Annotated in this window: 53 protein-coding genes, 1 tRNA gene and 2 pseudogenes (2 of these 56 cut by a window edge); 27 read left to right on the plus strand and 29 right to left on the minus strand. The window is 69.1% G+C overall.

What is annotated here, in order from left to right; genetic code table 11:
* Window positions 1–471 carry the 5' portion of a TetR/AcrR family transcriptional regulator gene (locus ON41_RS02905; RefSeq protein ID WP_040744860.1) on the minus strand. Its footprint begins 129 nt before the window's first position, so the window shows 471 of its 600 coding nt (coding positions 1–471); its start codon is at window positions 469–471; its stop codon lies off the left edge, out of view.
* Between the two features lie 112 nt (window positions 472–583).
* Between ON41_RS02905 and ON41_RS02910 the strand changes: the two genes are divergently transcribed.
* On the plus strand, window positions 584–1,324 hold the full coding sequence (locus tag ON41_RS02910) for an SDR family oxidoreductase (protein ID WP_040744861.1): 741 nt from the start codon (window positions 584–586) through the stop codon (window positions 1,322–1,324).
* 24 nt (window positions 1,325–1,348) lie between these two features.
* Here ON41_RS02910 and ON41_RS02915 read toward each other — a convergent pair whose 3' ends face one another.
* Window positions 1,349–2,098, minus strand: a complete 750-nt coding sequence (locus tag ON41_RS02915; protein WP_051160901.1) for a TetR/AcrR family transcriptional regulator — start codon at window positions 2,096–2,098, stop codon at window positions 1,349–1,351.
* A 151-nt stretch (window positions 2,099–2,249) separates the two neighbouring features.
* Here ON41_RS02915 and ON41_RS02920 point away from each other — a divergent pair, with 151 nt between their 5' ends.
* On the plus strand, window positions 2,250–3,824 hold the full coding sequence (locus tag ON41_RS02920) for an MFS transporter (RefSeq protein WP_051160913.1): 1,575 nt from the start codon (window positions 2,250–2,252) through the stop codon (window positions 3,822–3,824).
* Window positions 3,825–4,455: 631 nt separating this feature from the next.
* Window positions 4,456–5,373 (plus strand): annotated as a pseudogene (locus ON41_RS02925) (peptidase associated/transthyretin-like domain-containing protein); the annotation flags it as partial.
* Window positions 5,374–5,518: 145 nt separating this feature from the next.
* On the opposite strand, the gene ON41_RS02930 reads toward ON41_RS02925, so the two are convergent.
* From ON41_RS02930 to ON41_RS02945, 4 genes and pseudogenes are all read right to left on the minus strand, one after another.
* Window positions 5,519–6,262, minus strand: a complete 744-nt coding sequence (locus tag ON41_RS02930) for a LutC/YkgG family protein (protein WP_218003339.1) — start codon at window positions 6,260–6,262, stop codon at window positions 5,519–5,521.
* 50 nt (window positions 6,263–6,312) lie between these two features.
* Window positions 6,313–7,443, minus strand: a pseudogene (locus ON41_RS02935) (transcription termination factor Rho, short form); the annotation flags it as partial.
* A gap of 391 nt (window positions 7,444–7,834) precedes the next feature.
* Window positions 7,835–8,896, minus strand: a complete 1,062-nt coding sequence (locus ON41_RS02940; protein WP_040744863.1) for a tellurite resistance/C4-dicarboxylate transporter family protein — start codon at window positions 8,894–8,896, stop codon at window positions 7,835–7,837.
* Between the two features lie 173 nt (window positions 8,897–9,069).
* Window positions 9,070–10,704, minus strand: coding sequence for a GMC family oxidoreductase (locus ON41_RS02945; RefSeq protein ID WP_040744866.1), 1,635 nt, complete (start codon window positions 10,702–10,704; stop codon window positions 9,070–9,072).
* 188 nt (window positions 10,705–10,892) lie between these two features.
* Between ON41_RS02945 and ON41_RS02950 the strand changes: the two genes are divergently transcribed.
* Window positions 10,893–11,378, plus strand: coding sequence for a glutathione peroxidase (locus ON41_RS02950; protein WP_040744868.1), 486 nt, complete (start codon window positions 10,893–10,895; stop codon window positions 11,376–11,378).
* Between the two features lie 81 nt (window positions 11,379–11,459).
* Here the strand turns inward: ON41_RS02950 and cyp51 are convergent, their stop codons facing one another.
* Together cyp51 and ON41_RS02960 are read right to left on the minus strand one after the other, a co-directional pair.
* Complete coding sequence (cyp51, locus tag ON41_RS02955) at window positions 11,460–12,812, minus strand: lanosterol 14-alpha demethylase (protein ID WP_040744870.1); 1,353 nt, start codon at window positions 12,810–12,812, stop codon at window positions 11,460–11,462.
* A 255-nt stretch (window positions 12,813–13,067) separates the two neighbouring features.
* Window positions 13,068–13,637 carry a TetR/AcrR family transcriptional regulator gene (locus ON41_RS02960; protein ID WP_040744872.1) on the minus strand — a complete coding sequence of 190 codons (570 nt, stop codon included), beginning with the start codon at window positions 13,635–13,637 and terminating at the stop codon, window positions 13,068–13,070.
* Between the two features lie 111 nt (window positions 13,638–13,748).
* Between ON41_RS02960 and ON41_RS02965 the strand changes: the two genes are divergently transcribed.
* On the plus strand, window positions 13,749–14,417 hold the full coding sequence (locus ON41_RS02965) for a class I SAM-dependent methyltransferase (protein ID WP_051160904.1): 669 nt from the start codon (window positions 13,749–13,751) through the stop codon (window positions 14,415–14,417).
* Between the two features lie 146 nt (window positions 14,418–14,563).
* On the opposite strand, the gene ON41_RS02970 is transcribed toward ON41_RS02965, so the two are convergent.
* From ON41_RS02970 to ON41_RS03000, 7 genes are all read right to left on the minus strand, one after another.
* Window positions 14,564–15,631: a glucosidase family protein gene (locus ON41_RS02970; RefSeq protein ID WP_040744874.1), complete on the minus strand. Its 1,068-nt coding sequence runs from the start codon at window positions 15,629–15,631 to the stop codon at window positions 14,564–14,566.
* A complete protein-coding gene (locus tag ON41_RS02975; RefSeq protein ID WP_040744876.1) occupies window positions 15,624–16,349 on the minus strand; it encodes a class I SAM-dependent methyltransferase in 726 nt (241 codons plus the stop codon). Before ON41_RS02975 ends, ON41_RS02970 begins: the two co-directional genes overlap by 8 nt.
* Window positions 16,343–17,662: a glycosyltransferase family 4 protein gene (locus tag ON41_RS02980; protein WP_040744878.1), complete on the minus strand. Its 1,320-nt coding sequence runs from the start codon at window positions 17,660–17,662 to the stop codon at window positions 16,343–16,345. The genes ON41_RS02975 and ON41_RS02980 overlap by 7 nt, the downstream gene beginning before the upstream one ends.
* A 50-nt stretch (window positions 17,663–17,712) precedes the next feature.
* Window positions 17,713–18,573: an LLM class F420-dependent oxidoreductase gene (locus ON41_RS02985; RefSeq protein ID WP_040744880.1), complete on the minus strand. Its 861-nt coding sequence runs from the start codon at window positions 18,571–18,573 to the stop codon at window positions 17,713–17,715.
* A gap of 15 nt (window positions 18,574–18,588) precedes the next feature.
* Window positions 18,589–20,088: an FAD-dependent oxidoreductase gene (locus tag ON41_RS02990; RefSeq protein WP_040744882.1), complete on the minus strand. Its 1,500-nt coding sequence runs from the start codon at window positions 20,086–20,088 to the stop codon at window positions 18,589–18,591.
* A gap of 74 nt (window positions 20,089–20,162) precedes the next feature.
* Window positions 20,163–20,576, minus strand: coding sequence for a carboxymuconolactone decarboxylase family protein (locus tag ON41_RS02995; protein ID WP_040744884.1), 414 nt, complete (start codon window positions 20,574–20,576; stop codon window positions 20,163–20,165).
* A complete protein-coding gene (locus ON41_RS03000; protein ID WP_040744886.1) occupies window positions 20,573–21,460 on the minus strand; it encodes an NAD(P)-dependent oxidoreductase in 888 nt (295 codons plus the stop codon). Before ON41_RS03000 ends, ON41_RS02995 begins: the two co-directional genes overlap by 4 nt.
* A 462-nt stretch (window positions 21,461–21,922) precedes the next feature.
* On the opposite strand from ON41_RS03000, the gene ON41_RS03005 reads away from it, so the two are divergent.
* The 8 genes from ON41_RS03005 to ON41_RS03040 all read left to right on the plus strand — a co-directional run bounded on the left by ON41_RS03005 (window position 21,923) and on the right by ON41_RS03040 (window position 29,290).
* A complete protein-coding gene (locus ON41_RS03005) occupies window positions 21,923–23,128 on the plus strand; it encodes a cytochrome P450 (protein ID WP_040745000.1) in 1,206 nt (401 codons plus the stop codon).
* 43 nt (window positions 23,129–23,171) lie between these two features.
* Window positions 23,172–23,975 carry an SDR family oxidoreductase gene (locus ON41_RS03010; protein WP_040744887.1) on the plus strand — a complete coding sequence of 268 codons (804 nt, stop codon included), beginning with the start codon at window positions 23,172–23,174 and terminating at the stop codon, window positions 23,973–23,975.
* Window positions 23,976–23,978: 3 nt separating this feature from the next.
* Window positions 23,979–24,176: a ferredoxin gene (locus tag ON41_RS03015; RefSeq protein ID WP_040744888.1), complete on the plus strand. Its 198-nt coding sequence runs from the start codon at window positions 23,979–23,981 to the stop codon at window positions 24,174–24,176.
* 24 nt (window positions 24,177–24,200) lie between these two features.
* Window positions 24,201–24,749, plus strand: a complete 549-nt coding sequence (locus ON41_RS03020; RefSeq protein ID WP_040744889.1) for a hypothetical protein — start codon at window positions 24,201–24,203, stop codon at window positions 24,747–24,749.
* A gap of 5 nt (window positions 24,750–24,754) precedes the next feature.
* Entirely contained in the window at window positions 24,755–25,990 is a 1,236-nt protein-coding gene (locus ON41_RS03025; protein ID WP_040745002.1) for a hypothetical protein, read from the plus strand.
* Window positions 25,991–26,013: 23 nt separating this feature from the next.
* The gene (locus tag ON41_RS03030; protein WP_040744890.1) at window positions 26,014–27,624 is read left to right on the plus strand and encodes an acyl-CoA synthetase; all 1,611 of its coding nucleotides are present in this window, start codon (window positions 26,014–26,016) and stop codon (window positions 27,622–27,624) included.
* Between the two features lie 180 nt (window positions 27,625–27,804).
* Window positions 27,805–28,488: an acetoacetate decarboxylase family protein gene (locus ON41_RS03035; protein ID WP_218003341.1), complete on the plus strand. Its 684-nt coding sequence runs from the start codon at window positions 27,805–27,807 to the stop codon at window positions 28,486–28,488.
* A 34-nt stretch (window positions 28,489–28,522) separates the two neighbouring features.
* Complete coding sequence (locus tag ON41_RS03040; RefSeq protein WP_040744892.1) at window positions 28,523–29,290, plus strand: SDR family NAD(P)-dependent oxidoreductase; 768 nt, start codon at window positions 28,523–28,525, stop codon at window positions 29,288–29,290.
* A 12-nt stretch (window positions 29,291–29,302) separates the two neighbouring features.
* Here ON41_RS03040 and ON41_RS03045 read toward each other — a convergent pair whose 3' ends face one another.
* Window positions 29,303–30,124, minus strand: a complete 822-nt coding sequence (locus tag ON41_RS03045; protein ID WP_051160905.1) for a crotonase/enoyl-CoA hydratase family protein — start codon at window positions 30,122–30,124, stop codon at window positions 29,303–29,305.
* 136 nt (window positions 30,125–30,260) lie between these two features.
* Here ON41_RS03045 and ON41_RS03050 point away from each other — a divergent pair, with 136 nt between their 5' ends.
* Together ON41_RS03050 and ON41_RS03055 are read left to right on the plus strand one after the other, a co-directional pair.
* Window positions 30,261–31,859, plus strand: a complete 1,599-nt coding sequence (locus ON41_RS03050) for a succinic semialdehyde dehydrogenase (protein ID WP_040744893.1) — start codon at window positions 30,261–30,263, stop codon at window positions 31,857–31,859.
* Window positions 31,860–32,056: 197 nt separating this feature from the next.
* Entirely contained in the window at window positions 32,057–32,287 is a 231-nt protein-coding gene (locus ON41_RS03055; RefSeq protein ID WP_040744894.1) for a hypothetical protein, read from the plus strand.
* Between the two features lie 117 nt (window positions 32,288–32,404).
* On the opposite strand, the gene ON41_RS03060 is transcribed toward ON41_RS03055, so the two are convergent.
* The 3 genes from ON41_RS03060 to ON41_RS03070 form a co-directional block, all read right to left on the minus strand.
* A tRNA-Pro gene (locus ON41_RS03060) sits at window positions 32,405–32,478 on the minus strand.
* Between the two features lie 54 nt (window positions 32,479–32,532).
* A complete protein-coding gene (locus ON41_RS03065) occupies window positions 32,533–33,738 on the minus strand; it encodes a DUF8017 domain-containing protein (RefSeq protein ID WP_040744895.1) in 1,206 nt (401 codons plus the stop codon).
* Window positions 33,739–34,148: 410 nt separating this feature from the next.
* Window positions 34,149–35,111: a metallophosphoesterase gene (locus ON41_RS03070; protein ID WP_040744897.1), complete on the minus strand. Its 963-nt coding sequence runs from the start codon at window positions 35,109–35,111 to the stop codon at window positions 34,149–34,151.
* Between the two features lie 115 nt (window positions 35,112–35,226).
* On the opposite strand from ON41_RS03070, the gene ON41_RS03075 reads away from it, so the two are divergent.
* Window positions 35,227–35,691, plus strand: coding sequence for a GatB/YqeY domain-containing protein (locus ON41_RS03075; RefSeq protein ID WP_040745006.1), 465 nt, complete (start codon window positions 35,227–35,229; stop codon window positions 35,689–35,691).
* 240 nt (window positions 35,692–35,931) lie between these two features.
* Here the strand turns inward: ON41_RS03075 and ON41_RS03080 are convergent, their stop codons facing one another.
* Complete coding sequence (locus ON41_RS03080; RefSeq protein WP_040744898.1) at window positions 35,932–38,298, minus strand: penicillin-binding protein; 2,367 nt, start codon at window positions 38,296–38,298, stop codon at window positions 35,932–35,934.
* A 474-nt stretch (window positions 38,299–38,772) separates the two neighbouring features.
* Between ON41_RS03080 and ON41_RS03085 the strand changes: the two genes are divergently transcribed.
* Window positions 38,773–39,096 (plus strand): WhiB family transcriptional regulator, encoded by a 324-nt coding sequence (locus tag ON41_RS03085; protein ID WP_024800988.1) that lies wholly within the window; start codon window positions 38,773–38,775, stop codon window positions 39,094–39,096.
* 78 nt (window positions 39,097–39,174) lie between these two features.
* On the opposite strand, the gene bagB is transcribed toward ON41_RS03085, so the two are convergent.
* Both bagB and bagA read right to left on the minus strand, forming a co-directional pair.
* Complete coding sequence (bagB, locus tag ON41_RS03090) at window positions 39,175–40,341, minus strand: ATPase BagB (protein ID WP_040744900.1); 1,167 nt, start codon at window positions 40,339–40,341, stop codon at window positions 39,175–39,177.
* The gene (gene bagA, locus ON41_RS03095; RefSeq protein WP_040744901.1) at window positions 40,341–41,363 is read right to left on the minus strand and encodes an ATPase BagA; all 1,023 of its coding nucleotides are present in this window, start codon (window positions 41,361–41,363) and stop codon (window positions 40,341–40,343) included. Before bagA ends, bagB begins: the two co-directional genes overlap by 1 nt.
* A gap of 172 nt (window positions 41,364–41,535) precedes the next feature.
* Between bagA and sp36 the strand changes: the two genes are divergently transcribed.
* From sp36 to ON41_RS03105, 3 genes are all read left to right on the plus strand, one after another.
* Window positions 41,536–41,700 carry a Sp36 family protein gene (gene sp36, locus ON41_RS41010; protein WP_085995597.1) on the plus strand — a complete coding sequence of 55 codons (165 nt, stop codon included), beginning with the start codon at window positions 41,536–41,538 and terminating at the stop codon, window positions 41,698–41,700.
* Entirely contained in the window at window positions 41,700–42,161 is a 462-nt protein-coding gene (locus tag ON41_RS03100) for a RidA family protein (RefSeq protein ID WP_040744902.1), read from the plus strand. The genes sp36 and ON41_RS03100 overlap by 1 nt, the downstream gene beginning before the upstream one ends.
* 65 nt (window positions 42,162–42,226) lie before the next feature.
* Window positions 42,227–43,018 (plus strand): MBL fold metallo-hydrolase, encoded by a 792-nt coding sequence (locus tag ON41_RS03105; protein ID WP_040744904.1) that lies wholly within the window; start codon window positions 42,227–42,229, stop codon window positions 43,016–43,018.
* A gap of 10 nt (window positions 43,019–43,028) precedes the next feature.
* Here ON41_RS03105 and ON41_RS03110 read toward each other — a convergent pair whose 3' ends face one another.
* Both ON41_RS03110 and ON41_RS03115 read right to left on the minus strand, forming a co-directional pair.
* Window positions 43,029–43,703 carry a Crp/Fnr family transcriptional regulator gene (locus ON41_RS03110; RefSeq protein ID WP_011206875.1) on the minus strand — a complete coding sequence of 225 codons (675 nt, stop codon included), beginning with the start codon at window positions 43,701–43,703 and terminating at the stop codon, window positions 43,029–43,031.
* 173 nt (window positions 43,704–43,876) lie between these two features.
* On the minus strand, window positions 43,877–44,119 hold the full coding sequence (locus ON41_RS03115) for a hypothetical protein (RefSeq protein ID WP_040744905.1): 243 nt from the start codon (window positions 44,117–44,119) through the stop codon (window positions 43,877–43,879).
* A gap of 91 nt (window positions 44,120–44,210) precedes the next feature.
* On the opposite strand from ON41_RS03115, the gene nth reads away from it, so the two are divergent.
* The 4 genes from nth to ON41_RS03135 all read left to right on the plus strand — a co-directional run bounded on the left by nth (window position 44,211) and on the right by ON41_RS03135 (window position 47,789).
* On the plus strand, window positions 44,211–44,978 hold the full coding sequence (nth, locus tag ON41_RS03120; RefSeq protein WP_040744906.1) for an endonuclease III: 768 nt from the start codon (window positions 44,211–44,213) through the stop codon (window positions 44,976–44,978).
* 5 nt (window positions 44,979–44,983) lie between these two features.
* Window positions 44,984–45,625: a TlpA family protein disulfide reductase gene (locus ON41_RS03125; protein ID WP_040745008.1), complete on the plus strand. Its 642-nt coding sequence runs from the start codon at window positions 44,984–44,986 to the stop codon at window positions 45,623–45,625.
* A gap of 260 nt (window positions 45,626–45,885) precedes the next feature.
* Window positions 45,886–46,599, plus strand: a complete 714-nt coding sequence (locus tag ON41_RS03130) for an NUDIX hydrolase (protein WP_085995604.1) — start codon at window positions 45,886–45,888, stop codon at window positions 46,597–46,599.
* Complete coding sequence (locus tag ON41_RS03135) at window positions 46,596–47,789, plus strand: MarP family serine protease (protein ID WP_040744907.1); 1,194 nt, start codon at window positions 46,596–46,598, stop codon at window positions 47,787–47,789. Before ON41_RS03130 ends, ON41_RS03135 begins: the two co-directional genes overlap by 4 nt.
* A 104-nt stretch (window positions 47,790–47,893) precedes the next feature.
* Here ON41_RS03135 and ON41_RS03140 read toward each other — a convergent pair whose 3' ends face one another.
* The 5 genes from ON41_RS03140 to acs all read right to left on the minus strand — a co-directional run bounded on the left by ON41_RS03140 (window position 47,894) and on the right by acs (window position 53,397).
* A complete protein-coding gene (locus ON41_RS03140; protein WP_040744908.1) occupies window positions 47,894–48,310 on the minus strand; it encodes a carboxymuconolactone decarboxylase family protein in 417 nt (138 codons plus the stop codon).
* 93 nt (window positions 48,311–48,403) lie between these two features.
* Entirely contained in the window at window positions 48,404–49,351 is a 948-nt protein-coding gene (locus ON41_RS03145; RefSeq protein WP_040744909.1) for an alpha/beta fold hydrolase, read from the minus strand.
* Between the two features lie 24 nt (window positions 49,352–49,375).
* Window positions 49,376–49,897 (minus strand): phage holin family protein, encoded by a 522-nt coding sequence (locus tag ON41_RS03150; RefSeq protein ID WP_040744910.1) that lies wholly within the window; start codon window positions 49,895–49,897, stop codon window positions 49,376–49,378.
* A 35-nt stretch (window positions 49,898–49,932) separates the two neighbouring features.
* Entirely contained in the window at window positions 49,933–51,147 is a 1,215-nt protein-coding gene (nhaA, locus tag ON41_RS03155; protein WP_040745011.1) for a Na+/H+ antiporter NhaA, read from the minus strand.
* 288 nt (window positions 51,148–51,435) lie between these two features.
* The gene (gene acs / locus ON41_RS03160) at window positions 51,436–53,397 is read right to left on the minus strand and encodes an acetate--CoA ligase (protein WP_040744911.1); all 1,962 of its coding nucleotides are present in this window, start codon (window positions 53,395–53,397) and stop codon (window positions 51,436–51,438) included.
* 401 nt (window positions 53,398–53,798) lie between these two features.
* Here acs and ON41_RS03165 point away from each other — a divergent pair, with 401 nt between their 5' ends.
* The 3 genes in view from ON41_RS03165 to ON41_RS03175 are tightly spaced (at most 20 nt apart) and all read left to right on the plus strand, a layout consistent with a single transcriptional unit that may run on beyond the window.
* On the plus strand, window positions 53,799–55,391 hold the full coding sequence (locus ON41_RS03165; RefSeq protein ID WP_246460934.1) for a peptide ABC transporter substrate-binding protein: 1,593 nt from the start codon (window positions 53,799–53,801) through the stop codon (window positions 55,389–55,391).
* Window positions 55,392–55,411: 20 nt separating this feature from the next.
* Window positions 55,412–56,338 carry an ABC transporter permease gene (locus ON41_RS03170; RefSeq protein ID WP_040744913.1) on the plus strand — a complete coding sequence of 309 codons (927 nt, stop codon included), beginning with the start codon at window positions 55,412–55,414 and terminating at the stop codon, window positions 56,336–56,338.
* Window positions 56,331–56,856: the 5' portion of an ABC transporter permease gene (locus tag ON41_RS03175; RefSeq protein ID WP_040744914.1), read on the plus strand. Its footprint extends 434 nt past the window's final position; only the first 526 of its 960 coding nucleotides appear in the window; it begins with the start codon at window positions 56,331–56,333; its stop codon lies off the right edge, out of view. The genes ON41_RS03170 and ON41_RS03175 overlap by 8 nt, the downstream gene beginning before the upstream one ends.

Consider the following 56,856-nt stretch of genomic DNA (forward strand, 5'->3'; position numbering starts at 1 on the left):
GTCGGGGAGTTCGCCGCGTTCGATGCCGCGAATGAGGATGTCTCGGACGGCTTTCCGGCGGGCGGCGGTGAAATCCTGCATCAGCTCGGCCAGGTGGGGGTCGTGGGCCGCCTCGCGGACCAGGGTGCGGAGGGTGGAGGCGGTCGAAAGGTCTTGTGCCCCGGCGAAAGTGGCCTCGACGATCGCCAGCAGGTCGCCGCGGGCCGAGCCGGTGTCCGGCTGCGGCACCGTCCGGTCGGCCGTGAGGAGCAGCGCGTCCAGCAGCACCGCGCCCTTCGACGGCCACCAGCGGTAGATGGTCTGCTTGCCGACACCCGCCGCGCGGGCGATGGCGTCGATGGTGATCGGCGCGCCCCGCGAGTCGGCCAGCAGGCCCAGCGCGGCATCCAGGATCGCGCGATGAACCGCCTCGTTGCGCCGTCGGCCCGTATGGGGCCGGGCCGTCTCCGCCTGTCCGCGATCCGAGTCCACGCCTCCGCCTCCGTTCGTTCCACGCTGCGCGGGAATACCGTACGCGCTACCCTCGTTGTCGAGACTGACAGTCTCGTCAAAAATGCGAGACCTCATGAGAAAGAAGCGCACAATGACCGCTCCGAACACCTCCACCACCGCGCGCGTCGTCGTCATGGGCGGCAGCTCCGGCATCGGCGAGGCCACCGCCGCGCTGTTCGCCGCGGGCGGCGCGGAGGTCGTCGTCACCGGGCGCAGCCAGGACAAACTCGATGCCGCCGTGGCCCGGATCGGCGGTAAGACCACCGCGCACCGGGTGGACGCCGGCAGTCAGGCCGAGGTCGACGCGTTCTTCGCCCAGGCGGGGACGATCGATCACCTGGTGATCTCGGTGAGCGGCTCGGCCGGCAGCGGCCCGTTCGCCGAGCTGACCCTCGACCACCTGGCCGAGGGCTTCGACGGAAAGTTCTGGCCGCACGTCCGCATCCTCAAAGCCGCACTGCCGCACCTGGATCCGGCCGGTTCGGTCACCCTGGTGACCGCGGGCTCCTCGCGCGCGGCCTTCCCCGGCACGGCCGGTCTGGCCGCGATCAACGGCGCCCTCGACGCCATGGTGCCGCCCCTGGCGGTGGAGCTGGCACCGCTGCGGATCAATGCCGTCTCGCCGGGCGTGATCGATACCCCGTGGTGGGACGCGGTCCCCGAACAGCAGCGGCGGGTGCTGTTCGACGGGATCGCCGCCGCCACCCCGGTGGGCCGCGTCGGCCGTCCCGAGGACATCGCGCGGGCGATCCACGCGCTGGCCACCAACGAATTCATCAGCGGCGTGGTGCTGGACGCCACCGGCGGCGCCAACCTGGCCACCGGCCGCTGAGGCCCGGCGGCGCGGGGGCCGGTCTCAGCGCCCGCGCCGCAGCTCCAGTCCGTCCATGATCAACCCGAGTTCGGCGACGAAGCCGTCCTCGCGGGTGCGAGCCGCGTCGGTGTCGCGCTGGGCGAGGGTGCGCTTGTAGATCCGCGGATACGGCCGGGCCACCTGCTCGGCGACGGCCTGTATCCGGTCGATCCACTCCTGCTCGCTCAGGCCGCTGCGCGCGACCGTCGTCATCATGGCCGCCTCGCCGGACGTCGAGCCGATGAGATAGGCGAAGATCGCCTGCATGGCGCGGTCGGCCGCCTCCTCGTCGAATCCGGCCTCCTCGATGACCGTCAGCATCGACTCCGACAGGCCCATCAGGTTGGGTCCGAGGTAGGCCAGCCCCGCGCTGCTCATCACCACGCCGATCCACGGATGCCGCAGCATCGTGTCGCGGATGCCGCGGGACAGCGTGAGCAGGGTGTCGCGCCACTCGTCCGAGGCTGCGGCATCCGGCGCGCGGACCTCCCCGAATGCCTGGTCGACGACCAGTTCCAGCAGTTCGTCCTTGTTCGACACATGGGTGTAGAGCGAGGTCGCGCCCGCGCCCAGCCGCGCCCCGAGCTTGCGCATGCTCAGCGCCTCGTAGCCCTCCGCGTCCAGGAGGGCGATCGCCTCGTCGACGATCTGGTCCCGGCTCAGAGCGGGCATCTCCCGCCGTGAGCGCTGCGGCCGGGTCCATACCGACGGGATCTCCTGAGGCGTCGCGCCCTTCGTGGTCTCGGTGGCCATCACCGCTCCTTTCCTCGTCGCCCACCAGCATAACCGCTGATTCGTACGGTGTTCGCATCTACGAACACCGTACCTATTGCGTACAGTGTTCGTTCTACGTACAGTGTTCGACAGAACGCACGACGTGCGGAAGATCTCGAAGGGGTTCACGATGGATACGCTCGATACGGCCGCCCGGAAGGCGGTGGCCCGCAACCCGCGCCGCTGGCTGATCCTGGTGGTGCTGTGCCTCAGCTCGCTGGTGCTGGTGGTCGACAACATGGTGCTGACCGTGGCGATTCCGGATATCGCGACCGATCTGCACGCCAGCTCGCAGCAGATCCAATGGATCATCGACGCCTACCTGCTGGTGTTCGCGGGCCTGCTGCTCACCTCGGGCAGCCTGTCCGACCGGTTCGGCCGGCGGCTGGTGATGATCATCGGCCTGGTGCTGTTCGGCGGGGCCTCACTGCTCGCGGCCTACGCGAGCACGCCGGAGCTGCTGATCGCCGGGCGCGTGGTGATGGGTCTCGGCGGGGTGCTGATCATGCCCAGCACGCTGTCGATCCTGATCACCGTCTTCGACGACGAGGAGCGTCCGAAGGCGATCGCGGCCTGGAGTGCCGTGGCGACGGTCGGCATGGTCGCCGGTCCGGTGCTCGGCGGCGCGCTGCTCGACCACTTCTGGTGGGGTGCGGTGTTCGTGATGAACGTGCCGATCGCGATCGTGGCCGTCGTGGCGGCCGTGGCGCTGATGCCGGAGTCGAAGGGCCCGTGGCGCAAGCCCGATGTGCCGGGCATGGTGCTGTCGGTCGTCGGAATGGTGGCGCTGGTGTGGGGGATCATCGAGGTGCCGCAGCACGGCTGGTCGGATCGCGGCACCCTGATCGCCTTCGGAATCGCCGCGATCGCGTTGATCGCCTTCGTGATTCGCGAGCTGACCGCCGCGTCGCCGATGGTGCCGCTGAAGCTGTTCCGCGACCGGAGCTTCACCGGATCGAGCTTCTCGCTGGTCCTGGTGACCTTCGCCAACGGTGGCCTGGTCCTGGTGCTGACCCAGTTCCTGCAGTTCGTCCTCGGCTACTCGCCGATGCGGACGGCGCTGGCGTTCACTCCGATGGCGGTCGCGATCCTGGCGTTCAACGGCCTGGGTGCGGGGCTGGTGAGCAAGTTCGGCGCCAAGGTGGTCACGGTGGTGGGCCTGGTCGTCGTCGCCGGCGGGTTCGGCGCGCTGGCCATGCTGGATGTGGACAGCGGCTTCTGGCCGGTGGCCCTGGCCACCGCGCTGCTGGGCGCCGGCGCCGGTCTGGCGATGCCCGCCGCGATCGGCGCGCTGATGAGCGCGGTCCCGGCCGAGGACGCCGGTGTCGGTTCCGCGCTGAACGACACCATCCAGCAGGTCGGCGCCTCGATGGGCGTGGCGGTGCTGGGCGCGGTCCTGGCCGGCACGTACTCCGACGAGATGCCGGAATGGGCGTCGGCCGCGGCGCGCGAATCCATCGCGAACGTGCTCGGCGGCGGGGACGCGGGCCTGATCGGCCTGGCCCGGCACGCCTTCAGCTCCGCGATGTCGGTCACCTTCACGGCCGGCGCGCTGAGCGCCCTGGCGGCCTCGATGGTGGCGATCGTCCTCATGCGCAATGTGAAAAACGTTGCGGGCGAGAGTGATACGGGTGAGGGGACGCCAGCGAGAACGATGAACTCGTCGGCACGCGCTGAGGGTCCGAAGGGAAGTCCGGCTCCGTAGACCCGAGCGGTGCCGCGAAAGCTCGAACATTGCTCCGCCCCGGCCCCTCGAGGCCGGGGCGGAGCGTCGTCGTGTGCGCGTCTACAGCATCCCCCACCAATAAAGCAGGCAAGCCAGTACGAAGACGACTGCGGTTTCCATCGTCGCTCCCAACCGTTTCGCGTGTACTTCCATCATTCCTCGAGTTCGCGAGACGCGCCGCCGCCAAGATCACAACGCCACAACAGCGGCACCCGAACCCGGCCTGTCACCCCTCGTGGACAGGCCGGGCCGTCGGTTTCCGCCGAGCGATCCTGCCGCCCCCTTTCGCGGCAGGAGCACCTGTGAGCCGGAGATGACCCGCCACCCCTCGTAGACGGGCCACCTCCAACGCCCACCCCCCGGCGGTGGGTTTCACCGGAGCGATCCGGTGTCGAGGAAGACGATGCCGCCCCGGACTTGCCGGGGCCTTAAGGAGCGCTAGTGGCCGACCCGGCGGCGATTCGCCCGGTTCACAGCAATTTCGCAGCATCGACCCACCGATATCGATAACTCGGCGGCCAGCATCGTCGTAACGGTTCGGGACGGTCCCGAGGGCGGCGGGCGGATACGGGCTCGCCGCCGGCATCCATTGCTACGGAGGGCAGGACAGATGAGTACACATCGGGCACGTCACACAGGCGGTGAGGTTCACGAACACGATCGCGGACTCGCGCACGATCTTCGGGTGATGGTGTCCCGCAGACGCGCGCTGACGCTCTTCGGCATCGCGGGGACGGCCGGTGCCGCGGCCCTCGCCGGCTGCGCGTCGGACGCGGAGTCCTCGTCGGCGAGCACAACCTCGGCAACGGCCTCGTCGAGCGGCGCCGTCGCGGCCGCGCCACAGGAAACGGCCGGTCCCTACCCGGGCGACGGCACCAACGGGCCCAATGTGCTCATCCAGTCCGGGGTGGTTCGCCAGGACATCACATCCAGTTTCGGCGACTACACCGGGAAGGCCGAGGGCGTTCCGACGACCATCGCGCTCACCTTCCGGGATCTGGCCCGCGATGCGGCGGGGTCGGGGATGGCCATCTATCTCTGGCACTGCGACCGGGACGGCGAATACTCGCTCTACGGGCGCGACATCACCGAGCAGAACTATCTGCGGGGGATCCAGGTCGCCGATGCCGCCGGCAAGGTCACGTTCACCTCGATCTTTCCCGCCTGCTATTCCGGCCGGTGGCCGCATATCCACTTCGAGGTGTACGACTCGCTCGATGTGGCGGTCGCCGGCGGCAACGCTCGGCTGACCTCACAGATCGCCCTGCCGCAGGACGCGTGTAACCAGGTCTTCGCCTACGACTCCGGCTACGCGCAGAGCGTGCGGAATCTGTCCGGGGTCTCCCTCGCGAACGACAACGTCTTCGGCGACGGCTGGGACGCGGAGCTGGCCTCGGTCTCCGGGACACCGGCGACCGGCATGACCGTCTCGCTCACCGTCGGCGTCGCCGAGAAGTCCCAGAACGCCCAGAGCAATTCGGCCCCGGGCGGACCTGGCGGTAGCGGGTCTCCGGGTGGTTCCGGTGGGAACCGGACCCCGGGTGGGCCGGGCGGCAACTCTGCCCCGGGTGGGCCGGGCGGCAACTCTGCCCCGGCTGGGTCCGGCGGCAACTCTGCCCCGGGCGGGCAAGGCGACCCGGGGCGTGGCCCCGGGGGTATGCCGCCGCGCTGACCTATTCGACGATGAGAGCCACCAGGCGCCGGGGGCCGTGTACATCGCGCGTCTCGATGTCGACGGTCGCGGACGGGCCGCTGAAGAAGGTGATCGGATGGCGCGGGTCCAGCCGGTCGAGCACCTCGTGCAGGGAGGAGACGATCTGGTCGGCGCGCACCACGCAGATGTGGCAGTCCGGCACGAGGGTCGTACCCCGATGCCCCTGGCCCGGCCCGCCGTCGAGGACGACCGTGCCGGAGTCGGCGACCGCACCGGTACAGGTCGTGACCACCGCGGTGACCCCGTCGAGGTCGTGCGGTGAGAGATGGGGACGGTCGGGGACGACCTGGTTCCCGTCGGTCTCGGCCCAGTGCTCGAGCCATTCCCGCGACAGGCCCTCGGGGGATACCACCGTGGTGGTGCCCTGGGCGCGCAGGGCATCGTTCAGGGCATGGGCGATGTCCGGCGCGGAGATCCGCACGACCTGGGCCCCGTAGTACCGCAGCCGTTCGATGAACAGTCCCACGGTCGCGGCATGATCCTCGGGCGGAACCTCCGGCGTATCCCGGTGGCGCTTGGTCGGCGCCGGAACGGTGCGCTGGTCGTCGGGCAGTGCCATCAGCCCGTCGCGCACGCGGCGCAGGATCTCCTCCCGCGCCGTCACCCGGGTCTCCCAGTCGAAGACGGTCCGGCCTCGTTCGTCGGTTGCAAGGGAAACCTCCAGATCGTGCCGGGTCGGCACGACCTGCTCTGTGCCTCCCACCGAAAGACAGGCTACCGCCGAGTAGTGAACCGACTGGATCACATACCGCGTCAGGTCGCGGAGGCCCGGATCCCGGCGAGGAATTCCGCGTTCGTGTCGGTCTGGCCCAGGCCGGTCAGCAGGAGTTCGATCGCTTGCTGCGGTTCGCGGCCGGCGAGGGTGCTCCGCAGCGACCGGATCGCGGCCGACTCCTCGGCGGTGAGCAGCAGCTCGTCCTTGCGGGTGCTGGACTGGGCGATGTCGACGGCGGGGTGGATGCGGCGCTCGGAGATGCGGCGGTCCAGCTTGAGTTCGGCGTTGCCGGTGCCCTTGTACTCCTCGAAGATGACGGTGTCGGCCACCGATCCGGTCTCCACGAGCGCCGTGGCGACGATGGTGAGCGAGCCGCCGTTCTCGATATTGCGGGCCGCGCCGAGGAAGCGCTTCGGCGGCGCCAGCGCGGCGGCGTCGACACCGCCGGACAGGATCCGGCCGGAGGCCGACGAGGCCAGGTTGTAGGCACGGGCCAGGCGGGTCAGCGAGTCGAGGAGAACCACCACGTCCCGGCCCATCTCGACCAGGCGCTTGGCGTGTTCGATGGCCAGCTCCGCGACCGCGACGTGCTCGCGCGGCGGCTGGTCGAAGGTGGCCGCGGCGATATCGGCGGGGACCGCGCGGGCGAGGTCGGTGACCTCCTCCGGGCGCTCGCCGACCAGCACCAGCATCAGCTGGCATTCGGGGTGGTTCTTGGCGATGCCGTGCGCGATCGATTGCAGCACAGAGGTTTTGCCCGCCTTGGGCGGTGCGACCACCAGGGCGCGCTGGCCTTTGCCGATGGGCATGGCGAGATCGGTGACGCGCGTGGTCATTTCGTGCGGTTCGGTTTCCAGCCGCAGCCGGTCCTGGGGATAGATGGGGACGAGATCGGCGAAGTGCGGCCGGGATCGGGCCTGGGCCGGCGACAGTCCGTTGACGGTGTCGACGCGGATCAGCGGGGCGTGTTTGCCGCCGTCGCGCTTCGTCCCGACGGCTCCGGTGACGGAATCGCCACGGCGCAAACCGTATTCGCGGATCATGCGCGGGGTGACGTGCGCATCGTCCGGTCCGGCCAGATAGCCGTCGACGCGCAGGCTCGCGCGGTTGTCGGCGATATCCAGGATGCCGGTCACGGGCGTCTCCCGGGGTTCGGCGGCCTCGCCGCCTCTCGAGTGAATTGTGTTGTCTTCCATGGTGTTTCTCCTGAACGGATGAAGGAATCGTGGTCGCGGCGAAAGCCGTGAGCGCGGCGGGTAGCCGCGATGGGGACCCCGGTCGATTTCGCTAGCTGGCGCGGTGCGCCGAAGGGCGAACCAAACGATCCGGGAGTGAAGAAATCCTGTGGGCGGGACTACTGCGTCGACCTACATCCACAAGATGACGACAATGCCTACGGTAGCGGCACCTTTGACAACGCGCAATGCCCCCGACCTATTCCGGCACGCTGCCTCCACGTCTTCCGGCACGCTGCCCCCACGTTTTCCGGCATGCTTTTGGCCGGAATCTCGCGAGGTCCCGGCCAAAAGCACGCCGGGAAACGATGGTGGTTGGGGCCGGTCAGCGGGCCCGCCGCATGAGGCTCACGACCAGGGCGGCGGCAGTTGCTACCCAAGCCGCGAGGGCCACCCAGGCCTCGGCGTGGCCGAAGGTGACCATCCAGTGTTCGCCCAGGACGCGGCCGAGTTCGGCGGTGCCGACGCCGTACATGCCGACGGGGAACACGATGCTCCACAGGCCGGGCTCATAGGCGAGGGCGAAGTGCTGGACCAGGTGGCGCCAGACGCCGGCGGCCAGCAGCAGGGGGATGAGCCAGCTGCCGAATGCCCACAGCACCACCGCGACTCCGGCGAGCACCGGTCGCAGCTCCGCGACCAGACGCACCGAACCGTGTTCGAGCACCTGCGCCCCGGCGAGCACGCTGATGGCCGTCGCGCCCATGAAGATCCAGTACGCCGGAACGAGTTTCGCCGCGGTGAGTTCGCCGCCGAACAGGGTGCCGAGCACCAGCGCCGCCACCGCGAGGTACAGCACCACGCCGACCGACCAGCACAGCACGGCCGGTACCGCGAAGCGCCGCCCCCAGGGTTCCGGCAGGGCCGTCGCGGCGACCGCCAGCGACTGGGTGCCGACCACCCAGAGGAACCAGGTGCCGTCCGCGCCGGTCGCCGTGTTCTGCGGCGGATGATGCACCATCAGCTCCGCCGGGACGAGGTAACACAGCAGCAGCCACGCCGCGGCCGCCACGGCGAGCAGGACCAGCGCCGCACCCGCCCGGTCGTGTGTGGCCAGGCCCGCCGCGATCACCGACGTCCCCGCGACGAAGGTCAGATAGGTGAATCCGGTCGCCGGATCGCGCGCATCGGCAATCGCGTTGTCCCGGAAGAAGATCAGCCGCGCCACCGTGGCCACGGTGAGCACCGCGAGCGCCGCCGCCCCGACGATCAGCAGCGCATCACCACCCCACGCCCACCCGGCCCCGGTCACCGCCCGCGACACGATCCCGGTCGCCATCACCGCGGCGAACCACCCGGGCTTGAGGCCCCGCACGACCTCCGCCCACCCGCCCGGCTCCGCCCGCACGCCCCGCGCCACCGACGACCCGCTCCCAGGCTCGCTCACACCGCCAGTCTCGCACCGCCCCCACCCCAACCCCCGCACCCGAGCCCACCCGTGTGTTCCCCCACGCCTACAACTCACGCACCCTCTACACACTCCCGCACCCCGTCCGAACTGCTGGAGGGGGTGCGGGAGTGCGCAGGGGGTGCGGGAAGTGGGGCCCGCGGGTCAGGGGGTCAGGCGCCGGAGGTGATGATCTCCGCGCACTTCTCGCCGATCATGTAGGACGGGGCGTTGGTGTTGCCGCCGGTGATGCTCGGCATGATCGAGGCGTCGGCTACGCGCAGGCCCTCGATGCCGCGCACGCGCAGCTGCGGGTCGACCACGGCCCGCTCGTCGACGCCCATGCGGCAGGTGCCGACCGGGTGGTAGACGGAGTGCACGCGGTTGGGCAGTTCGCGTCGCAGCGCGGTCTCGTCCTTGAAGTCCGGCCCGGGGGAGTGCTCCTCGGTGACCGAGCCCGCGATCGACTTGGACGCCATGATCTCGCGGATCATGCCGATGGCCTCGATCAGGAATTCGGTATCGGCCGGATCGGACAGGTAGCCCGGGTCGATGAGCGGCTGCTGCAGCGGATCGGTCGAACCCAGCCGCAGTTCGCCGCGGCTCTTCGGGTAGATCAGCGTCGGGAAGACGGTCAGCGCCTCCCGGCGGTCGACCATGTGCAGCTTGTCCTCGTCCTGGTTGGGCACCGGATAGCTCCACGGCAGGGTGTGGATCTGCATATCCGGGATGTCCTTGGCGAACGAGGTCCGCACGAATCCGGCGCATTCGAAGACGGTCCGCCCGAACCACGAACTGCCCGGGCTCACCATCTCGCGCAGCATGCCCGCCGCGAAATGCGAGGGGATGCCGCGGTGCAGGGCCTTCTTGGAGATGAAGGTCATCGGCACGAAGAGGTGGTCGTGCAGGTTCTGGCCGACCGGCAGATCCGCGTGCACATCGATGCCCAGCTCGCGCAGGTGCCCGGCCGGGCCGACGCCCGACAGCAGCAGCGTGTGCGCCGAACCCATCACGCCGCCGGAGACCACGACCTCCTTGGCGGCGCGGATGATCCGCCGCCCGCGCTTCTCGATCACCTCGACGCCGGTGGCGCGGCCCTTCTCGATCACGACCCGGGCGACGTGCGCGCCGGTCACGACCTTCAGGTTCGGATTCGGGCGTTCGGTGATGAAGCCGCGCGACGAGCTGTAGCGGATGCCGTTGCGCACGCTCTGCTGGAAGATGCTGATGCCCTCCTGCGATTCGCCGTTGTAATCGGCGATCTGCGGCACCCCCAGCGTCTCCTTGGTGGCCGTGATGAACTCCTCCGCGATCGGGGTGAGTTCCTTCTGCCGGGTCACCTGGATCGGGCCGCCGGTGCCGCGCAGTTCGCTGGCGCCGTCCTCCCAGTTCTCCAGCCGCTTGTAGGCGGGCAGGATGTCCTGGTAGCCCCAGCCCTCGCAGCCCTCGGCCGCCCAGGAATCGAAGTTGGCCTTGTTGCCGCGCACGAACAGCATGCCGTTGACGGAGCTGGAACCGCCCAGCACCTTGCCGCGGGTCATGGGGACCCGGCGCTCGTTGGCGTGCTTCTGCGGCACCGAGTACTGGCTCCAGGTCACGCGGTGTTTCAGCTGCGGCACCGTGTGCACGGTGGTGATCATGCCCGGCACCCGCACCAGCCGGGTGTTGTCCTTGCGTCCGGCCTCCAGCAGGATCACGCTGGCACCGTGCTCGGCCAGCCGGCCCGCGACGATGGCACCCGCGCTCCCTGCGCCCACGACGATGTAATCGGCTTCGCTGGTATCCGCGGTGCGCGGAGAATCGGTCATAATGCTTACCTCATCCTCGAAGTAGTCGGCTGTCGCGGCCGCGCTCGGTGCCGGAGAGCGTGCCCGAGATCACTGTAGAACAAGTTCTAAAAATGGTGAAGATCCGGACCCGGATGCGGTGACCCGAAGCGACGTCGAGGGGGGTAGAACCAGTTTCACTTTCTTGACTGCGACCTATCATCGGCCTTGTGACTATTCGCGACATTCCCGTACGCACCCTCACCGATGAAGCCACCACGCTGGGCGAACTAGCCGGCGACAAGGCCGTGCTGGTGGTGAACGTGGCCTCCAAGTGCGGCCTCACCCCGCAGTACACCGGCCTGGTGGAACTCCAGCAGACCTACGGCCCGCGCGGATTCAGTGTGGTCGGCGTGCCCTGCAACCAGTTCATGGGCCAGGAGCCCGGGACCGCCGAGGAGATCGCGCAGTTCTGCTCGACCACCTACGGCGTGGATTTCCCGCTGCTCGAGAAGTCCGACGTCAACGGCGACGAGCGGCACCCGCTCTACCAGGAACTGGTCCAGACCGCCGACGCCGAGGGCGAAGCCGGCGACATCCAGTGGAACTTCGAGAAGTTCCTCGTCGACCGCGACGGCAAGGTGGTGGGCCGCTTCCGCCCGCGCACCGAGCCCAAGGACCCTGCGGTCGTCTCGGCTATCGAAGCGGTGCTGTAGGACTAGTTCCCGGCCAAAAGCGTGCCGGGAACAAGGGGCGTACCGGCTCTCTTCGCTTTCCCGGCACGCTTTTGGCCGGGATTACCGCTGCCGACGCCGATACTTCACCGAGCACGGCTGCTGCAACTGGACCACCATCTTCGAGTGGTCGTTGCGGTAGCTGTCCGACGGCTGGGTCATCTCGAATTCCCAGTCCCGCAACAGGATCGAGAAGATCGCCTTGAGTTGCATGAGCGCGAAGGCGGCGCCGACGCACCGGTGCCGCCCGGCGCCGAAGGGGATCCAGGTCCAGCGGTTGACCAAATCCTCCTGATTCGGGTCGAGGTAGCGGCCCGGGTCGAACCGGTCGGGCTCGGGGAAGTCCTCCGGGAGCCGGTTGGAGACCGCGGGCGTGGCAGCCACGAGATCGCCCGGCTCGATGCGGTTTCCGCACACCTCGAACTCCCCGCGGGCGACCCGCATGAGGATGATCAGCGGCGGATGTAGCCGCAGGGTCTCCTTGAGGATGGCCTCCAGCTGCGGAATCTGGCGCAGCGCATGGAAACTCACGTCCTTGCCGTCGGCGTACAGCTCGTCCAGCTCGCTGACGACGCTCGCGAGCACCTCCGGATGGCGCAGCAGTTCGATGATCGTCCACGCCGCGGTGCCCGAGGTGGTGTGGTGCCCCGCGAACATCATCGAGATGAAGATGCCGGTGATCTCGCTGGCGGAGAAGCGTGGATTGCCCTCCTCGTCGCGGATCGACACCAGCACGTCGAGCATGTCGCGATCGTCCTTGCCCTGCGGCGGGTTCGCGATGCGGCCGTTCATGATTCCCTGCACCAGCTCGACCAGTTCGGCGCGCGCCTCGTCGCGGCGGCGGAAGCTGTCGATGTCGGCGTAGGGGTCGACGTAGCACAGCGCGTCGGTGCCCTGCTCCAGCTCGTGGTAGAGGTGGGCGAAGCGCTCGTCGAGCTCGTTGCGGAACTTCACGCCGATCAGGCACGCCGAGGAGGTGTAGATGGTCAGCTCGGCGAAGAACTCCAGCAGGTCGATCTCGCCCTCGTCGCCCCACCGCGACAGGATCCGATCCACCTCGCGCGCAATGGTTTCCGCGTGCCCGCGCATGTGCTCACCGCGCAGCGCCTGATTGTGCAGCATCTCCTTGCGGCGCTCCGGGCTGGCGTCGAACACCACGCCCTCACCGAAGATCGGCTTCATGAAGGGATAGGCGGCGCCCTGGTCCAGGTCCTCGTCGGCGGACCGGAAGAAGAACTCGTTGGCCTCCGACCCGGACAGCAGGATGACGTCCTTGTCGGCCAGCCGGAACGAGCCGACATCCCCGCATTCCTCGCGCACCCGCCGCATCAGCGCGATCGGATCGGTGCGGAACTCCTCCAGGTGACCGTGTTCGTGATTGTCCCCGGAGACCTGCCGCGGCTTGACCAACGTCATCGGAAAATCCTCCCGCCGTACTCCATCCACGTGAGGTGGACACGTGTCTGGACGGTACTACGGAATGCAGTTCGCGGCAAGAACTCACCCCGGCGACCCGCATCTACCGGTCGTCAGACAACAAATTCCCGCACCCTCTGCGTACTCCCGCACCCGTTTCAGACGCTTGGAAAGGGTGCGGGAGTACGCAGAGGGTGCGGGAAGGGGGCTCTGCCGACCGGTAGGCGCCATCGGCGGCAACGGAAGTGGCCGGGGTCAGTGGGGGGCGTGCAGGACGCGGCGGGCGGAGTGCTCGAGACGGTCCGCGATTTCGGTGTAGGAGGCGTAGCCCATGCCCGCGCGGACCAGAGCGCCCGCGTAGAGCAGTTCCAGCGATTCCACGGTGTCCGGATCGGCGTTCTTGCCGAGCGCGTTGACCAGGCGGTTGCGGATCTCGGTGCCGATGCGGATGCGCAGGTGCGCGACATCCGGGTCGGTGCCGAGCAGGGCGCTGGTCACCGCGCCCGCCAGGGCCGGCTCGTCGGCCACCAGCATCGCTATCTGGCGTAGTACCGCCACGGCCCGGGCGGTAGGGTCGGAACCCTCGTCGTCGGGTGGCGGTGTCGCGGCGAGGCGACGCCAGAAGACCTCCGCGACAAGATGTTCCTTGGAGGAGAAGTACGTGTAGGCGGTGGCCGTACCGACTCCAGCGGAGGCGGCGACCATACGGACCGTCAGTCCCGCGAAACCCTCGCGGGACAACACCTCGAGTGCGGCTCGGGTGAGCCGGTCGACGGTGTCGGCCTGCTTCTCGGTGAGGCGCCGCCGGGTCGCCTCCAGGCTCACGGGCAGGGGGTCGGACACGTGTCTGGATGCTACTATGGACACTCTGTGCGGGCAACTCGCACGGCCCGCGTGTCCGGTCGTGTCCCGCGCGCCGAGAGAAAGGTTCGCCCTATGACCCGTGCCGACGCGCCGATCTCCGCCTCGACCGGAGAGCTGTTCGACCTGGCCGAGCGGACCACCGGCTTCATGCCCCCGGAGGAGGGGCGGGCGGTGTACGAGGCGGCCCTGCGCTACGGCGGCGACGGCACGATCGTGGAGATCGGCACCTACTGCGGCAAGTCGTCGATCTATCTCGGCGCGGCCGCCCGCGAGACCGGCGCGACGGTGTACACCATCGACCACCACGGCGGATCCGAGGAGCACCAGCCCGGCTGGGAGTATCACGACAGCTCGCTGGTGGACCCGGAGACGGGCAAATTCGACACGGTCACGGAGTTCCGGAGGTCGATCGTGCGGGCGGGGCTCACCGACACCGTCGTCGGTGTGATCGGTTCCTCCGCCACCGTCGCCCGCATGTGGGCCACGCCCATCCGCCTCCTGTTCATCGACGGCGGCCACACCGAGGAGGCGGCCCAGCGCGACTACGCCAACTGGGCGCACTGGGTCGCGCCCGGCGGCGCCCTCCTCATCCACGACGTCTTCCCCGACCCCCGCGACGGCGGCCAGGCCCCGTACAACATCTACCGAAAAGCCTTGGACAGCGGGAAGTTCCGCGAGGTATCGGTGACCGGGTCGCTGCGCGTGCTGGAGCGCGCCACGGGCTGCGGCGGGCAGGCGTAGGACCGCACCGGCACGCCCCTCTTTTCCGGCACACCCCCTCTTTTCCGGCACGCTTTTGGCCGGAATCCACAGCCGCGGACATGGTTTCCGGCCAAAAGCGCGCCGGAAAAAGAGGGAGGGTGCGGGAGGGCGGATGTGCCAGGGGTTTATGGGCGTGACGCTACGCAGTCACAGGTGAAGCCGGTGGCGAGGTCGACCGGGCGCGCGAGATCTCGGAAGATGCCGTTGGCCGGGGTGGTGCGGGTCAAGGCATCCGCCGCGAGGATCATGGCGGCACCCGTCCAGGTGGTGCGTTCCTCGGGCCAGCGTTTGCCGTCGGCGAAAACCAGGCCGGTCCAATAGGATCCGTCGTCGTCGCGGAGATGCTGCATGGCTGCGAGGAGGCGTTCGGCGCGGTGATGGTCGCCCAGGGTGTCCAGAGCCAAGGCCAGTTCGCAGGTTTCCGCGCCGGTGACCCACGGGCGGTCCGCCACGCAGCGGATGCCGATCTCGCCGACGACGAAATCGTCCCAGCGGGAGGCGATCCGGTCGGCGGCGTCGGCGCCGCGGTACGCGCCGCACAGCACGGGGTAGTACCAGTCCATGGAGTAGCGGTCCTTCTCGGCGAAGGACTCGGGATGGTGCCGCAGGGCGTGGCCGAGGCGCAGCGCCGCGACCTCCCAGTCCGGTTGCGGATCGCCGAGCAGTTCGGCCAGCGCCAGCGCGCACCGCAGGCTGTGGAACATGCTCGCGCACCCGGTCAGCAGGGCCTCGGCCGCAACCCCGGAAGCGCTTCGCAGCCAATAGATCTCGCCGTTGCGGCCCTGCTGCATGGTGGCGACGTAATCGATCGCCGCCCGCACGGTCGGCCACATCGCGGCGGCGAACCCGCGGTCCCCGGTGCCGAGGTAGTAGTGCCAGACGCCGGTGGCGATATAGGCGCAGAAATTGGTGTCGGCATCGGGATTCTCGATCGCCCCGGCGCGGAACTGCGCGGGCCAGGAGCCGTCCGCCCGCTGCGTGGCGGCCGACCACTCGTAGGCGGCGCGCGCACGATCCGGCAGGCCCGCGACGGTGAGCGCCATCGCGCTCTCGATGTGGTCCCACGGGTCGGTGTGGCCGCCGGAGAACCACGGGATGGCGCCGTCGGACTCCTGTTCGGCGGCAATCGATTCCGCGGTCCGGCGGCACTGCGCGGCGGTCAGGACGCCCGGTACCGACGGTAGGTCAGGCACTGCGCACCGCCGGTTTGGTGAAGTACACCGCGACGCTCTTGCCGATGACCGGATCCAGCGCGGTCTCCGCGGCCCGGGTCAGCCACGGCCGCTTCATCATGTCCCACACCAACATCCGGTGGTAGGCGCCGACCACCTTGCTGTCGGTCTTGTTCACTCCCACCGCGCACTTCAGCCACCAGTACGGGGCGTGCAGGGCATGCGCGTGCGCGCTGTGGATGAATCGCAGACCCGTGCGCGCGATCTTGCCGCGCAGTTCGTCGGCGCGGTAGATGCGCACGTGGCCGCCCTCGTTGGCGTGGTACTCGTCCGACAGCAGCCAGCAGATGCGTTCGGGCAGCCAGCGCGGCACCGTGACCACCAGCGCGCCACCGGGTTTGAGGATCCGCACCAGCTCGGCGATCGCGCGGTCGTCCTCGGGGATGTGCTCGAGGATCTCCGAGGCGACGACGATGTCGAACTCCTCGTTGTCGTAGGGCAGGGCCAGCGCGTCGCCCTGAACGGCCTCAGCCTTCGCGTACGCGGGCGCCTCGCCGGCCTCGGCCATCGCGCCGAACATGACCTTCACATCGGCCAGATCGTCGGCGTTCTGATCGAAGGCGACGACATCCCCGCCGCGCCGGTACGCCTCGAACGAGTGCCGCCCCTGCCCGCAGCCCACATCGATGACGCGGGTGCCGGGTCCGATGCCCAGGCGGTCGAAGTCGACGGTCAGCATGCGGTGGCCTCCTCGGTGGGCGACTGCCCGGGATCGTTCCCCGGGCGGTGATCGGTGCTGGATTCGATACGGCGCACATCGTCCGGCCGCCGTCCGGAATGCCGGGCGATGGCCTGCTCGTACACCGAGACCGTCTGTGCGGCAACGGCTTCCCAGCTGTACACGGACAGGGCCCGCTGCCGGCCGGCGCGGCGCAGTTCGGCCCGCCGCCGCGGCGAGTCCAGGAGCCGTTCCAGGGTCGCGGTCAGCTCGTCGGCGTCGCCGGGCTCGACCAGTTCGGCGCAGTCGCCCACCACCTCGGGCAGCGCGCCGGCGCGGCTGGCGACCAGGGCGGCTCCGCTCGCCATGGCCTCCACGGCGGGCAGCGAGAAACCCTCGTACAGCGAGGGGATGCACGCGATCTCCGCCGAACTCAGCAGGAAGGCGAGATCGGTATCGGACAGCCCGTTGCTGACCGTGACGACATCGGAGATGCCGAGTTCGGCGATCAGCTTCTCGGTGGGCCCGTTGGGTTCCAGTTTGGCGACGAGCTGGAGATCGATCCGGTGCGACGTCCGCAGCCGCGCCACGGCCCGCAGCAGATGCGCGATGCCCTTGAGCGGTTTGTCGGCGCTGGCCACGGCCACGATGCGGCCGGGCACCCGCAGCCGCTCGCGCGGGCGGAACAGCGCGGTGTCGACGCCGAGCGGGACGACGCGCAACTGCTCCGCCGCCACGCCGAAATCGTCGGCGATATCGGCGGCCGAATTCGAGGACACCGTGATGAGATCCGGAATCCGCCGCGCCACCCGCTGCTGCATGTCGAGGAATCCGTACCAGCGCCGCACGAACGGCTTACGCCGCCAGATCGCCGCGGCCAGATCGAGTTCCCGGTCGCGGGTGATCGGATGGTGCACGGTCGCCACCAGCGGAAGGCGCCGGGCGATGTCGAGCAGTCCGGTGCCGAGGCACTGATTGTCGTGCACCACATCGAAATCGGCGGCACGTGAGCGCAGCAGCCGGGCCGCCCGCATGCTGAATGTGCGCGGCTCCGGGAAGCCGGCGGTCCACATGGTGGCCAGCTCCAGCAGATCGATCCGGTCGCGGATCTCGCTCGGCCGCGGCGTCCGGAACGGATCGGGTTCCCGGTACAGGTCCAGGCTGGGCACCTCGGTGAGGGCCACCCGGGGGTCGAGGTGCTCGGGATAGGGCTGCCCGGAGAACACCTCCACCCGGTGCCCGAGTTCGGCGAGGCCGTGGCTCAGGTACCGGACGTACACCCCCTGTCCCCCACAGTGGGTCTTGCTGCGGTAGGACAGCAGGGCGATACGCACGTTTGTCGCTCACTCTCCGGTGGTCGAAACAACAACGGGGAAAAGGGTTCTCAGGCGCTCAGGCCGAGCGGCGCCAGCTTCGCGGACAGCCGGTCGAGGTAGGCGAGCACATCGGCCTCCGGCTTGTCCGGCAGCCCGTACAGCACGTCGGTGACCCCGGCCCGCTCCCATTCGGCCAGGCGCTCGGCATCGGGCTTGAAGTCGAGGGCGACGACCCGCGGCCGGCCCTCGCGCCCGGCGTCCTGCCATACCTTCGACAGCAGCTGGAGGCGCTCCAGCAGCAGGTCGTTCTCGTAGGGCGTGGTGATCCAGCCGTCGGCGGACTTCGCGATCCACTGGAAGCCCTGTTCGGTGCCCGCGGTCCCGATGAGCACGGGGACCTGCTGCTGCACCGGCTTCGGCCACGCCCAGCTCGGGCCGAACTTCACGAACTCGCCGTCGTAGGCGGCCTCCTCCTGCGTCCACAGGGCCCGCATGGCCTCGAGGTATTCGCGCAGGACCGTGCGCCGCTTCTTCGGCGGCACCCCGTGATCGGTGAGTTCGTCGGTGTTCCAGCCGAATCCGGCGCCGAGGCTGACCCGCCCGCCGGACAGGTGGTCCAGCGTGGCGATGGTCTTCGCGAGGGTGATCACGTCGTGCTCGACGGGCAGCGCGACCGCGGTGGACAGCTCGATGCGCTCTGTGACCGCGGCCGCGGTGCCCAGCGCCACCCACGGGTCGAGGGTGCGGGTGTAGCGGTCGTCGGGCAGGCTGGCATCGCCGGTCACCGGGTGTGCCGCTTCGCGCTTCACCGGGATATGGGTGTGCTCGGGCACGAAGAAGGAGTGGAAGCCGCGCTCCTCCGCGGCCTTGGCGGCGGGCGCGGGCGCGATGCCGCGATCGCTGGTGAACAAGACGATGCCGAAACGCATGTGCTCGTGGTCCTTTCAGTTCGCCGCAGCGGAGGCGTGCGGTGTGTCGCCGGTGGCCGCGGCCCGGCCGGCGCGTCGTCCGTAGAAGCTGCCGTCGCCGAGCGAGGCGCCGCTGGCGTAGCCACCGGCGCAGATGCCGGAGGTGCAGCGGCCGGCCGCGTACAGTCCGGCGATCGGTTCGCCGGAGACGTGCAGTACGCGCGAGTCGAGGTCGGTGCGCAGGCCGCCGAGGGTGAATCCCGCGGTCATGCCGCGCAGGTCGTAGCCGGCCAGCGGGGCGCCGATCGGCCTCACCCACTCCGGCTTCTTGCCCAGCAGCGGGTCGACGCCGTCCTTGGCGTGGCGGTTGTAGACCTCGACCGTGGTCTGCAACGAGCCCGCGGGCAGGCCCATCTCGCCCTCGAGTTCCTCGACGGATTCCGCGACCCAGGTCGGGGGCTGCCGGAAGAACGGGGTGGACGTCTCGGTGGCGTCGGCCGCCTCGAGCGACTCCTCGTCGAGGATCAGATACGCCTGGTTGTCCTGTTGCAGCAGGGTCGCCTGCCCGATGCGGCCGGGGTAGGTGTCCTCGGCGATATAGCGCTGCCCGCGGCCGTTGACGAGGATGCCCCGGACCATGCGCTGCGGATCGCCGAAGAAGGCGACCTCGGTGGCGTCCATATGCGCCAGATCCGCGCCCAGGGCCTGGGAGATGCGGATGCCGATGCCGTCGTGCTCCTCGATGGCCGCGCCCGGTCGGCCGATCAGCCGCGGCGCGTAGCTCTCGATCATCTGCTGCTGGTAGGCGAAGCTGCCGGTGGCCAGCACGACCCCGCGGCGGGCCCGCACGGTCAGCTCCTTGCCGTAGCGCTTCGCGACGATGCCCACGACCCGATCTTCCTCGTCGACGACGAGGCGCTGGATGCGGAGGTCGTATTCGGCCCGTACGCCGAGCGATTCGGCGGTGTCGGTGAGCGGCTTCATCAGCATGAAGCCGCCGCCCTTCGCGCCGGTGCGCTTGTTCTCCATGCGCGGCACGTGACCGCGCGGCGCGGGCGGGACGAGGTCGAGGAAGGGCGCGGCGTTCTCGCCGCCGGAGTACATCAGGCCCTCGTCGTGCGGCGGCTCCCAGCCGGGCTCGCCCCAGAACTCCTCCTTGAACGGAACGCCCTGCGCCACCAGCCAATCGAAGTGCTCGAGGCTGCCCTGGCAGTAGTCGTGGATCTTGGCCTTGTCGACGCCCGGCCCGAGCGCGGCCACCATGAACTTCTCCATATTCTCCGGAGTGTCCTCGAAGCCGAGCGCCTTCTGTAGCGGGGTGCCGCCGCCGAGATAGATGAATCCGCCCGCCTGCGAGGCCGCGCCGCCCCAGCCGCCGGCGCGTTCCAGCACGAGCACGTCGGCGCCCGCGCGGGCGGCCTCGATGGCGGCGGACGCGCCCGCGACGCCGTATCCGGCGATCACGACATCGGCCTCCAGATCCCATGCGGTGATCGTCGCGGCGTGCGCCGGGCGCACGGTGGGGGTCTCGGTCATCGTCTGCTGTTCCTCACTTGCCGGTCTGTTTCCATGGCCACCTCATCGTTGCCCTGCGCGCCTGCGGCACGCAGCTACTCGTCCGCTGGCCGGGACTTCTTTCGTTCGGCCTTCTCCTGTTGCCCGATCACCTTGCCCGCCACGCTGTCGAGCGTGGTGCCCGCGGGCCAGCCGACGTAATGGCACAGGAACAGCGCGATCTCGCGCAGCTGGTCGGCGGTCAGCTCCTCGTTGCGCAGGGCCGAACCGAGCTGGATCTCCGCGACGTCGAACAGGCCCTGGGCGGTGAGCGCGCCGATCAGCAGCAGCCGCCGGTCGCGCACCGACAGTCCGGGGCGGGACCAGATATCGGCGAACAGGTGATCGGCGGTCACGGCGAAGTGCTCGCCGGGACCGTCGGAGAATTCCCAGCCGTACACCTCGGACATCTTCTCCAGGCCGCGCTTGCGGCGCTCCTGGGCCGATTCGTCAGTCGGGTCGGTGCTCATCCGTGCTCCTTCGCGATATCACCGGCGCCGACCCCGAGTCCGGGGCCGAGTCCGTGGAGGGCCAGTCCGGCCAGCGGCAGGTCGACGCCGAGCCGGGAACCCAGATCGAGTGCCAGGGCGAGATCCTTCTCGCCGAGTCCGCGCACATGGCCGAGGATCGAGTGCCAGAAGTCGTCCGTGGCCACCGGCGCCGTGGTGTCCCGGAGCATGATCGCGCCGGCGCCGCCGGTGACGGCATCGGAATGGCGCACGACCTTGCCGAGTGCGATGATGTCGAGCCCCGCGGCCTCGGCCAGCCGCTGCGCCTCCGAGGCCGCGGTGAACGCGACGAAGTGCAACAGGTTGCGGGCCAGCTTCATCTGTGTGCCCGCGCCCACGGGACCGGCGTGCACCACGAGATCGGAAAAGCAGCCGAAGGGTTCGCGCACCCGCTGGTAGGCGGCCTCGCTGCCGCCGACCATGACCGCCAGCCTGCCCTGCTGGGCCCCGGCCGCTCCGCCGCTGATCGGTGCGTCCACGAATTCCACGTCGTGGCGGGCGCATTCGGCGGCCAGCTCGGTCGCGGTCCGGTCGCTGATGGTGGAGTGCACGGCGACGACGGCGCCGGGCCTGGCCTTGGTGAGGATGCCGTCGGGCCCGGTCACCACGGCCCGCACCTGCTCGTCGTTCACGACCACCACGGAGACCACGTCCGCCTGGGCCGCCGTCTCCGCCGCGGTCGAGGCGGCGACGGCGCCCTGCTCGGTGTACTTCTCGGTGGCTTCGGGCCGCACGTCGCAGACCACCAGCCCGCCGGGCCAGGCCAGCAGGCGTTCGGCCATCGGCGCGCCCATATTGCCGAGGCCGACGAAGCCGACGCGGAAGTCGTTGTCGCTTCCAGACATGGTGAAAACTCCTCTGTGGCAGCGTTGTCCGGTTGTCGGGCGGTCGTGATGAGCTATCGGCGGAGTCGGCCCAGTTTGCCGTCGATCGACAGCGGTGAGCTGTCGGCGGTGACGAGCTTGCCCATCAGGTTGCTCCCATGCTGTCTGGACACGTGTACGGGACTATATGGTGATCGGCGGGCACGTCGCAAGAACCTGTTTCAGTTTAGGGCGTCCCCACCGTTGTTTTCCGGCACGCTTTTGGCCGGAATCTCCCGGTGGTTCCCGGCCGAAAGCATGCCGGGAAAGTGGTGGGAGGTGTGCCGGGGAAGTGGTGGAGCGTGTGCCGGGAAAGTGGTGGGGGCATTGTCGCCGTGCGTCTCCGATGGTAGCGTCCAGACACATGTCCAGCTATGTGTCTTCCGTGGCGGCCGGGTCTCGCCGCGAGCGGCTGAACTCGTTCTCGAATATGGGATGGTGGCGATGACCGCGGCGTACTTGGAACCGCTCACGTTCGATCCGTACGACTACGGCTTCCACGACGATCCGTATCCGGTCTATCGACGCCTGCGCGCCGAGGCGCCGCTGTATCACAACGCGGAACTCGGGTTCTGGGCGTTGTCGCGGCACGTCGACGTGGTGGCGGGTTTCCGCGACAACGTGCGGCTGTCGAGCGCCAACGGGGTCTCGCTGGATCCGGCGGCCTGGGGTCCGCACGCGCACAAGACCATGTCGTTCCTGGCGATGGACGATCCGCGGCACGTGCGGATGCGGCAACTGGTGTTCAAGGGTTTCACGCCGCGCCGGGTCACCCAGATGGGCGACCGCATCCACGAGCTGACGCTGCAGCACCTGGAGCCCGCGCTGGAGCAGGGGCGCTTCGACTGGATCGACGACTTCGCCGGCAAGCTGCCGATGGACGTCATCTCCGAGCTGATGGGCGTTCCGGACCCGGACCGCGCCGAGATCCGGCGGCTCGCCGATCTGGTGATGCACCGCGAGGACGGGGTGCTCGACGTCCCGGTCCCGGCGATGGAGGCCTCGCTGGAACTGGTCGGGTACTACGCCGACATGCTCGCCCAGCGGCGCAAGGCTCGCACCGACGATCTGACCTCCGCACTGCTGGACGCCGAGATCGACGGCGACAAGCTCAGCGACGAGGAGATCATCGGCTTCATGTTCCTCATGGTGGTGGCCGGCAACGAGACCACCACCAAGTTACTGGGCAACGCATTGTATTGGGCCGGAAGGGATCCCGCGCAGTTCGCCAAGGTCGTGGGCAACGACGACCTGGTCGCCGACTGGGTGGAGGAGACGCTGCGCTACGACACCTCGAGCCAGATCCTGGCCCGGACCGCGCTGGCGGATCTCGACATCCAGGGCGGCACCATCCCCGCGGGCGACAAGGTGCTGCTGCTGGTCGGCTCGGCGAACCGCGACGAGGACGTCTTCGACGACCCCGACGTCTACGACATCGAGCGCGCCGACAAGAGCGGGCTGGTCAGCTTCGGGCGCGGCGTGCACTTCTGCCTCGGTGCGCATCTGGCCCGCCTCGAGGCGGCGATCGCCCTGCGCGAGTTCGCATCCCGCGTGCGTGCCTACGGCATCGACGAGCCGGGCATCGTGCGCGTGCACTCCACCAATGTCCGCGGTTTCGCGAAACTCCCGGTGACCGTGGAGGTTCGATGACCGCGCAGTCCCATAAATCGGTGTCCCGAAAGGCCGAGAGCTGATGCCACGATTCGAACCTCACCCCGAACGCCGCCCCGTGCTGATCGCCGGCGCCTCGTCGGGCATCGGCGCCGCGTCCGCGGCGGCCCTGGCCGAACTGGGCCATCCGATCGCCCTCGGGGCGCGGCGTGTGGACGTCTGTGAAACGTTGGCGGAGAAGATCCGCGCCGACGGCGGCGAGGCCGTCGCGCTGCGGCTCGACGTCGCCGACGCCGCCTCGGTCGATGCGTTCGTCACCGATGCGGAGAAGGCGCTCGGCCCGGCCGAGATCGTCGTCTCCGGCGCGGGTGACCTGGAATTCGGGCACGCCTGGGAGATGGATCCCGAGACCTTCCTGCACCAGGTGCAGGTGCATCTGGTCGGCGCGCAGCGGCTGGCGCACCGGGTGATTCCGGGCATGATCGAGCGTCGGCGCGGCGATTTCATCTTCATCGGCTCCGACTGCGCCGACAGCCCGCGCCCGGCCGTCGGGGCGTACAACGCGGCCAAGACAGGACTCGAGGCCATGGCCCGGCAGCTGCGCATGGAGCTGGAGGGCACGGGGGTGCGCTCGTCCATCGTGCGGCCCGGCGCGACCCAGACCGGCATGGGGATGACCGCGGCGCCCGAGGTGGTCGGCCCGATGCTCGAGGAGTGGGTGCACTGGGGCATCGCCCGCCACCCGTACTTCCTGCGCGCCTCCGATATCGCCGCCGCGGTGGTCGCGGTCGCCGGCACCCCGCGCGGCGCGCACCTGGTGCTGGTGGAGGTGCAGCCCGAAGCGCCACTGCGGAAACAGGATTCCGGTACCGGCGAAGGGAGCTGACCGATGCGCATCCAGGTGGATCTGGACCTGTGCCAGGGGCACGCCGTCTGCCAGGACGAGGCGCCCGACATCTTCGACGTGCCCAAGCACGGCAAGGTCGAACTTCAGCGCACCGATCCGGGCGCCGATGCCGAGGCCGTGCGCAACGCCGTCCGCTACTGCCCGACCCAAGCCCTGTCGATCGTCGACGACGATCAATGACCTTGACACCGAAGGAAATTCGACATGCCCGGTTTTTCCCGTGACGAGCTCGACGAAATGGTCCGCCGCTGGGTGGACGAGAACAAACGCTGCGAGGAACTCGGCGATTGGCGCCCCCTGGCGGAGATGTACACCACCGACGCCACCTATGGCTGGAACTACGGCCCGACCCAGGAGTTCATGGCCGTCGGCCGCGACGAGATCCGCGATCTGGCGCTCGGCCAGGAGATGGACGGGCTGGAGGGCTGGACCTACCCCTACCAGGACTTCGTCGTGGACGAGCGCAGCGGCAACGTCATCGGCCTGTGGAAGCAGATCAACGAGAAGACCCGCGCCGACGGCCGTCACTACAGCCCGGAGGGCATCGGCGGCAGCTGGTTCCGCTACGGCGGTGATTTCCAGTGGTCGTGGCAGCGCGACTTCTTCGACTTCGGCAATGTCTCCGCGCTGTTCGTCGACATGATGAAGGACAACGCGCTGTCGTCCGGGATGCAGAAGCGCATCGAGAGGTCGATTTCGGGGCCGCTGCCGGGGTGGTACACCATCGGCGAGTCCCCGGTTCCCCTGTGGTGACCGGGATGTCGTCCCGCTTCGCCGAGCTGTCGCGCGAACAACTCGCCGTCCTGGTGCCGGAACTGCTGCTGTGCGGGCATCTCATCGATCGCTCGGGAATGGCGCATTCGATCGCGGCGTTCGGGCGCGACGGGATGGCCGAGGTGGCCATCGAGGAATGGCAGCTGGCCAGCCCGATCTACACCCGGCGGATGCGCGCCGCATTGCGGATCCCGGGTGACGGCGTCGAGGCCATCTTCAAGGGCCTGCAACTCGATATCGGTGCGCCGCCGCAATTCATGGACTTCCGGTTCCGGGTCGACGACTACAACAACGGGGAGTTCTGGCTCGACCACTGCGGGGCGCTCGCGGATGTGGAGCCGATGGGGGAGGACTTCGTGGTGGCCATGTGCCACACCATCGAGGACCCCACCTTCGACGCCACCGCCCTGGCCACCAATCCGCTCGCCCAGGTGCGGCCGATCCACCGCCCGCCGCGGCGGCCCGCCGATCGAGTTCCGGTGTGCGCGTGGACGGTCAAGATCGACCCCGCGCACGAGCCGCCCCCCGTTCCGGCGAATTTCCCACTCGTCGAGCGGTCGGCGGCCGCACAGCTGGAACTGGCGCCGATCGATCCGTCCGGTCCCGGATGGTCGGACTACGCGGGGCCGCTGCTGAGCGATGTGCCCTTCGCCGAATTCTCGAAATCGGCGCTGGTCCGGATGGCGGACGAGGTCTGCCTGCAACAGCATCTGCTGACCCTCGGATTCCTCGTCGCGGTGCGGGACCGCGCCGACGAGGATACGGCGCTGGGTATCGCCCGCAAGCAGTTCACGGGCATCGCGGGGCTCACCTCCGAGCGCCTCCGCACGGCGCTGGGCCTCGGCGGCGATTTCGAGGCGCTCGCGCAGGTGCTGCGGTTGCATCCGGCCTGGAATCCGTTGCCCTACAGCGCCGCCGACATCACCGCCTACCACGACAGCGTCGTACTGCGGCTGACCCGCGACTGCCCCGCGGTGGCCGACGGCGCCTGGCCCGCGCTGCTGGACGCCGAGCATCCGCAACCGCTGGAGGCGATGGTGCGCGGCGTCGACCCGCACTTCACCACCCGGGTGCACGAGGACGGCGGCGACCTGGTCGTCGAGATCGGTTCGGCCGTAACGCCGTTCAAGGAGATCCCCGAGGTCGCCATCACCCGCTTCAGCACCGGTGCCGGCTTCACCTTCGGCGAACGTCGCGCGCTGCCGCTCACCGTCGTGTAATCCCCAGCCAGAGAGCAGAATTCATGTCGAACAATTTCGCCGACCTGTTCGAGCACGCGGTCGACGCCATGCCCGACCGCCTGGCGCTGATCGAGGGCGACCGGCGCCGGACCTTCCGGGACCTGGAGTCGCGCGCCAACCAGCTGGCCCACCACCTGGCGTCGGCCGGTATCGGCGTGGGCACCCACGTCGGATTCCAGATGCACAACAGCGTCGAGACGATGGAGACGCTCATCGCGTGCTTCAAGCTGCGCGCGGTGCCGATCAATATCAACTACCGCTACGGCGCGGAGGAACTGCGCTACGTCTACGACAACGCGGACCTCGCCGCGCTGGTGCACCATCGCTGCTACGCGCCGGTGGTGGACCAGGTGCGCAAGCAGACGCCGCTGCTCGAGTACACCCTCGTCGTCGACGACGATCAGGGCGGCGAGGGGCTGCCGAGCGAATCGGTGCCGTACGAGACGGCGTTCGAGAACTCGTCCGCCGACAGGGATTTCGAGCCGCGCAGCGCCGACGACCTGTTCATGATGTACACCGGCGGCACCACCGGGCTGCCCAAGGGCGTCATGTGGCGGCAGGAGGACATGTGGCGGGTGCTCGGCGGCGGCATCGACTTCTACAGCGGTGAGCCGGTCGCCGACGAGTTCCAGCAGTCGCGCACCGGCGCGCAGGGCGATCCGAGCCGGTGGCTGGTGCTGCCGCCGCTGATCCACGCCGCCGCGATGATGCCGACGTTCAACGCGCTCTGGTCGGGTAACGCCGTGATCTTCGAGCCGCGCTTCGATCCGGCCCGGATCTGGCAGGTCCTGTCGGAGCAGCAGGCGCATGTCGTGGTCATCACCGGCGACGCCATGGCCCGGCCGCTGGTCGACGCCTACCGCGCGGCGCCGGTCGACACCTCGTCGATGCTGGCGATCGGGTCGGGCGCCGCGCTGCTGTCGCAGCCGGTGAAGAACGATCTGATCGAGCTGTTCCCGCAGACCGTCATCACCGACTCCATCGGCTCGTCCGAAACCGGTTTCGGCGGAATCGGTTTCGCGCAGAAGGACGACGATCCGGCTCGTGGCCCGCGGGTGCAGGTCGGGCGCGGGGCGCTGGTGGTGGACGACGAGGGCCGCGCGCTCGGCCCCGGCGAGGAGGGCTGGGTCGCCAAGGCGGGCAACGTGCCCATCGGGTACTACAAGGACGAGGCCAAGTCCGCCAAGCTGTTCCGCAGTGTCGACGGCGTGCGCACCGTCGTCACCGACGACCGGGCCCGGGTCGAGGCCGACGGCTCGATCACCCTGCTCGGCCGCGGCAACATGGTGATCAACACCGGCGGCGAGAAGGTCTTCACCGAGGAGGTGGAGGCGGTGGTCAAATCCCACCCCGCGGTCTACGACGCGGTGGTCATCGGGGTGCCGCACGAGCGCTGGGGCAACCAGGTCGCGGCCGTCGTCTCCGCGCACGGCGGCGGCACGGTCGATTTCGACGCCCTCGAGTCCCACGTCCGCGCTCATCTCGCGGGCTACAAACTGCCCCGCAAGATCTGGGTCGTCGACGTCGTCGGCCGCACCCCGAGCGGTAAGCCCGACTACCGCTGGGCCAAGGACCACGCGGCGGGCCGGGAGCCGGACCATCAATCGGGCTGACGGATCCCGCTCACCGGGATCGTTCGGTCGAATCCCCTGACGGGAACACACCTTTCCGCCACACTAGAACAAGTTCTAATACCGCAGCGGCACCCTTCCAGGGCACCATCGTTTTCCGGCACGCTTTTGGCCGGAATCCACAGACGAGACGCCGTTGCGGACCAACCGAAAGGTGTGGCGGTGTACTCCATCCTCGGCGAGCAGATCGAGGTCCCGGTGATGGTCCGGCAGGCCGAAGCCTGCTCGAGCCTGTTCCCTGTCGACGCGGCCGCGGCGCGCGACCTGCTGACCGGCACCGGGCTGGAACCGGTGCGGGTCGCGGGTCGCGCGCTGTGCGCGCTGGCCTTCATGCGGCACATCGATACCGACCTCGGCCCGTATCACGAATTCGCCTTCGGCCTGATCGCGCGACTGCCGGGCCGCCGGGACAGCACCGGCGTGTACATCCGCTGGCTGCCGGTGAATCAGACCTTCACCTGCGCCGTCGGGCGTGAACTCTGGGGATTCCCCAAGGAGATCGCCGATATCCGGATCACCCGGCACGGCCGGGGCAAGCGGTGCGAGGTCTGGCTCGACGACCGGCTGGTGGTGGCGCTGGACGCCCACGCGGGGATACCCGCGCCCGCGAAACTGGGCGGCGCCTCGATGCAGACCTACACCCACCGCGACGGCGTACTGCGTGGCACGCCGTGGGTGATGAATCCGGGACGGGTGCGCATGCGGCCGGGCGGCGCCCGGATCCGCCTCGGCGACCATCCGGTCGCGGACGAACTGCGCGCCCTCGGACTGCCCGGGCCCGCGCTGTTCACCAGCCATATCGGCACGCTGGGCATGGCTTTCGAGGAAGCCACCGAGATCCGTTGAGCCCCGCCGGATCTCCGGCGGCACAGGAGGCACGATGAACAAGACAGCTCTGGTGACCGGCGCCGCCAGCGGGATGGGCCGCATGGTCGCCCAACGCCTCGCCGCGGCCGGGCACCGGGTCGCCGCGGTCGACATCGATGAGACCGGGCTGGCCGACACCGCCCGCCGCTCACCGAATACGACCACCTACGCCTGCGACGTCTCCGATCCGGAGGCGGTGGCGAAGACGATCGACCAGGTGCGCGCCGACCTCGGCCCGATCGATCAGCTGGTGCACGCCGCCGCGCTGTGCCGCGTGGGTTCGACACTGGGCCAGGATGTTTCGGAGATGCGCCGGGTGATGGACATCAACTATCTCGGCACCGTGCACCTCTGCCAGGCCGTGATCCCCGCCATGCGCGAGGCGGGCGCCGGGACTGTCGTGCTGTTCGCGTCGGTGGCGGGCTGGCTGCCGTCGCCGGGCCTCGCGGCGTACTCGGCCTCGAAGTTCGCGGTGGTCTGCTACGCCGAGGCGCTGTCGCTGGAACTCGCGGGAACGGGGGTGCGGCTGATCGCGATCTGCCCGCCGCACGTGGAAACCCCGTTCCTGGACGGGATCCGGGCGGTCGACCCGGCGATCCTGGCGGGCAGCCGGGGCATCGCGCCCGAGAAGGTCGTGGACGCCATGGAGAAGGCCGTGGCCGACCCCAAGGCGCCGCTGTTCGTCTTCCCGGGACCCGCGCGCCCGCTCTGGCTGGCCCGCCGCTTCGCGCCGAATCTGCTGCGCAAGCAGATCGCCCGGATGGTGAAACCGGCCGTTTAGCCCGTGGCGGGGTCAGCGGCCCTTGAACTCGGGCTTGCGCTTCTGCGCGAAGGCCCGCGGCCCCTCCTTGGCGTCCTCGCTGCGGAAGACCGCCAGCCCGAGTTTGGCGTCGATCTTGAACGCCTCCTCCTCGTGCAGGCCCTCGGTGTCGCGGATGGTCTTGAGGATGGCCTGCACGGCCACCGGCCCGTTGGCGTTGATCAGCTCGGCGAGTTCCAGGGCCTTGCCCAGCGCGGTGCCGTCGGGGACGACGTGGCCGATCAGGCCGATGTCCTTGGCCTCCGACGCAGTGATGTGCCGGCCGGTCAGCAGGATCTCGGCAGCGATGGTGTACGGGATCTGCCGGGGCAGCCGGACCGCCGAACCACCCATCGGGAACAGGCTCCAGCGCGCCTCGGAGACGCCGAACTTGGCGCTCTCGCCCGCCACGCGGATATCCGTGCCCTGCAGGATCTCGGTGCCGCCCGCGATGGCGGCGCCCTCGACCGCGGCGATCAGCGGTTTGGTCAGGCGGCGGCCCTTGAGCAGGCCGGGCAGGTAACTGGGATCGAAGGCGCCGCCCTCGCCCATGGCCTGGCCCGGATTCTGCTTGGACATCGCCTTGAGATCGGCGCCGGCGCAGAACGCCCCGCCCGCGCCGGTGAGGACGCAGCTGCGGATCTCCGGATCGTTGTCGACGGTGTCCCACGCCTGCACCATCAGGTCCAGCATCTCGCCCGACAGCGCGTTGCGGACCGCCGGGCGGTTCATGGTGACGAGAAGCGTGTGGCCCCGGCGCTCGATCAGTGCGTGTGGTTCAGTATTGCTACCGGTTTCAGTGGCTGCCGTCGTCATCGCCGACCCTCATTCCTGCTGGCATCAGTTGCTCGTTGGGGACGAAGTTACCCCGCAACGTTGTCCGGAACAATAACGTGTTCTAGTTTGGAGCCTGGTGACCGCCGTCACGGGGCGGCAAGTTAGGGAGATCCTGATGGAGACAACCACGCACAGCGGGGCGACCACGTTGCCGCCGCGGATCACGAAAGCGCTCGTGGACCGGCTGACCGCGGGGGTGACCGCCGGCACCGCCGGGGAGAAGCGCGCGCCCCACGAGATGATCGAGGTCTATACGGGCGCCGTCGTGGGCGAGCTGCCGCAGTCCTCGCCGGAGGATGTGGCCGCCGCGGCCGCCACCGCCCGGGCCGCCCAGCGGGAGTGGGCGAGCTGGCCGGTGGACAAGCGGCTCGCGGTGTTCGAGCGGGCGCACGAGCTGATCCTGACCGAGATCGAGACCATCGCCGACCTGATCCAGATCGGCTGCGGCAAGACCCGCCGCATGGCGATCGAGGAGTCGTGCGATCCGCCCATGGTGATCAGCCACTACCTCAAGACCGCCGAGCGGGTGCTGAAGCCGACCAAGCGCGGCGGGTACATGCCGGTCATCACCACCTCGACCGAGCAGCACCGGCCCAAGGGTGTCGTGGCGGTCATCGCGCCGTGGAACTTCCCGTTCGCCATCTCGATGTCGGATTCGATTCCGGCGCTGATCGCGGGCAACGGCGTGGTGCTCAAGCCGGACAACAAGACCGCGCTGTGCACGCTGTTCGGCGTCGAACTGCTGCGCAAGGCCGGGCTGCCCGCCGGGCTGGTGCAGGTCGTGTGCGGCACCGGGCCGGATGTGGGTCCCACGCTCATCGAGAACTCCGACTACGTCATGTTCACGGGCTCGACCGCCACCGGCCGCACCATCGGCGAACTGGCCGGGCGCAACCTGATCAGCTGCAGCCTGGAGCTGGGCGGTAAGAATCCGATGATCGTCCTCGACGACGCCGATCTCGACGAGGTGATCCCCAGCACCGTCTTCTCCGTGTACGGCAACTCCGGCCAGGCGTGTATGCACATCGAGCGCATCTACGTGCACGACCGTCTCTACGACGAATTCGTCCGCCGCTTCGTCGCCGCCGCCGAGGAGTTGGGCGCGACCGCGGGCGCCAGCTACGACTACACGCCGGAATTCGGTTCGCTGGTCTCGGTCGATCACATGGAGCGCGTCGCCGCGCACGTGGAGGATGCCAGGGCCAAGGGCGCGACGGTGCTCACCGGCGGTAAGGCGCGCCCCGATCTGGGCCCGGCCTTCTACGAGCCCACCGTGCTCACCGGCGTCACCTCGGAGATGACGCACGCGACCGCGGAGACCTTCGGCCCCGTCGTCACGGTGTACAAGTTCAGCGACGAGCAGCAGGCGATCAGCCAGGCCAACGCCACCACCTACGGTCTCAACGCGAGCGTGTGGAGCCGGAACCTGGACCGCGCCAAGCGGATCGCCGATCGGCTCGAGGCCGGCAATATCAATATCAACGACGGGTTCGTCGCCACCTACTCGGCGAAGGCCACTCCCTCCGGCGGCGTCAAGCAGTCCGGCGTCGGCACCCGGCACGGCGACAACGGCCTGCTCAAGTACACCGACACCATCAATGTCGGCGTGCAGAAGAAGCAGGTGCTCGCCGCCCGCGCGAATATGCCGTACGCGAAGCAGTTGCAGAGCACCCTGCTCACGCTGCGCCTGATGCGTCGCCTGCGCATTCGCTGAGCGACCACGGCCCCGTCCCGTACAGCGGTTCACCGACGACAAGGGCTCCCGGCTCGACGGCCGGGAGCCGTTGTCTGCGGGGAAGAAATATCGGCTACCTACGTATGCCAGGGCGAGGGTTACCGATGTTCCGCGCACGTGATCGCGTCAGTCTGGTTCGGTCAGCGTCAGCGAACACCGGAAGTCGGCATCGGAACATGGGCATCGGTCATCAGCAGGAGAGCGGCGGTAGTACGCACGAGGCCGCGAGCATGTGCCATATCCGAGTGCGTTTCCTCACGCCGCCCGTCGAACTGGACTACCGGGACGACCGCACGATCGCCCGCCGGTTCGCCGCCGCCGTCGCGAGTTTCGGGGCGGTGGTCACGATCGATTCCGACAACCGCGCGGACCTGCCCCCACTGCCCTGTCACAGCCTGTGGACATGAGGGTCCGGGGCGCATGACGCACGGCGGGAATGAGTACCGCGGGAATGAGTACTGCGGGAATGAGTAAGGCCCCTGACTATTGCTAGTCAGGGGCCCTGTCGTGTCTCCACACACGAGTCGGGGTGACAGGATTTGAACCTGCGACCTCCTCGTCCCGAACGAGGCGCGCTACCAAGCTGCGCCACACCCCGTGGCGGACCTGTCATAGGTTACAGCAGGGTGGGGTCGGTCGTTAAATCGGCTGGTCACCGGTCCGGAAGGGGGCGGATGGAGGAGAGGATCCGCTTCGCCGTGTCCTTGTCGACGGACTTGTCCACACCGGTGTCGGCGGCGATCGTCATCACGAAACTGCCGTTCTCGCTGGGGAAGGCGAAGGTGAAGACCGAGAACGTGGACGCGCAGCCGGGCGCGGGCGGCGGGGCGCTGCCGGTGGTCTCCACGAACGCGCCGTGCAGCTGGCCGTCCATCGACTGCAGGGATTCGACCGAGCCGGGAGTGGTGGCGGCGGTGGGCGACCAGCCCACCTTCGCCGTGCGCGTGCCGACGTCGGCGGCGGCGACGGCCGGATCGGGCTGCGCGGACATCGTCAGGAACGCGTTGGTGCGGGTGTAGCGCGGGCAGTAGTCCTTGCCCTCCTGGGTGAGTCCCGCGATCTCGACGGTGTCGGGCGGGGTGCCCCAGACGGCCGTGCCGGCCGGGTCGATCTTCCACTCCTGAGGGACGTCGTAGGCCGCTCCGCGCTCCGGGACCGGCACCACCTGGTAACCGGGGATCAGCGGCGGGATGGCGACCGCGCTGGGCGGCGGCTTGGCCGCGGAGGAGCGGCCGGTCGGCGGTGCGGCCTTGCCGCTGGTGAGCGCGCTGACCATGGACGGCGAACCGGCCGGTCCCCCCGAGTCGGTCGAATTCCGCCCGGACACGATGACCGCGACCGTGACGGCGAGAGCCACCACGACTACGCCGCCGACCCCGGCCAGCACCCACGCCGTGCGGTTGCGCCCGGAGTTCGGCGGCCGTCCGGGATTCGGGGGCACCGGTTCGAAGCTCCCGGTCGGTGGGTGTTGCGGTCCGGTCGGCGGATGTTGCGGTCCGGTCGGGGGATGTTGTGGCCCGGTCGGTGGGTGCTGCGACCCGTTCGGTTGCCAGGTGGGCTGGGGTTGCCGCACGACCGCCTCGGGCACGGTGGCCCCCAGATGCCAGGGCTGCTCCTGCTGCGGTGTGGGCCGGGCGGGATCGGTCGGCTGTGATTGCTGCCCACCGATATTCGCCGACGACTGCCAGGGCGTACTGGGCCGTACGAAGTCCCCGAAGTTCAGCTGCTGGGTCGCCCCCGCCGCACCGGGCGGCGGTGTGCGCCGGATCGCCTCCGTCTGTGCGGACGCACCGGGATCGCCGGCCCCGGACGGAGGTAACTCCGCTCCCGGCTGCGTCCGGCCGTCCGGCGCCTGCATACCGGGACGTTCCGCCTGCGGAAACGCTTCTGTCCGTGTCGTATCCGCCGGGCTGGCAGAACGCCCGGAAAACCCTTCGGCCCGCGTTCCCTCCGCCGGGCCGCCGGGTTGCGCCGAAAACGCTTCCGTCTGTGCGGTATCGGCGGGGCCGGCGGGCCGTCCCGGGAACGCTTCGGTCCGCGATGCCTCCGCCGGGCCGCCCTGTTGCGCGGAAAACGCTTCGGTCTGTGTGGTGTCGGCCGGGCTGACCGGTTGTGCGCGAAACGCTTCCGTTTGCGTGGTGTCCGCCGGGCTGACGGGACGCGGGATCGGATGGCCGGGACCGGATCCTCTCGCTGCGCTCGGATCGTTCGGCCGTTGTCCGTCGTTCAACCCTCGGTCCCCTGCCTGACGTTGTGCTTCGCGCAACCCTAGCGCGCGATCGCCTCCGATTCCGAGATGCCGTGGCCGCTGTCGGCGATCGGGCGCTCGGGCGGGGCGGCGACCAGGGTGAGGAGCGTGGCCTCGGGGCGGCAGCAGAAGCGGTAGGGGGCCCACGGCGAGGTGCCCAGGCCGGCGGAGACGTGCAGGCGGGTGTGCGCGCCCCAGCGGGACGCGCCCTTCACCCGGGACCGGTCGATGCCGCAGTTGGTGACCAGCGCGCCGAAGCCCGGCAGGCACAGCTGGCCGCCGTGGGTGTGACCGGCCAGCACCAGGTCGTAGCCGTCGGTCGCGAACCGGTCGAGCACCCGCGGCTCGGGGGAGTGGGTGAGCCCGATGGTCAACTCCGCCAACGGGTTCGGGCTGCCGGAGACGGTGTCGTAGCGGTCGCGCTTCAGGTGCGGGTCGTCGACGCCCGCGGTGGCGATCTTGATCCCGGCCACCTCGAGGTCGCGGCGCACGTGGGTCAGGTCCAGCCAGCCGCGCTCGGTGAACGCGGCGCGCAGATCCTGCCAGGGCAGCGGCGCGCCGTGGACGCGCTTGTGGTTCTTGTCGAAGTACTTCAGCGGGTTCTTCGGGACCGGCGCGAAGTAGTCGTTGCTGCCGAAGACGAAGATGCCCGGCCGCGACAGCAGTCCGGTCAGCGACTGCACCACCGCGGGCACGGCGCGCGGGTGGGCCAGATTGTCGCCGGTATTGACCACCAGATCCGGTTCCAGCCGGTCCAGCTCCCGCACCCAGGCCTGTTTCAGCTTCTGGCCGGGAGTCATGTGCAGGTCGCTCAGGTGGAGGACCCGTAGGCTCGACGATCCCGGCTGTAGCACCGGTAAGGTCGCCTCACGCAGCACGAAGGCATTGCGTTCGATCAGCGAGGCGTAGCCGATTCCGGCGGCACCTGCTGCGGCGGCGCCCACCGCGGCTCGTCGGAGTACGGGAGACGAGAAGACGGGCATTCGCTCAGGATAGGCGACGGGTGTGATGAACACCGAGTGTGATTCCGCACAGGGACACGGCCGGGCGTGGCGAAATGGGGTGGGCGGCCCCGCCCGGGCGGGCTACCGTGAGCGCATGCCGGAACTCAAATCGCAGCTGCGAGCCGATCTCACCACCGCCATGAAGGCCAGGGACGCGCTGCGCACCAACACCCTGCGCATGTTGCTGGCCGCGATCCAGAACGCCGAGGTCTCCGGATCCGAGGCGCGCGAACTGAGCGACACCGACGTCCTCGCCGTCCTCGGCAAGGAAGCCAAGAAGCGCAACGAGGCCGCGGTCGTTTTCGAACAGGCCGGTCGCGGCGAACTCGCCGCCAACGAGCGGGCCGAGGAAGAGATCATCGACGAGTACCTGCCCACCCCGCTGACCGAAGCCGAGGTCGCGGACATCGCCGACACCGCCATCGCCGACGTCGCCCAGCAACTGGGGGAACGCCCGGGCATGCGCCAGATGGGCCAGGTCATGAAGATCGCCACCGCCCTGGCCGCGGGCCGCGCCGACGGCTCCCGCATCTCCGCCGCGGTGAAGGCACGGCTGTAGCCGGCTCCGCCCGGCACACACGAGGGCCCGCTACCCGAACAGGTAGCGGGCCCTCGTCATCCGCTTCGCCGCCTCATGATCCCGGCAGGCTGCCCCTCATGGTCCCGGCAGGCTGCCCCTCATGGTCCCGGCAGGCTGCCCCTCATGGTCCCGGCAGGCTGCCCCTCATGGTCCCGGCACGCTGCCCCTCATGGTCCCGGCACGCTGCCCCTCATGGTCCCGGCACGCTTTTGGCCGGGATCACCGCGGAATCGGAATAGGAATCGGTATAGGGGGCAGTCGCGGTGGTGGCGGCAGCCCCGGCAGATTCGGTAGGGGCGCCGGGCCCGGCGCCGGGGCCTCGCGCACCGTCCCGTCGCTGATGTTGACGGTGATCACCGAACCCGGGATGGCCGAACCGTTCGGCGTGGTGCCGATGACCGTGCCCTTGGCCGGGGCGGCGGGCACCGTCACGACGCTCACCTGGAATCCCGCGCCGATCAGCGTCGAGCGCGCCTCGGCCTCCGTCATCCCGACCACGTCGGGAATCTGGGAGTTGTTGGCGCCCCGGACGTACTTGTCGTCCTCCGGGGGCAAGGCCGGCGGCGGGTACTTGTCCAACACCGGTTTGATGCCCTCGAACCAGCTGCGGGCCGGTTCGTTACCGCCGTAGAGATTGCCGTCGCCGCAGCTGCGCAGCGGGAACGAGCAGATCTCGCCCGGCGTGGGCGAATCGCCGTAGATGTAGGCGGCGCCCGCCATCGAGTTGGTGAAGCCGAGGAACGCCGAGGACCGGTGGCTCTCGGTCGTCCCCGTCTTGGCCGAGACCGGCGCGTTCCACCCGGCCGCGCGGGCGGAGCCGGCCGCGGTGCCGCTGGTGGCGTCCTGGCCCATCGCGTTGGCCAGGGTGTTCGCGAGACCCGGCTCGACCACCTGCTCGCACGACGGCTGGGTCAGCGGAATCTGCTTACCGCTGCGGTCGACGACCTCCTTGATCGGCGAGGGCGGGCACCATTTCCCGCCCGAGCCCAGGGTCGCGGCCACATTGGACAGCTCCAGCGGGTTTATCGCGAACGGGCCCAGCGTGAACGATCCGAGGTTCTGCTGTTTGACCATGTCGGCCAGGCTCTGGTTGCCGTGACCCGAGGTCCCCGCCGTCGCGTAGGACCGCATGCCCAGCCGGACCGCCATATCGACCGCGGGCGTCACCCCGACGTCCTGGATGAGCTTGACGAAGGCGGTGTTCGGCGACTGGGCCAGCGCCTCGGTCACCGACATCGGCGACCGGTAGTTGCCGACGTTCTTCACGCAGTAGGTCTCGGGCGGACATCCCGGCGTCCCGCTGTTACCCATGCCCTTGGCGGAGAAGAACGACGGGACGTCCAGCTGCGCGCTGATGCCGAGTCCCTTCTCCATGGCCGCGGCCGTCGTGAAGAGTTTGAAAATCGAGCCCGCGCCGTCACCGACCATCGAATACGGCTGTGGCTGAACGGTTTCGTGTCCGTCGGCACTCAGGCCGTAGGTTCTGCTGGAGGCCATCGCCAGCACCGGATGCGCGTCCTGCCCGGTGCCGATGATGCTGGTCACCTCGGCGACGTCGTCCAGGTCGGGTTTGGTCACCCCCGACACCGCGTTCTTCACCGACGTCTGCACCGCCGGGTCCAGGGTGGTGTGGATCGTGTAGCCGCCCTTGTCGATCTGCTCCTTGCTGATCCCGGAATTGGCCAGGTACTGCAGCGCGTAGTCGCAGAAGAAGCCGCGATCGCCGGCCGCGATGCACCCGTGCGGCAGGCCCTTCGGATCCGGCAGCACGCCGAGCGGTTCGGCCTTCGCGGCGCGGAACTCCTCGGCGCGGCTGGGGATGTTCTGCATCATCGTGTCGAGCACGGTGTTGCGGCGATCCAGCACGCCCTGGGGATTGGTGTACGGGTTGAGCTTCGAGGAGCTCTGCACCATGCCGGCCAGCATCGCCGCCTGCTGCACCTTCAGGTCCTTGGCGTCGACGCCGAAGTAGGTCTGGGCGGCGTCCTGGATGCCGTAGGAGCCGTTGCCGAACGGGACCAGATTCAGGTAGCGGGTGAGGATCTCGTCCTTGGTCAGCTGCTTCTCGAGCGTCAGCGCCATGCGGATCTCGCGCAGCTTGCGGGCGGGGGTCGTCTCGATCGCGGCGCGGCGCTCGGCATCGGTCTTGGCGACCACGAGCAGCTGGAAGTTCTTCACGTACTGCTGGTCGATGGTCGAGGCGCCCTGCTGGACCTCGCCGCTCGAGGAGTTGGTGATGAACGCGCGCAGCGTGCCCTGCCAGTCGACGCCGCCGTGCTCCGCGAAGCGGCGGTCCTCGATGGACACGATCGCCAGCTTCATATCGTTGGCGATCCGGTCGCTGGGCACCTCGAAGCGGCGTTGCTCGTACAGCCAGGCGATGGGGTTCCCGGCGGCGTCGACCATCGTCGACACCGCGGGCGCGTTGCCCTCGACCAGTTCCGCGGAGACGTTGTCGACGGCGTCGGCGGCTCGGTTGGACACATACCCGAAGCCACCGGCGAGCGGGAACAACAACCCGGCGATGAGCACGGCCGCCAGGACGCACGCACCGGCGAGCCTCGCGAGCGTTTGTGAGATCGGCACGCCCCAAGCCTAAATGAGGGGCTGTGGGACTGTGTCTGATGGCCGCGGCTCCGCCACGGCGCGTTTGCGGCGCCCGTATGGCTCGGACTTCCGGGACCGCTGCTTGCTCCTTCGTCGCTTGCGCAGCGGCCCCGGAAGTCCGAGCCGCGCCGCAAACGGAGGTGATCTTGGTCCCGTCAGGGGGATTGACTCCGATGGCATTCGGCGCGTCGGGAGGGCGGAAACCGGGCGTGTCGCTCTGATTGCGCCGACTGCCCGGTTCTTTGTCGCATTTGCAGGGACGGGCGTACCAAAAAATATCGGGACGGTCTTGCGCAGTCCCCATACCTTTACCTAGATTGAGAACCCAGTGTGATAGAGCTAACACTCAAAGTGGAATGTGGTGCAGGACGCAGCGGGGTTGGGTTGCTGCGCACTGCACGCGATTCTGGAGCGCCGTTGACCCGGTGTTCGGACTGCAAAGGGGCACACCAAATGCACATGACTACCCCCATCGCTCGATTGGACGTAGAGCAGGCCGAAGCGAGAATCGCCTGGGTTTCCCAGGCCCGATGCAAGGAAGTGGATCCCGACCAACTGTTCGTTCGCGGCGCTGCTCAGCGCAAGGCGGCGACGATCTGCCGGCACTGCCCCGTGCTGATGGAGTGCGGAGCCGATGCCCTGGACAATCGAGTCGAGTTCGGTGTGTGGGGTGGGATGACCGAGCGGCAGCGACGTGCGCTGCTGAAGCAGCACCCGGAGGTGACGTCCTGGGCCGAGTTCTTCCGGGCCCAGCGGCAACAGAAAGTGGCAATGTAGTCCCCACGATCCGATCGGTCCGAGCCCGCTTCTTGCGGGCTCGGGCCGTTTTCGCGCCAGGTTACCCCGGCCCGGCGCTCAGCTCTCGGCGTCGGCGCCGGTCAGCTCGTCCCCGACCGCGCGCAGCGCCTTCAGATCCGACACCTCGAACGGCAGCGCGGTGACCGCGACGATCGGCACCCGCGGGTGGGCGCCGGTGAACCGGTGCAGCAGGCGTTGCTCGCGCTTCGCGGTGGTCGCGCGATGGGCGTGGACGCGCAGCACGTCCGCGGTCAGCGCGGCCGGGTCGCGGTCGGCCGGATCGGAATCCGAATCGGCGGCCGGGTGCAGGCGGTCGGCGGCGGCCAGGGCGGTCGCGGCCGGTAGCGAGCAGTGCACCGGATGCGTGCGGTTGAGGACCAGTCCGGCCAGCGGCATCCGATCCGTGGACAGCCGGTCGACGAAGAACGAGGCCTCCCGCAGCGCATCCGGTTCGGCGGCGGCCACCACCACGAAATGGGTGCCCGGCCGCGACAGCATCTCGAACGTCCGGTTGGCCCGGTCCTGGAAGCCGCCGAACATCGACTCCAGCGACTGCAGGAACAGCGACGCGTCCTTGAGCATCTGACCGCCCACCACGGTCGACACGCCCCGCACGGCCAGGCTCATCGCCCCGGTCACGAACCGGCCGACGCCGCGGCCGGGCGCCATGATCACGCGGATCATCCTGCCGTTGAGGAAGTTTCCGAGGCGCTTGGGCGCGTCGAGGAAGTCCAGGGCGTTGCGCGAGGGCGGGGTGTCCACGACGATCAGGTCCCACTGCCGTTTCCCGGCGAGCTGGCCCAGCTTCTCCATCGCCATGTACTCCTGCGTACCGCCGAAGGAGGAGGCGACCGTCTGATAGAAGGGGTTGGCGAAGATCTGCTCGGCCTTCTCGGGGCTGGTGTGCTCGAGCACCATCTCGTCGAAGGTGCGGCGCATGTTCAGCATCATGGCGTGTAGTTCGCCGGTCGCCTCGGGGCCGAGTTCGACCTTCTGCGGGACGTTGCCGAGATCGCTCACCCCCAATGACTGTGCGAGCCGCCTGGCCGGATCGATGGTCAGCACCACCACCTTGCGGCCGCGCTCGGCCGCGCGCAGTGCGATCGCCGCCGCCGTGGTGGTCTTGCCGACGCCGCCGGAGCCGCAGCACACGACCACGCGCGCCTCGGGGTCCTCGATGATGCGGGAGATGTCGAGGGGTGCGATGGTGCTCGGCACATTCATCACCGGACTCCCTGCTCGCTCAGATGGGCGGCCAGCTCGTACAGGCCGCCCAGGTCCATCCCGTCGGGCAGGGCGGGCAGATAGAGCCGGCTGAAGTCGACCTTCGCCAGCTCCGACGAGCTGTCGTCCTGGGCCTGCAGGGTGGCCGAATGCTCGACGGTCTCCCGGAGCAGGCCCTGGAAGTCGGCGTCGGACAGCGAGATTCCCGCCTCGGCCAGTCCGGCGCGCACGGCGTCGGCGTCGATGTCTCCGGCGGCCGCTCGGGCGCGCAGGTCCGGCGGCAGGAAGCCCTCGGAGGCGCGGTTGACGATCACGGTGCCGACGCGGAACTCCGAATCGGTCAGCTCGGCGATCGCGTCGGCGGTCTCCTGGACGGGCAGCGCCTCGAGCAGGGTGACCAGGTGGACGACGGTCTGATCGGAGTGCAGCAGCTTGGAGACGCCCTCGGCCTGCGAGGCGATCGGGCCGCCCTTGGCGACCTCGGCCATCGCCTTGGTGACGTCCAGGAAGCTCGCGATGCGGCCCGTCGGCGGCGCGTCGATGACGACCTCGTCGTAGGCGGGCCGGCCCGTCGACCGGTCCACGCGCACGGCGCATTCCTTGATCTTGCCGGTCAGTATCACGTCGCGCAGGCCCGGTGCGATCGTGGTGACGAATTCGATGGCCCCCATCCGGCGCATGGCCCGGCCGGCGAAGCCGAGGTTGTAGAACATCTCGAGGTATTCGAGGAAGGCGTGCTCGATGTCGAGGGCCAGCGCCATCACCTCGCCGCCGCCGTCGGCGGTCGCGATCTTCGTCTCGGTGGGCGGCAGCGGCGGCAGGTCGAACAGCTGCGCGATCGACTGCCTGCCCTCCACCTCCACCAGCAGCACCCGCCTGCCACCGGCCGCGAGCGCGAGTGCCAGCGCCGCCGAGACCGTGGACTTCCCTGTTCCGCCCTTGCCGGAGACGTAGTGCAGACGCGCCCGATCCGCACGCTCCGGCCACCCTAATGTCAGCCCCGGCTCCGCCGAAACGGGCACTGCTGTCGGTACTCCCACGTTCGCGAGCCTATAACCCGTTACGAAATCGTGGCCATAGGAATCGCCTACTGTCTGGTACACCACTTTCGCCTTGCGGTTCCCCGGCAACTGTGCCGAGCCGCACCCCGGCACGGCGGACGGCCGGTCGGGGCGTCCCTATACGCTCAGCGGCATGAGTGATGTCACCGTGTGGGAATACGCGACCGTACCGCTGCTGACGCATGCGACCAAGCAGATCCTGGACCAGTGGGGCGCCGACGGCTGGGAGCTGGTCACGGTGCTGCCCGGCCCGACCGGCGAGCAGCACGTCGCCTACCTCAAGCGGGTGAAGGGCTGATGGCGGCGGTCTGGCAGCAGAATCTCGAGCGGCTCGGCCTGGAACTGCCCGGGGTGGCCGCTCCGGCCGGCGCCTACATTCCGGCCCTGCGCACCGGCTCGTACGTCTACACCTCCGGCCAGCTGCCGTTCATCGGCGGTGAGCTGTCGGTGGCCGGCAAGGTCGGCGCCGAGGTGAGCCTCGAGCAGGCCAAGGAGGCCGCGAAGTGGTGCGCGCTGAACGCGCTCGCGGCCGTGCACGATCTGGTCGGCCTCGACGCGGTGGTGCGCATCGTCAAGGTGGTGGGCTTCGTCGCCTCCGCGCCCGGCTTCAACGATCAGCCGCAGGTGATCAACGGCGCCTCGGAGCTGCTGGGCGAGCTGTTCGGTGAGAACGGCGTGCACGCCCGCTCCGCCGTCGGCGTCTTCGAACTGCCCAAGAACACCCCCGTCGAGGTGGAGCTCATCGCCGAGGTGCGCTAGGTCGTAAGGTGCGGTAAGCATTTTTGTGCGGAAGTCGGCTGTGCCACACGACGTTAGGAACGAGTATGACTCTGACTCATCCCGCGTATGGGCAGCTGCGGCCCGTCACCTCCACGGCCGCGGTGCTGCTGGCCGACAACCCGAACCAGATGACCCTGCAGGGCACCAACACGTGGATCCTGCGCGCCCCGGGGCGATCCGACTGCGTCGTGATCGATCCGGGGCCCAAGGATCGCGACCACGTCGCGGCGATCGCCCGCGAGACCGGCGGGAATATCGCCCTCACCCTGATCACTCACCATCATCACGACCACACCGGCGGTATCGACGGTCTGGTGAAGGCGACCGGAACGCCGGTGCGGGCGGTGGATCCGCGCTTCCTGCGCGATGCGGAGACGACCCTGTCCGACGGCGAGGTGATCGAGGCCGCCGGGTTGCGGATCACGGTGCTCGCCACTCCCGGGCACACCACCGATTCGGTGTCGTTCCTGCTGGACGACGCGGTCCTGACCGGCGATACCGTCCTGGGTAGCGGCACCACGGTGCTGGAATCGCGCGACGGCGCCCTGGGCGACTACCTGACCTCGCTGGACCGGCTGGCCGAGGTGTCACCCGGCCGGACGCTGCTCCCCGCGCACGGCCCGGACCACCCGGAGGCCGAGCCGGTGATCCGGTACTACATCCGCCACCGCCAGGAACGCCTGGACCAGGTGCGCGAGGCACTGGCCGAACTCGGCCCGAATGCCAAACCCCTACAGATCGTCGCGCGCGTCTACGCCGACGTCGACAAGCGCCTGTGGCCGGCCGCCCGCAGCTCGGTCCAGGCACAGTTGGCCTACCTCCGCGGCCAAGGCTGACCGCCCACCCTCACCGGGCGCGGCGGGCCAGCCGTTCCGAGTCGGAGATCAGGACGCTCTTGCCCTCGAGCCGTAGCCAGCCGCGGTGCGCGAAGTCGGCGAGCGCCTTGTTCACGGTTTCGCGGGAGGCGCCGACCAGCTGGGCGATCTCCTCCTGGGTGAGGTCGTGGGTCACCCGCAGGGCGCCGGCCTCCTGCGTGCCGAAACGCTGTGCCAGCTGCAGCAGCGCCTTGGCCACGCGGCCGGGCACGTCGGTGAAGATGAGGTCGGCCAGGTTGTTGTTGGTGCGGCGCAGGCGACGCGCCAGCACCCGCAGCAACTGCTCGGCGATCTCGGGGCGCTGATCGATCCACGACTTGAGCGCGTCGCGGTCCATCGTGACGGCGCGGACCTCGGTCACCGTGGTCGCCGTCGAGGTGCGCGGGCCCGGATCGAAGATCGACAGCTCACCGAACATGTCCGACGGGCCCATGATGGTCAGCAGGTTCTCCCGGCCGTCGGGGGAGCGCCGCCCGATCTTCACCTTGCCCGACGTGATGATGTACAGCCGATCGCCGGGCTCACCCTCGTTGAAGATGACATGGCCGCGCGGGAAATCCACGGGTTGAAGCTGTTTGGCGAGAGCCGCCACCGCGGTGGGCTCGACGCCTTGGAAGATGCCTGCTCTGGCGAGGGCCTCGTCCACGAATGTGCTCCTTATGGGAATTGACGGTGCTGTCCTGCGACGACAGCCGACAGTGCAGTCTACTGTGCTGCTGAGCCACGTAGTGACAGACACCACGTAACGCGCGGTCTGTGAAACGTCCGGGATGCCGGTTTGGTTCCCGAGTCCACCGCGAGAATTCGGTGTGGCGGCGCTCAGCTGGCCTGAGCGACATCCAGTTCGTCGCCACGGGCGCGTCGGCGGCCGGTATGGGCGGCCGCGGCGGGCACACCGAGCTTGGCCAGCTCGTTGACCTCGGCATTACTGGCCCGGTCCAGATACTGCTGGACCTCTTCCTCCGGTTCGAGCAGTTTGCGAAGCCGATTCTCGACGCGTTCCATGAACAGCGCGAACAGCATCAGCAGTACCGGGAAGAGCACCACAGCGAGTCCTTGCATAACCGTGAGTAAACACGGAATAGGTCTCAGATGGAACACGGCGGGTCTTCCAGGGCCCGTTCTCGTCGGTGGGGTTCCGTATGGTGGACGCGTGCGTGAACCCCGATCCACTGCGCCCGCGCCCGCCCGCAAGTTCGCCAAGGAAACCCAGCTCGGACTGGTGCGCCGCGCCCGCCGGATGAACCGAACCCTGGCGGAGGCGTTCCCCGACGCGCACTGCGAACTGGACTTCACCACCCCGCTGGAATTGGCTGTGGCGACGATTCTCTCGGCGCAGTGCACCGACGTCCGGGTGAATCTCACCACCCCGAAGTTGTTCGCGCGCTACCCCGACGCCCGCGCCTACGCCGAGGCCGACCGCGTCGAGCTGGAGGAGTACATCCGCCCGACCGGCTTCTACCGCAACAAGACCACCTCGCTCATCGGTCTGGGCCAGGCGCTCACCGAGCGGTACGACGGCGTCCTGCCGAATACGCTCGAGGAACTGGTGCGCCTGCCGGGCATCGGCCGCAAGACGGCGAATGTCATCCTGGGCAACGCGTTCGGCGTGCCGGGAATCACCGTGGACACCCATTTCAGCCGCCTGGTGCAGCGCTGGAAGTGGACCACCCTGGAGGACCCGGTCAAGATCGAGCACGCCGTGGGCGAGCTGATCGAACGCAAGGACTGGACCATGCTCTCGCACCGGGTGATCTTCCACGGCCGCCGCGTCTGCCATGCCCGCAAGCCGGCCTGCGGCGCCTGCGTCCTGGCCAAGGACTGCCCGTCCTTCGGCGTCGGCCCCACCGATCCGGCGACGGCCGCCGCCCTGATCAAGGGCCCCGAGGCGGAACACCTGCTGGAGCTGGTGAACCGGTGAGATCGATACCGGCGGCGTGGCGCTGGACGCTGGCGGCACTGATCGCCGTCGTCGCGCTGGCCGTCGCGATCTGGCCGCGGGACAGCGGGCACGACAACCTGCCGACCTATTACGGGACCGCGGTGCGCGGCGGCCCCGGCCCCTCCGACGGGCAGCGTGCCGCCGCGGCCCTGTCCGCCTGCCCGGCGCGGTCGCCGGACGAGCCGCCCGTTCCCGCCTCCGGCCCGCTCGCCGGGATCAAGGTCGGATGCCTCGCCGACGGACTGCCGGTGGATCTGGGCGAGGCTCTCGCCGGCCGCCCGGCGCTGGTCAATCTCTGGGCCTACTGGTGTGAGCCGTGCGCCACCGAACTTCCGGCGTTGCAGCAGTACGCCGCGCGCGCGGCGGGCGCGGTCACCGTCGTGACCGTGCACAGCGATCCGGACGAGGCCAAGGCGGTGGCCCGCCTGCGCGATCTGGATGTGCACCTGCCCGGCGTCCAGGACGGCGGTGGCGGCGTGCGCACCGCGGTCGGCGCGCCGCCGGTGCTGCCGGTCTCGGTCCTGGTCCGCCCCGACGGCTCGATCGCGAAAGTGATCGTCCGCCCGTTCGACAGCGTCGACGACATCGCCGCCACCGTCTCCGCCGAACTGGGAGTCGCGGCGTGAGCCAGCCCCGCGCGGAAATGCCCGCGGCGGAGGCGCTCCCGGCCCGCTCGAGCGAACGCCCGGCTCGCGCCGGGGCGGGCGGCCATGATCGAATCGGGGAAACCCGCTCTACAGGCCCCGGCCGGACGGGGGAGTGCCGCGCCGCCCGCATCGGGTGTGGGCAGCGCGCGGAACATCACGACGAGAGCGTGCGGATCGGGGCGGGAGGAGGCAGCGTGGACAACCGTGACCGCCAGGAGGAACCCGGTGCGAGACCGGAACTGGTGACCGACGGCGTTCCCGCCTGGCTGCGCGGCGTCGTCGAGCGCAAGCCCGCCGATCCCACGGGGGTCAACCAGGTGCTGAACCGCACGGCGCAGCGCGTGGTCTCGGCGGCCGTGCGGCCCCGGCCCGCGGCGGTGCTGGTGCTGTTCGGCGGCTCGTCCGAACCGGACACCGAGGCGCCCGGCGGGCTGCCCGCGGACGCGGACATCCTGCTCACCCAGCGCGCGACGACGATGCGGCAGCACCGCGGCCAGGTGGCCTTCCCGGGCGGCGGCGTCGAACCCGGCGACGACGGCCCGATCTCCACCGCCCTCCGTGAGGCCCGCGAGGAGACCGGCCTGGATCCGGCCGGGGTGGAACCGATCGCGGTGCTACCCAAGATCTTCGTGCCGGTGTCGCGATTCGACGTGACCCCGGTCGTCGCGTACTGGCGCACGCCCCGCGAGGTCGGGGTGGTGAGCGAGGCGGAGGCCACGCGCGTCACCCGGGTGCCGCTCGCCGATCTGCTGGACCCGGCGAACCGGTTCGTCGTGCGGCATCCGATGGGCTACACGGGCCCCGCGTTCGCCGTCGACGGCATGCTCGTCTGGGGCTTCACCGCCGGCGTCCTGGCCGGCCTGCTCGCGGTATCGGGATGGGAGCGGGACTGGGATTACCACGACGTGCGTGATCTCCAAACCTCGCTCGCGGCAGTGGGGATGACGTTATGAGTTCATCGGCCTGGCTCGATATCGCGGTGGTGATCATCGCGCTGCTCGCTGCCTCCTCGGGCTGGCGGCAGGGCGCGGTGGCGTCCGCGCTGGCGTTCCTGGGCGTGGTGCTGGGCGCGGTGGCCGGCATCCTGATCGCGCCGCACATCTTGATCCACATCAGCGAGGGGCGGAAACGCGTCCTGGTCGGCGTGGTGCTGATCGTGGCGCTGGTGATCATCGGCGAGGTGGCCGGCATGGTGCTCGGCCGCGCGGCGCGCAGCGGCATGACGCATCCGTTCACCCGCAGCGTCGACAGCGTGGTGGGCGCGGCCCTGCAGACGGTGGCCGTCCTGGTGACGGCGTGGCTGCTGGCCCTGCCGCTGGCCTCGTCGTCGCAGCCGGCGATAGCGGCCGCGGTGAACGGCTCCCGCGTGCTCTCCGACGTCAACGAGGTCGCCCCGAACTGGTTGCGGCGCCTGCCCAACGAGTTCTCCAAACTGCTCAACACCTCCGGCCTCCCGGACGTCATCGGCCCGTTCGGCCGCGCGCCCATCGCGGCCGTGGAACCGCCGGATCCGTCCGTCCTCGACAGCCCGGTGGCGCTGGATCTCCAGCACAGCGTGCTGCGCATCCGCGGCGTCGCGCCGAGTTGCCAGCGCGCGCTGGAGGGCTCGGGCTTCGTCGTGGCCCCCGAGCGGGTCATGACGAACGCGCACGTGGTCGCCGGCACCAACACCGTGCAGGTCGACACCGCGCGCGGCCCGCTGGACGCCAGCGTGGTGGAGTTCGACCCGTCCAAGGACGTGGCCGTGCTGGCCGTGCCCGGACTGAACGCGCCGGTGATTCCGCTGGCCCCGTCCCCGGCCAAATCGGGCCAGAGTTCCATCGTGCTCGGCTATCCCGGCGGCGGCCCGTACACCGCCAGCGCCGCCCGCGTACGCGAGACCCTGGAGCTGACCGGCCCGGACATCTACAAGACCGGCACGGTCGAGCGCGAGGTCTACACCGTCCGCGGCCGCGTCCGCGCGGGCAATTCCGGTGGCCCCCTGGTGGATACGGAGGGTCAGGTGCTGGGCCTGGTATTCGGCGCGGCCGTCGTCGACGAGGACACCGGCTACGCCCTCACCCTCGACGAGGTCCGCAAGAACCTCGAGGCCGCGGAGTCGGCCACCACGCCGGTCCCGACGGGCGACTGTGTGCTGAGTTAGAACGGGCAAGGCCCCGCGTCATCCTGGCGCGGGGCTCCACCCTTGGCGTGAAATTGTGAGCCTGGCGTGCCATTCCTTGTTTCCGGCACGCTTTTGGCCGGAAACTACTGCTGATCGACCGGCAGTAGGCCCCGCTCCTCGAAGACCTTCTTGGCGACGAAGGTTGCGTTGAGGGCTCGGGGGAAGCCGCAGTAGCCGGCGGCGTGCAGGAAGGCCTCGGTGATCTGCTCGGGGGTCAGGCCGACGTTCAGGGCCGCGTTGACGTGGACCTCGAGCTGCGCCTCGGCGCCGCCGAGCGCGGTGAGCATGCCGAGGGTGACCAGCTGGCGGTCGCGCGGCGGCAGCGCCGGGCGCTGGTAGATCTCGCCGAACCCCCAGGCCACGATCTGGTGGCCGAGTTCGGGGGAGATATCGGAGAGCGAGTCGATCACGCGCTGCCCGGCCTCGCCGTCGATGCGGGTGAGCACCTCCAGCCCGCGGTCGAAGCGCTCCTGACGGGTTTCGGCGGTGTCGTCGGCCATGATCGGTCCTCTCGTGCCGCCTCGTGGGCGGCGGTGTCGGTGTCGTGCGTAACGAGGTAGACCGTAGAACCTGGAGCCAGCTCCAGGTCAAGCTCAGCCGAGCAGTGTCGCCACTTCACTCGTCACCAGGTCCGGGCTCTCCTGATGCGCGAAATGCCCGGCGCCGGGAATCGTGACCACCCGGCGGTCGGGCGCGAGCCGGAATTCGCGCCGGATGGTGGAGTCGAGGATGTACCGGTCGTCCTCGCCGTGCAGCGCCAGCACCGGCACCCGGACCGGCTCGCGCATGACCGACATGAACCGGGCCCCGTCCGGCCGCCACTGGCTACGGAACGCCCAGCGCTGATATTCCAGCGCGCAGTGCGCGACGCCGGGCACGCGGATCGCCGCGCGCATCCGCCGTGCGGTGTCGACGAATTCGGCGGTGGCCGACCACGGCGCACCGGCCCGCTGGCGCAGCAGCCGCTCCACCTCGTAGCCGTCGTTGACGGTCAGCAGGCGCTCGCCGTAGCGCGGCGGCTGATATCGCAGGAAATTGGGCAGCCAGGCCGCGCGCTGCCGGCGGTCCCGCAGCACCGCCTGCTTGAGCGCGGCCGGATGCGGCGAACTCACCAGTGCGATGGACCGCACCAGCCGCGGATGCAGTATCGCGGTCGCCCAGCAGACCAGCCCGCCCTCGGCGTGGCCGACCAGCGTCGCCTCGCTGTGGCCGAGCGCGCGGATCAGCCCGGCCACGTCGCCGGCGAGCGTCCAGCCGTCGTAGCCGCGCGGCGGTTTATCGGAATCGCCGTAGCCGCGCAGATCGACGGAGACGACGCGATACCCCCGCTCGGCCAGTCCGGTCAGCTGATGCCGCCACGACCACCAGAAGTCGCCGAACCCGTGCAGCAGCACCACCAGCGGCGGATCCGCCACGGTGGCGCGCCGCGCCGGTTCGGCCTCGACGACGTGGAAACGAATGCCGTTGGCATGCACGTCCTTATGGGTCCACGGTCCGTCGTAGCGAACGCTGGACGGATCCGGACTCGGATTCGACGACACGCCGATAGAGCGTAGTCGGCGCGTCTACCTACCCGGCTGATCGGCCGAGGTAGCCACGCTGTCGAGCGCGGCGTGGTCGCCGTGCGAGCCGCGACCCTGCGGCAGCACGGAGCGAGTTTCCTTCAGCGATTCGATGGTCTTCTCCGGCGCGCGCAGTCGTCGCACCTTCAGATAGCCGAGGAATCCGAACAGCGCGACCGCGACGATCATCAGCGCGAACACGATCAGGAACGCCGCCCAGCGGTACAGCCACACGTCGAGCAGTTCGGCGAGGAAGAAGAAAAAGAAGAAGGAGGAGAACAGCAGGATGGTCAGCGCGACGATGAAGAAGACGCTGCCCTGCAAACCCTTTCGGATCTCACCGGTCACCTCCGCCTTGGCCAGCGCCACCTCGGCGCGGACCAGTGTCGACATCTGCTCGGCGGCATCGCGCACCAGATCACCGATGCTGGCGTTTCCCGTGGTGTCGACCTCGGACAGCGGAATAGCGGTGATTGTCCGGTTGCGACCCCCGTCGTGCCCGTTACCGCCGTTTGTGACGCTCAATGCTCGACCCTTCTCATGTCCCGGTGCTGTCCGGCCTACTCGCGTGTCGCGGCCGCCTCGGCGTGCCGTCGCGCCTGATGTGCGCGGCCCCGTCGCAACAGTAGCGCCGAACCGATCAGGGACGCCGCCATTGACGTCAGCAACACGGCTGCTTTCGCCAGTTCGGCGGCGGCGACATCGTCCGCCAACGCGAGTTCTGCCACCAAGAGGCTAACGGTGAAGCCGATCGCGCCGAGTACCGACAGGGCGAACATGTCCCGGTTGACGAGTCCGGCGGGCCGTTCGGCGATGCCGAGCCGGATCGCCAGCCAGCTCGTGCCGAACACGCCGAGGGTCTTCCCGGCCAGCAGCCCGACGATGACGGCCAGCGCGAGCCTGCTGGTGAACAGCTCCCCGAACACCGCCGCCGACAGCGGGACGCCGGCGGCGAACAGCGCGAACAGCGGCACGCAGACGCCCGCCGAGATCGGCTGGAACAGATGCTCCAGCCGCGTCGCCGGCGCCTCGTCCTCGCCGGGATCGGGCCCCACGCGGGTGAGCAGTCCGCACGCGACGCCGGCGAGGGTGGGATGAATACCGGCCTCGTGCAACGCGTACCAGGACACCAGGGCCAGCGGAACGTAGATCAGCGGCGAACGCAGCCGCAGTCGCTGCGCCAGCCACCAGCCGAGGAAGCAGGCCGCGGCGGCGAGCAGCCACCCGATCGCGATGCCGGCGGTGAACAGCACCGCGATCAGCACGATCGCGATGAGGTCGTCGACCACGGCGAGGCTGAGCAGGAACACCCGCGCCGACGCCGGGATCCGGGATCCGGTCAAGGCGAGGACGGCCAGCGCGAACGCGATATCGGTCGCGACCGGGATGGCCCAGCCCCGGTCCATGCCGTCGATCCCGTACCCGATCGTGAAGGCGATCACGGCGGGCAGGACCACCCCGCCGACCGCGGCGATGATCGGCAGGACGGCGCGCTTACGATCGGCCAGCTCACCCACCACGAGTTCGCGCTTCAGCTCGAGCCCCGCGACGAAGAAGAAGATCGCCAGCAGCCCGTCCTTGGTCCACTCGGCCACGCTCAGCTCGAGATGCAGCGGCGGAATCGGCAGACGAGCGTCCGCCACCGCGAAATACCCTCCACTCCACGGGGAATTGGCCCACAGCAGCGCGATCGCCGCGGCCACGAGCAGCAGCGCCCCGCCGACGGTCTCGGTACGGAGATAACGGGCGAGTTCGGAGCGGAGCGCACCAATCATGAAGGCCTTTCGGTCGACGTCGAACCACACGCCGACCAGACTTCCCGGCACTCCTTACGCAATTCTAACGGGTTCGTCCGGTGTGTCCCCGTCCGCATCCGGGTACTGCAGTCCGCCTCGCTCCCTGTTTCCGGCGCGCTTTTGGCCGGAAACCGTTCTTGGCCCCGGCCAAAAGCACGCCGGGGCCAAGAAGGTGTGGGCACTTGCCGGGGCGCGGGCGTGTGCCTGTGCTGGGGCGCGGGCGTGTGCCTGCCGGAGGGAAGTACCTACGGAGGGAGGTCCGTTCCCCTACCAGTTCGACTTCTGGGCGCGGATGGCCTCGAAGACGTTGGGGTCGACCAGGGTGGAGGTGTCGCCGAGTTCGCGACCCTCGGCGACGTCGCGGAGGAGGCGGCGCATGATCTTGCCGGAGCGGGTCTTGGGCAGTTCGGGGACGATGTGGATCTCGCGGGGGCGGGCGATGGGCGAGATCTCCCGCGACACTTCGGCTTTCAGCTCGCCGACCAGATCCTGCCCGGTGTTCTTCGCCTCGCCGGTGAGGATGACGAACGCGACGATGCCCTGCCCGGTGGTGTCGTCGCTGGCGCCGACGACCGCGGCCTCCGCCACGCCGTAGTGCCCGACGAGCGCCGACTCCACCTCGGCGGTGGAGATGCGGTGACCCGAGACGTTCATCACGTCGTCGACGCGGCCGAGCACCCACAGGTCCCCGTCCTTGTCGAGCTTCGCGCCGTCGCCCGCGAAGTACCAGCCCTTCGCCGCGTAGCGCGCCCAGTAGGTCTCGCGGTAGCGGTCCGGGTCGCCCCAGATGCCGCGCAGCATCGACGGCCACGGCTGATCGAGCACCAGGTAGCCGTTGGCTTCGCTCTCGCCGAGCCGGACGGCGTTGCCCTCCTCGTCCACGACCTGTGCGGAGATTCCGGGCAGCGGGCGCATGGCGGCGCCGGGCTTGGCGGCGGTGACCCCGGGCAGCGGCGAGATCATGATGGCGCCGGTCTCGGTCTGCCACCAGGTGTCCACGATGGGCGCGGAGTTGCCGCCGATGACATCGCGGTACCAGCGCCACGCCTCGGGATTGATCGGCTCACCCACCGAACCGAGCACCCGGATGCTCGACAGGTCGTGCGCGGCGGGGATCTCGCGGCCCCACTTCATGAAGGTGCGCACCAGCGTCGGCGCGGTGTAATAGATTGTGACGCCGTACTTCTCGACGATCTGCCAGTGCCGGTGCTCGTCGGGAAAGTTGGGAGTGCCCTCGTAGACGACCTGCGTGGCACGGTTCGACAGCGGCCCGTACACGATGTACGAGTGCCCCGTCACCCAGCCGATATCGGCGGTGCACCAGTACACGTCGTCGCCGGCCTTGTGGTCGAACACGGTGTGGTGGGTGTAGGACGCCTGGGTCAGATAGCCGCCCGAGGTGTGCAGGATGCCCTTCGGCTTCCCGGTCGTGCCGGAGGTGTAGAGGATGTACAGCGGGTGCTCGGCCTCGAAGGCACTGCACGCGTGGTCCGATGACGCGTTCGCGACGGTCTCGTGCCACCACAGGTCGCGGCCCTCGGTCCACGGCACCTCGATCTCGGTGCGGCGCACCACGAGTACGTGCTCGACACTCGAGGGAGTGCCCCCGTGCGCGTACAGCGCCTCGTCCACGGCCTCCTTCAGCGGGGCCGCCTTACCGCGCCGCCACTGCCCGTCGGTGGTGATCACCAGGCGGGCCTCGGCGTCGTCGACGCGCTGGCGCAGGGCCGAGGGCGAGAATCCGGCGAACACCACCGAATGCGTCAGTCCGAGGCGGGCGCACGCCAGCATCGATACGATCGCCTCGGGCACCATCGGCATGTAGATGGCGACCCGGTCGCCCGCCTCGAGCCCGAGTTCGGTGAAGTAGTTCGCCGCCCGCGAAACCTCGGCCAGCAGATCGGAATACGTGATGTCGCGGGAGTCGCCCGGCTCGCCCTCCCAGTGGATGGCGACCTGATCGCCGTGCCCGTCCAGGACGTGGCGGTCCACGCAGTTGTAGGCGACGTTCAGCTTGCCGTCGGCGAACCAGCGCGCGACCGGCGCGCCGCTCCAGTCCAGCACCTGGGTGAACGGCTCGTGCCAGTGCAGCCGGCGGGCCTGCTCGGCCCAGAAGGCGTCGCGATCCGCGGCGGCCCGGTCGTAGAGAGATGCGTCGGCATTGGCGGCGGCGGCGAACTCCGCCGTGGGCGGATACACGTCCCGGTGTTCAGCGGTGGTATCGGTCATCTCGTCTCTTCCTTCACATGCGCTTCGGCCGGGGTGACCGCGGCCACGTTCCCGACCCTAGTGGACCGTGCCGGAGGTGGTGTTCGAGTCCCGATCGGCGGTTGCCGAATGTTGCGGCGGTGACCGTCCGGTCCGGCCAACTGCTCAGTGTCGCCGCCCATCGATGATCGAATCGCAAACCTGTGACCGTTATCGTTGTGCAATGTGTCACGCCCGCATGCCATCATGAGTCGGCCATGTTGCCGGATTGCTAACAAGGCGAACAAACCCCGTGCGATCCGCTGACAAGGACCGACCGGGTGGCTACTGTCCGACTCACCAGGCGGATCGGGCGACGCGCGTGGGAGACCCCTGTGCGTGCTGCCGGTCGGCCGAGCCCTTCCTGGAATCGGGAGTTTGCGTTGAGACTGAAGACGATCACCGCGCTGGCCGCGGCGGCACTGGTGGCCACGAGCCTGGCACTGACGGGCTGCTCCTCCGGCGGCGACACCGACCTCGTCACCGTCAACGGCGGCGAACCGCAGAACCCGCTGGTACCCACCAATACCAACGAGAATATGGGCGGCCGGGTGACCGATCGGCTGTTCGCCGGGCTGAAATATTACGACGCGGAGGGCAAGGCCCACAACGAGATGGCGCAATCGATCGAGAGCGCCGATCGTCAGCACTACACGATGACGATCAAGCCCGACTGGAAGTTCGGCGACGGCACCCCGGTCACCGCGAAATCCTTCGTCGACGCCTGGAACTACGGCGCGCTGGCCACCAACGGCCAGGTGCAGAACTGGGCCTTCGCGCAGATCGCCGGGTATGACGAGGTCTCGGCGAATCCGCCCACGGCACAGACGATGTCGGGCCTGAAGGTGCTCGACGACCACACCTTCACCGTGGATCTGAAGCAGCCGTCGATCGATTTCGAACTGCAGATGGGCTTCGCGCCGTTCTATCCGCTGCCCGAGGTCGCCTACAAGGATATGAAGGCATTCGGGGAGAAGCCGATCGGCAACGGCCCGTACAAGCTCGACACCTGGGAACACAACGTCAAGATCGATATGACGCCCAACCCCGACTATCACGGTGCGCGCCCGGCCAAGAACAAGGGCCTGCGGTTCGTGATGTACCAGTCCTACGAGACCGCGTACGCCGATCTGCAATCCGGCAATCTCGATGCGCTGGACGTCATTCCGGATACCGCGCTCGCCACCTACAAGCAGGACCTCGGCGACCGCGCGATCAGTAAGCCGATCGCCTACAGCCAGCACATCGGCGTCCAGCAGAACGTGCCGCATTTCGCCGGCCCCGAGGGCGTGCTGCGCCGCAAGGCGCTCTCGATGGCGATCAACCGGCCGCAGATCTCGGAGAACATCTTCCACGGCACCCGCGTCCCCGCACGCGATTTCACCGCCTTCACCCTCGACGGCTTCCGCGACAATCTGCCCGGATCCGAAGTGCTGAAATACGATCCGGACGAGGCCAAGAAACTGTGGGCGCAGGCCGACGCGATCTCGCCGTGGTCGGGCACCTACCAGATCGCCTACAACTCCGACGGCGGTCACCAGGCGTGGATCGAAGCGGTCGCCAACAGCGTGAAGAACGTCCTGGGCATCGACGCGGTCGGCGTGCCGTATCCGACGTTCAAGAACATCCGCGACGAGATCAACGCCAAGACCGTGGGCAAGGCGTTCCGCTACGGCTGGCAGGGCGACTATCCGTCCATGTTCGAATTCCTGACCGCGCTGTACCTGACGGGTTCGGGAACCAACAACACCGACTACAGCAGCCCGGATTTCGACCGCCTGCTGTTCGCCGCGCAGTCCGCGCCCACCCCCGACCAGGCCTACGATCTGCTCGCCCAAGCCCAGCAGGTGCTGTTCAAGGATATGGCCGACATCCCGATCTTCGACTACAACGTCGCGGCCGGACGCTCGGACCGCGTGACGAAGGCCGAGGTCACCTGGAGCGGCCTGTTCGACTTCGAGAACATCGAGAAATAGCGCCCACGGGGGAGTGACACATGGCTTGGTACGTCGTGCGGCGGCTACTCCAGATGATTCCGGTTTTCCTCGGAGCGACGCTGCTCATCTACGCGATGGTTTTCCTGATCCCCGGCGACCCGATCCGGGCGCTGGCGGGCGATCGGCCGATGACGCCCGCGGTCGAGGCCACCCTGCGGGCCCGGTATCACCTGGATCAGCCGTTCTTCATCCAGTATCTGGAATATCTGAAAGGCATTCTCACCTTCGATTTCGGCACCTCGTTCTCGGGCCGCCCGGTGCGTGACGAGCTGGCGCGGGCCTTCCCGATCACGCTGAAGCTGGCGCTCATGGCGGTCTTCATCGAGGGCGTCTTCGGCGTGCTGTTCGGCCTCATCGCCGGGCTGCGCAAGGGCAAACTCTTCGATTCCACGATGCTGGTGCTCAGCCTGGTCGTCATCGCCGTGCCCATTTTCGTGATCGGCTTCCTCGCGCAGTTCCTGCTCGGCGTGAAATGGGGTATCGCGCCCGTCACCGTCACGGGCAAGGCGAGTTTCACCGATCTGCTGGTTCCGGCGTTCGTGCTGGGGTCGCTGTCGTTCGCCTATGTGCTGCGGCTGACCCGGAATTCGGTGGCGGAGAACATGACCGCGGACTACGTGCGCACCGCCACCGCCAAGGGCCTGAGCCGGCGACGGGTGATCGGGGTGCACATCCTGCGGAATTCGCTGATTCCCGTGATCACCTTCCTCGGCACCGATCTCGGCGCGCTGATGGGCGGCGCGGTCGTCACCGAGGGCATCTTCAACATCCCTGGCGTGGGCGGGACGCTGTTCCAGGCGATCACCCGCGGCGAGCCGCCCACGGTCGTGGCCTTCGTGACGGTGCTGATCGTGATCTTCCTGATCTCGAACCTGGTCGTCGACCTGCTGTACGCCGCACTCGACCCGAGGATCCGCTATGCCTGAGGAGACGACCGAGACCCGCGAGATCCGGCCCGGGCAGGAGCATTTCGTGGCGCCGGCGGACGAGGTCGAGGTGCTGGCCACCGACCGGCTGGACGAGACCACCACCCCGACCAGCGTCTGGCGCGACGCCTGGCGGCAGCTGCGGCGCAATCCGATCTTCGTCATCGCCGCGCTGCTGATCGTGTTCGTGCTGCTGGTGGTGATCTGGCCGGGGCTGTTCACCGATCAGGACCCGCGGTACTGCAGCGGCGATTTCAGCATGCATCCGCCCGGGGGCGGCCATCCGTTCGGCTTCGACAAACAGGGCTGCGACATCTTCGCCCGCACCGTCTACGGCGCGCGGGCGTCGGTGGTCACGGGCATCGGCGCGACGGCGATGTTCGTCCTCGTCGGCGGCGTATTGGGCGCTCTCGCGGGCTATTACGGCGGCCTGTTCGATTCGATCGTGTCGCGCATCGCGGAGATCTTCTTCGCGCTGCCGCTCATGCTGGCCGCGATCGTGATCATGCAGCTGCTGG

The sequence above is a fragment of the Nocardia transvalensis NBRC 15921 genome (assembly GCF_000308875.1).
GTDB lineage: Bacteria > Actinomycetota > Actinomycetes > Mycobacteriales > Mycobacteriaceae > Nocardia > Nocardia transvalensis.

Bases quoted from the DNA above. Each gene is read 5' to 3' on its own strand.
- bagB (WP_040744900.1), bottom strand. From the start codon at position 40,341: ATGAATGTGCCGAGCACCATCGCACCCCTCGACATCTCCCGCATCATC.
- ON41_RS03100 (WP_040744902.1), top strand. From the start codon at position 41,700: ATGGCGGCGGTCTGGCAGCAGAATCTCGAGCGGCTCGGCCTGGAACTG.
- ON41_RS03020 (WP_040744889.1), top strand. From the start codon at position 24,201: ATGCCCGGTTTTTCCCGTGACGAGCTCGACGAAATGGTCCGCCGCTGG.
- ON41_RS03000 (WP_040744886.1), bottom strand. From the start codon at position 21,460: ATGTCTGGAAGCGACAACGACTTCCGCGTCGGCTTCGTCGGCCTCGGC.
- ON41_RS03085 (WP_024800988.1), top strand. From the start codon at position 38,773: ATGCACATGACTACCCCCATCGCTCGATTGGACGTAGAGCAGGCCGAA.
- ON41_RS03115 (WP_040744905.1), bottom strand. From the start codon at position 44,119: ATGCAAGGACTCGCTGTGGTGCTCTTCCCGGTACTGCTGATGCTGTTC.
- ON41_RS03030 (WP_040744890.1), top strand. From the start codon at position 26,014: ATGTCGAACAATTTCGCCGACCTGTTCGAGCACGCGGTCGACGCCATG.
- ON41_RS03065 (WP_040744895.1), bottom strand. From the start codon at position 33,738: ATGCAGGCGCCGGACGGCCGGACGCAGCCGGGAGCGGAGTTACCTCCG.
- ON41_RS03075 (WP_040745006.1), top strand. From the start codon at position 35,227: ATGCCGGAACTCAAATCGCAGCTGCGAGCCGATCTCACCACCGCCATG.
- ON41_RS02910 (WP_040744861.1), top strand. From the start codon at position 584: ATGACCGCTCCGAACACCTCCACCACCGCGCGCGTCGTCGTCATGGGC.
- ON41_RS03055 (WP_040744894.1), top strand. From the start codon at position 32,057: ATGGGCATCGGTCATCAGCAGGAGAGCGGCGGTAGTACGCACGAGGCC.
- ON41_RS02945 (WP_040744866.1), bottom strand. From the start codon at position 10,704: ATGACCGATTCTCCGCGCACCGCGGATACCAGCGAAGCCGATTACATC.
- acs (WP_040744911.1), bottom strand. From the start codon at position 53,397: ATGACCGATACCACCGCTGAACACCGGGACGTGTATCCGCCCACGGCG.
- ON41_RS03010 (WP_040744887.1), top strand. From the start codon at position 23,172: ATGCCACGATTCGAACCTCACCCCGAACGCCGCCCCGTGCTGATCGCC.
- ON41_RS02915 (WP_051160901.1), bottom strand. From the start codon at position 2,098: ATGGCCACCGAGACCACGAAGGGCGCGACGCCTCAGGAGATCCCGTCG.
- ON41_RS02995 (WP_040744884.1), bottom strand. From the start codon at position 20,576: ATGAGCACCGACCCGACTGACGAATCGGCCCAGGAGCGCCGCAAGCGC.
- ON41_RS03070 (WP_040744897.1), bottom strand. From the start codon at position 35,111: ATGCCCGTCTTCTCGTCTCCCGTACTCCGACGAGCCGCGGTGGGCGCC.
- ON41_RS03050 (WP_040744893.1), top strand. From the start codon at position 30,261: ATGGAGACAACCACGCACAGCGGGGCGACCACGTTGCCGCCGCGGATC.
- ON41_RS03045 (WP_051160905.1), bottom strand. From the start codon at position 30,124: ATGACGACGGCAGCCACTGAAACCGGTAGCAATACTGAACCACACGCA.
- cyp51 (WP_040744870.1), bottom strand. From the start codon at position 12,812: ATGACGTTGGTCAAGCCGCGGCAGGTCTCCGGGGACAATCACGAACAC.
- ON41_RS03140 (WP_040744908.1), bottom strand. From the start codon at position 48,310: ATGGCCGACGACACCGCCGAAACCCGTCAGGAGCGCTTCGACCGCGGG.
- ON41_RS02985 (WP_040744880.1), bottom strand. From the start codon at position 18,573: ATGCGTTTCGGCATCGTCTTGTTCACCAGCGATCGCGGCATCGCGCCC.
- ON41_RS02920 (WP_051160913.1), top strand. From the start codon at position 2,250: ATGGATACGCTCGATACGGCCGCCCGGAAGGCGGTGGCCCGCAACCCG.
- ON41_RS02990 (WP_040744882.1), bottom strand. From the start codon at position 20,088: ATGACCGAGACCCCCACCGTGCGCCCGGCGCACGCCGCGACGATCACC.
- ON41_RS03040 (WP_040744892.1), top strand. From the start codon at position 28,523: ATGAACAAGACAGCTCTGGTGACCGGCGCCGCCAGCGGGATGGGCCGC.
- ON41_RS03025 (WP_040745002.1), top strand. From the start codon at position 24,755: ATGTCGTCCCGCTTCGCCGAGCTGTCGCGCGAACAACTCGCCGTCCTG.
- ON41_RS03170 (WP_040744913.1), top strand. From the start codon at position 55,412: ATGGCTTGGTACGTCGTGCGGCGGCTACTCCAGATGATTCCGGTTTTC.
- ON41_RS02975 (WP_040744876.1), bottom strand. From the start codon at position 16,349: ATGCTGACCGTCGACTTCGACCGCCTGGGCATCGGACCCGGCACCCGC.
- ON41_RS03015 (WP_040744888.1), top strand. From the start codon at position 23,979: ATGCGCATCCAGGTGGATCTGGACCTGTGCCAGGGGCACGCCGTCTGC.
- sp36 (WP_085995597.1), top strand. From the start codon at position 41,536: ATGAGTGATGTCACCGTGTGGGAATACGCGACCGTACCGCTGCTGACG.
- ON41_RS03135 (WP_040744907.1), top strand. From the start codon at position 46,596: ATGAGTTCATCGGCCTGGCTCGATATCGCGGTGGTGATCATCGCGCTG.
- nhaA (WP_040745011.1), bottom strand. From the start codon at position 51,147: ATGATTGGTGCGCTCCGCTCCGAACTCGCCCGTTATCTCCGTACCGAG.
- ON41_RS03005 (WP_040745000.1), top strand. From the start codon at position 21,923: ATGACCGCGGCGTACTTGGAACCGCTCACGTTCGATCCGTACGACTAC.
- ON41_RS03105 (WP_040744904.1), top strand. From the start codon at position 42,227: ATGACTCTGACTCATCCCGCGTATGGGCAGCTGCGGCCCGTCACCTCC.
- ON41_RS02965 (WP_051160904.1), top strand. From the start codon at position 13,749: ATGACCCGTGCCGACGCGCCGATCTCCGCCTCGACCGGAGAGCTGTTC.